This is a genomic window from Pseudonocardia tropica (assembly GCF_040105315.1).
In the GTDB taxonomy this organism is placed as follows: Bacteria; Actinomycetota; Actinomycetes; order Mycobacteriales; family Pseudonocardiaceae; genus Pseudonocardia; species Pseudonocardia alni.
Window position 1 is genome coordinate 1 of record NZ_JBEDNP010000002.1, and the last position, 57,671, is coordinate 57,671.

General features: G+C 75.5%; 52 protein-coding genes and 2 pseudogenes (1 of these 54 running past the window's edge). 43 read left to right on the plus strand and 11 right to left on the minus strand.

The window, feature by feature from the left end; all coding sequences use genetic code 11:
• The first annotated feature begins 222 nt into the window (after positions 1-222).
• Entirely contained in the window at positions 223-1,593 is a 1,371-nt protein-coding gene (locus tag WHI96_RS03260) for a replication-associated recombination protein A (protein WP_345646870.1), read from the plus strand.
• 10 nt (positions 1,594-1,603) lie between these two features.
• Here the strand turns inward: WHI96_RS03260 and WHI96_RS03265 are convergent, their stop codons facing one another.
• Entirely contained in the window at positions 1,604-2,656 is a 1,053-nt protein-coding gene (locus WHI96_RS03265) for a S1 family peptidase (protein ID WP_345646873.1), read from the minus strand.
• 468 nt (positions 2,657-3,124) lie between these two features.
• Here WHI96_RS03265 and shbA point away from each other — a divergent pair.
• The 6 genes and pseudogenes from shbA to WHI96_RS03295 form a co-directional block, all read left to right on the plus strand.
• Positions 3,125-3,646, plus strand: a pseudogene (gene shbA / locus WHI96_RS03270) (RNA polymerase sigma factor ShbA); the annotation flags it as partial.
• A gap of 393 nt (positions 3,647-4,039) precedes the next feature.
• Positions 4,040-6,712: an alanine--tRNA ligase gene (alaS, locus tag WHI96_RS03275; RefSeq protein WP_345646880.1), complete on the plus strand. Its 2,673-nt coding sequence runs from the start codon at positions 4,040-4,042 to the stop codon at positions 6,710-6,712.
• Positions 6,709-7,158, plus strand: coding sequence for a Holliday junction resolvase RuvX (gene ruvX, locus WHI96_RS03280; RefSeq protein WP_345646883.1), 450 nt, complete (start codon positions 6,709-6,711; stop codon positions 7,156-7,158). The genes alaS and ruvX overlap by 4 nt, the downstream gene beginning before the upstream one ends.
• A 120-nt stretch (positions 7,159-7,278) precedes the next feature.
• Positions 7,279-8,394, plus strand: a complete 1,116-nt coding sequence (locus WHI96_RS03285; RefSeq protein WP_345646886.1) for an endolytic transglycosylase MltG — start codon at positions 7,279-7,281, stop codon at positions 8,392-8,394.
• A 104-nt stretch (positions 8,395-8,498) separates the two neighbouring features.
• Positions 8,499-9,005, plus strand: a complete 507-nt coding sequence (locus WHI96_RS03290; RefSeq protein WP_345646888.1) for an alcohol dehydrogenase catalytic domain-containing protein — start codon at positions 8,499-8,501, stop codon at positions 9,003-9,005.
• The gene (locus WHI96_RS03295) at positions 9,002-9,550 is read left to right on the plus strand and encodes a zinc-binding dehydrogenase (protein WP_345646891.1); all 549 of its coding nucleotides are present in this window, start codon (positions 9,002-9,004) and stop codon (positions 9,548-9,550) included. Before WHI96_RS03290 ends, WHI96_RS03295 begins: the two co-directional genes overlap by 4 nt.
• 7 nt (positions 9,551-9,557) lie before the next feature.
• Here WHI96_RS03295 and WHI96_RS03300 read toward each other — a convergent pair whose 3' ends face one another.
• Positions 9,558-10,430, minus strand: a complete 873-nt coding sequence (locus tag WHI96_RS03300; protein ID WP_345646894.1) for a spermidine synthase — start codon at positions 10,428-10,430, stop codon at positions 9,558-9,560.
• Between the two features lie 87 nt (positions 10,431-10,517).
• Here WHI96_RS03300 and WHI96_RS03305 point away from each other — a divergent pair, with 87 nt between their 5' ends.
• From WHI96_RS03305 to aroB, 4 genes are read left to right on the plus strand one after another with little or no spacing between them, the layout of a single operon-like run.
• Complete coding sequence (locus WHI96_RS03305) at positions 10,518-11,183, plus strand: prepilin peptidase (RefSeq protein WP_345646897.1); 666 nt, start codon at positions 10,518-10,520, stop codon at positions 11,181-11,183.
• A gap of 13 nt (positions 11,184-11,196) precedes the next feature.
• Positions 11,197-12,399 carry a chorismate synthase gene (gene aroC, locus WHI96_RS03310; RefSeq protein ID WP_073575277.1) on the plus strand — a complete coding sequence of 401 codons (1,203 nt, stop codon included), beginning with the start codon at positions 11,197-11,199 and terminating at the stop codon, positions 12,397-12,399.
• Positions 12,396-13,082 (plus strand): shikimate kinase, encoded by a 687-nt coding sequence (locus WHI96_RS03315; protein ID WP_307799306.1) that lies wholly within the window; start codon positions 12,396-12,398, stop codon positions 13,080-13,082. The genes aroC and WHI96_RS03315 overlap by 4 nt, the downstream gene beginning before the upstream one ends.
• Complete coding sequence (aroB, locus tag WHI96_RS03320; protein WP_345646902.1) at positions 13,079-14,212, plus strand: 3-dehydroquinate synthase; 1,134 nt, start codon at positions 13,079-13,081, stop codon at positions 14,210-14,212. The genes WHI96_RS03315 and aroB overlap by 4 nt, the downstream gene beginning before the upstream one ends.
• Positions 14,213-14,230: 18 nt before the next feature.
• Here the strand turns inward: aroB and WHI96_RS03325 are convergent, their stop codons facing one another.
• Entirely contained in the window at positions 14,231-14,815 is a 585-nt protein-coding gene (locus WHI96_RS03325) for an HdeD family acid-resistance protein (RefSeq protein ID WP_345646905.1), read from the minus strand.
• A gap of 140 nt (positions 14,816-14,955) precedes the next feature.
• On the opposite strand from WHI96_RS03325, the gene WHI96_RS03330 reads away from it, so the two are divergent.
• Positions 14,956-15,885, plus strand: a complete 930-nt coding sequence (locus WHI96_RS03330) for a YihY/virulence factor BrkB family protein (RefSeq protein WP_349302340.1) — start codon at positions 14,956-14,958, stop codon at positions 15,883-15,885.
• 129 nt (positions 15,886-16,014) lie between these two features.
• Positions 16,015-16,386, plus strand: a complete 372-nt coding sequence (locus WHI96_RS03335; protein WP_345646911.1) for a hypothetical protein — start codon at positions 16,015-16,017, stop codon at positions 16,384-16,386.
• On the opposite strand, the gene WHI96_RS03340 is transcribed toward WHI96_RS03335, so the two are convergent.
• Entirely contained in the window at positions 16,381-17,097 is a 717-nt protein-coding gene (locus WHI96_RS03340; protein ID WP_345646914.1) for an MBL fold metallo-hydrolase, read from the minus strand. The two genes, WHI96_RS03335 and WHI96_RS03340, sit on opposite strands and share 6 nt — an antisense overlap.
• Before the next feature lie 30 nt (positions 17,098-17,127).
• Here WHI96_RS03340 and WHI96_RS03345 point away from each other — a divergent pair, with 30 nt between their 5' ends.
• Positions 17,128-18,207 (plus strand): M24 family metallopeptidase, encoded by a 1,080-nt coding sequence (locus tag WHI96_RS03345; protein ID WP_345646917.1) that lies wholly within the window; start codon positions 17,128-17,130, stop codon positions 18,205-18,207.
• Here the strand turns inward: WHI96_RS03345 and WHI96_RS03350 are convergent.
• Genes WHI96_RS03350 through WHI96_RS03365 form a run of 4 tightly spaced genes read right to left on the minus strand, consistent with a single transcriptional unit; the run spans position 18,194 to position 23,106 of the window.
• Positions 18,194-19,396, minus strand: a complete 1,203-nt coding sequence (locus tag WHI96_RS03350) for an ABC transporter permease (RefSeq protein ID WP_345646920.1) — start codon at positions 19,394-19,396, stop codon at positions 18,194-18,196. The genes WHI96_RS03345 and WHI96_RS03350 overlap by 14 nt on opposite strands.
• The gene (locus WHI96_RS03355; RefSeq protein ID WP_345646923.1) at positions 19,393-20,328 is read right to left on the minus strand and encodes an ABC transporter ATP-binding protein; all 936 of its coding nucleotides are present in this window, start codon (positions 20,326-20,328) and stop codon (positions 19,393-19,395) included. The genes WHI96_RS03350 and WHI96_RS03355 overlap by 4 nt, the downstream gene beginning before the upstream one ends.
• A gap of 29 nt (positions 20,329-20,357) precedes the next feature.
• Positions 20,358-22,454, minus strand: a complete 2,097-nt coding sequence (locus tag WHI96_RS03360; protein ID WP_345646926.1) for a histidine kinase — start codon at positions 22,452-22,454, stop codon at positions 20,358-20,360.
• The gene (locus tag WHI96_RS03365; RefSeq protein WP_073574688.1) at positions 22,441-23,106 is read right to left on the minus strand and encodes a response regulator; all 666 of its coding nucleotides are present in this window, start codon (positions 23,104-23,106) and stop codon (positions 22,441-22,443) included. The genes WHI96_RS03360 and WHI96_RS03365 overlap by 14 nt, the downstream gene beginning before the upstream one ends.
• A gap of 105 nt (positions 23,107-23,211) precedes the next feature.
• On the opposite strand from WHI96_RS03365, the gene efp reads away from it, so the two are divergent.
• On the plus strand, positions 23,212-23,772 hold the full coding sequence (efp, locus tag WHI96_RS03370; protein WP_073574689.1) for an elongation factor P: 561 nt from the start codon (positions 23,212-23,214) through the stop codon (positions 23,770-23,772).
• Between the two features lies 1 nt (position 23,773).
• Positions 23,774-24,193, plus strand: a complete 420-nt coding sequence (nusB, locus tag WHI96_RS03375) for a transcription antitermination factor NusB (protein ID WP_100877619.1) — start codon at positions 23,774-23,776, stop codon at positions 24,191-24,193.
• A 107-nt stretch (positions 24,194-24,300) separates the two neighbouring features.
• Here nusB and bldD read toward each other — a convergent pair whose 3' ends face one another.
• Positions 24,301-24,792 (minus strand): transcriptional regulator BldD, encoded by a 492-nt coding sequence (gene bldD, locus WHI96_RS03380; RefSeq protein WP_020625790.1) that lies wholly within the window; start codon positions 24,790-24,792, stop codon positions 24,301-24,303.
• A 582-nt stretch (positions 24,793-25,374) separates the two neighbouring features.
• Between bldD and pyrR the strand changes: the two genes are divergently transcribed.
• The 10 genes and pseudogenes from pyrR to coaBC all read left to right on the plus strand — a co-directional run bounded on the left by pyrR (position 25,375) and on the right by coaBC (position 37,102).
• A complete protein-coding gene (pyrR, locus tag WHI96_RS03385) occupies positions 25,375-25,968 on the plus strand; it encodes a bifunctional pyr operon transcriptional regulator/uracil phosphoribosyltransferase PyrR (RefSeq protein ID WP_345646931.1) in 594 nt (197 codons plus the stop codon).
• Complete coding sequence (locus WHI96_RS03390) at positions 25,965-26,942, plus strand: aspartate carbamoyltransferase catalytic subunit (RefSeq protein WP_345646934.1); 978 nt, start codon at positions 25,965-25,967, stop codon at positions 26,940-26,942. The genes pyrR and WHI96_RS03390 overlap by 4 nt, the downstream gene beginning before the upstream one ends.
• Positions 26,939-28,231: a dihydroorotase gene (locus WHI96_RS03395; RefSeq protein WP_345646937.1), complete on the plus strand. Its 1,293-nt coding sequence runs from the start codon at positions 26,939-26,941 to the stop codon at positions 28,229-28,231. Before WHI96_RS03390 ends, WHI96_RS03395 begins: the two co-directional genes overlap by 4 nt.
• Positions 28,228-29,328, plus strand: a pseudogene (carA, locus tag WHI96_RS03400) (glutamine-hydrolyzing carbamoyl-phosphate synthase small subunit); the annotation flags it as partial. The gene WHI96_RS03395 and the pseudogene carA, both read left to right, overlap by 4 nt.
• 707 nt (positions 29,329-30,035) lie before the next feature.
• Positions 30,036-33,347: a carbamoyl-phosphate synthase large subunit gene (gene carB, locus WHI96_RS03405; protein WP_345646940.1), complete on the plus strand. Its 3,312-nt coding sequence runs from the start codon at positions 30,036-30,038 to the stop codon at positions 33,345-33,347.
• On the plus strand, positions 33,344-34,177 hold the full coding sequence (pyrF, locus tag WHI96_RS03410) for an orotidine-5'-phosphate decarboxylase (protein ID WP_345646943.1): 834 nt from the start codon (positions 33,344-33,346) through the stop codon (positions 34,175-34,177). Before carB ends, pyrF begins: the two co-directional genes overlap by 4 nt.
• Before the next feature lie 451 nt (positions 34,178-34,628).
• Positions 34,629-34,943 carry an integration host factor, actinobacterial type gene (gene mihF, locus WHI96_RS03415; protein WP_020627642.1) on the plus strand — a complete coding sequence of 105 codons (315 nt, stop codon included), beginning with the start codon at positions 34,629-34,631 and terminating at the stop codon, positions 34,941-34,943.
• 12 nt (positions 34,944-34,955) lie between these two features.
• Positions 34,956-35,567, plus strand: a complete 612-nt coding sequence (gmk, locus tag WHI96_RS03420) for a guanylate kinase (protein ID WP_425571620.1) — start codon at positions 34,956-34,958, stop codon at positions 35,565-35,567.
• Positions 35,568-35,605: 38 nt separating this feature from the next.
• Positions 35,606-35,875 (plus strand): DNA-directed RNA polymerase subunit omega, encoded by a 270-nt coding sequence (rpoZ, locus tag WHI96_RS03425; RefSeq protein ID WP_020627644.1) that lies wholly within the window; start codon positions 35,606-35,608, stop codon positions 35,873-35,875.
• Positions 35,876-35,884: 9 nt separating this feature from the next.
• Positions 35,885-37,102, plus strand: coding sequence for a bifunctional phosphopantothenoylcysteine decarboxylase/phosphopantothenate--cysteine ligase CoaBC (gene coaBC / locus WHI96_RS03430; RefSeq protein WP_345646949.1), 1,218 nt, complete (start codon positions 35,885-35,887; stop codon positions 37,100-37,102).
• Between the two features lie 72 nt (positions 37,103-37,174).
• Here coaBC and WHI96_RS03435 read toward each other — a convergent pair whose 3' ends face one another.
• Positions 37,175-37,702, minus strand: a complete 528-nt coding sequence (locus WHI96_RS03435) for an SH3 domain-containing protein (protein ID WP_345646952.1) — start codon at positions 37,700-37,702, stop codon at positions 37,175-37,177.
• A 332-nt stretch (positions 37,703-38,034) separates the two neighbouring features.
• On the opposite strand from WHI96_RS03435, the gene metK reads away from it, so the two are divergent.
• The 11 genes from metK to WHI96_RS03490 all read left to right on the plus strand — a co-directional run bounded on the left by metK (position 38,035) and on the right by WHI96_RS03490 (position 50,277).
• Positions 38,035-39,252 (plus strand): methionine adenosyltransferase, encoded by a 1,218-nt coding sequence (gene metK / locus WHI96_RS03440; RefSeq protein ID WP_345646955.1) that lies wholly within the window; start codon positions 38,035-38,037, stop codon positions 39,250-39,252.
• Positions 39,253-39,349: 97 nt separating this feature from the next.
• Positions 39,350-41,452: a primosomal protein N' gene (locus WHI96_RS03445; protein WP_345646957.1), complete on the plus strand. Its 2,103-nt coding sequence runs from the start codon at positions 39,350-39,352 to the stop codon at positions 41,450-41,452.
• A gap of 103 nt (positions 41,453-41,555) precedes the next feature.
• The gene (gene def, locus WHI96_RS03450; RefSeq protein ID WP_345646960.1) at positions 41,556-42,104 is read left to right on the plus strand and encodes a peptide deformylase; all 549 of its coding nucleotides are present in this window, start codon (positions 41,556-41,558) and stop codon (positions 42,102-42,104) included.
• A complete protein-coding gene (fmt, locus tag WHI96_RS03455; protein WP_345646963.1) occupies positions 42,101-43,033 on the plus strand; it encodes a methionyl-tRNA formyltransferase in 933 nt (310 codons plus the stop codon). Before def ends, fmt begins: the two co-directional genes overlap by 4 nt.
• A gap of 929 nt (positions 43,034-43,962) precedes the next feature.
• Positions 43,963-45,309 (plus strand): RsmB/NOP family class I SAM-dependent RNA methyltransferase, encoded by a 1,347-nt coding sequence (locus WHI96_RS03460; protein ID WP_425571628.1) that lies wholly within the window; start codon positions 43,963-43,965, stop codon positions 45,307-45,309.
• Positions 45,310-45,386: 77 nt separating this feature from the next.
• A complete protein-coding gene (gene rpe / locus WHI96_RS03465) occupies positions 45,387-46,073 on the plus strand; it encodes a ribulose-phosphate 3-epimerase (protein WP_345647274.1) in 687 nt (228 codons plus the stop codon).
• 79 nt (positions 46,074-46,152) lie between these two features.
• Complete coding sequence (ribD, locus tag WHI96_RS03470; protein ID WP_345647277.1) at positions 46,153-47,184, plus strand: bifunctional diaminohydroxyphosphoribosylaminopyrimidine deaminase/5-amino-6-(5-phosphoribosylamino)uracil reductase RibD; 1,032 nt, start codon at positions 46,153-46,155, stop codon at positions 47,182-47,184.
• Between the two features lie 12 nt (positions 47,185-47,196).
• Positions 47,197-47,829, plus strand: coding sequence for a riboflavin synthase (locus tag WHI96_RS03475; RefSeq protein ID WP_345646966.1), 633 nt, complete (start codon positions 47,197-47,199; stop codon positions 47,827-47,829).
• Positions 47,830-47,903: 74 nt separating this feature from the next.
• On the plus strand, positions 47,904-49,172 hold the full coding sequence (locus WHI96_RS03480) for a bifunctional 3,4-dihydroxy-2-butanone-4-phosphate synthase/GTP cyclohydrolase II (protein WP_345647280.1): 1,269 nt from the start codon (positions 47,904-47,906) through the stop codon (positions 49,170-49,172).
• Positions 49,173-49,241: 69 nt separating this feature from the next.
• Complete coding sequence (gene ribH / locus WHI96_RS03485; RefSeq protein WP_345646969.1) at positions 49,242-49,733, plus strand: 6,7-dimethyl-8-ribityllumazine synthase; 492 nt, start codon at positions 49,242-49,244, stop codon at positions 49,731-49,733.
• A gap of 31 nt (positions 49,734-49,764) precedes the next feature.
• On the plus strand, positions 49,765-50,277 hold the full coding sequence (locus tag WHI96_RS03490; protein ID WP_425571621.1) for a PH domain-containing protein: 513 nt from the start codon (positions 49,765-49,767) through the stop codon (positions 50,275-50,277).
• 7 nt (positions 50,278-50,284) lie between these two features.
• Here WHI96_RS03490 and WHI96_RS03495 read toward each other — a convergent pair whose 3' ends face one another.
• Positions 50,285-51,085, minus strand: coding sequence for a DUF2786 domain-containing protein (locus tag WHI96_RS03495; protein ID WP_345646972.1), 801 nt, complete (start codon positions 51,083-51,085; stop codon positions 50,285-50,287).
• A gap of 190 nt (positions 51,086-51,275) precedes the next feature.
• Between WHI96_RS03495 and uvrC the strand changes: the two genes are divergently transcribed.
• The 6 genes from uvrC to gap form a co-directional block, all read left to right on the plus strand.
• On the plus strand, positions 51,276-53,255 hold the full coding sequence (gene uvrC / locus WHI96_RS03500) for an excinuclease ABC subunit UvrC (protein WP_345646975.1): 1,980 nt from the start codon (positions 51,276-51,278) through the stop codon (positions 53,253-53,255).
• Entirely contained in the window at positions 53,252-54,151 is a 900-nt protein-coding gene (gene rapZ, locus WHI96_RS03505) for an RNase adapter RapZ (protein WP_073574705.1), read from the plus strand. The genes uvrC and rapZ overlap by 4 nt, the downstream gene beginning before the upstream one ends.
• Positions 54,152-54,180: 29 nt before the next feature.
• Positions 54,181-55,212 (plus strand): gluconeogenesis factor YvcK family protein, encoded by a 1,032-nt coding sequence (locus WHI96_RS03510; RefSeq protein WP_345647286.1) that lies wholly within the window; start codon positions 54,181-54,183, stop codon positions 55,210-55,212.
• Positions 55,203-56,198: a DNA-binding protein WhiA gene (gene whiA, locus WHI96_RS03515; protein ID WP_345646979.1), complete on the plus strand. Its 996-nt coding sequence runs from the start codon at positions 55,203-55,205 to the stop codon at positions 56,196-56,198. The genes WHI96_RS03510 and whiA overlap by 10 nt, the downstream gene beginning before the upstream one ends.
• 105 nt (positions 56,199-56,303) lie before the next feature.
• Entirely contained in the window at positions 56,304-57,041 is a 738-nt protein-coding gene (locus WHI96_RS03520) for a hypothetical protein (RefSeq protein WP_349302341.1), read from the plus strand.
• Between the two features lie 313 nt (positions 57,042-57,354).
• Positions 57,355-57,671: the 5' portion of a type I glyceraldehyde-3-phosphate dehydrogenase gene (gene gap / locus WHI96_RS03525; protein WP_345646985.1), read on the plus strand. It continues 697 nt past the right edge of the window; 317 of the gene's 1,014 nt are visible here — the first part of the coding sequence; it begins with the start codon at positions 57,355-57,357; the stop codon falls past the right edge of the window.

Genomic DNA, 57,671 nt, shown 5'->3' on the forward strand with positions numbered 1-57,671 from the left:
TCGTCACCACCGAAGCCGCACCGACCGGCAGCGAGGCACTCATGACAACCGAGGCAATAACCGCCTAGAATCCCGAACCAAGATCACGCGGAGTCGATCTCATACACCACTCCGCCGGACGTGACCCCTAGCAGAAGACCTCGAGAGCTGACCTCACGAGGTTTCACAACACGCTCTGAGGTGTCCGTCCCCCGGGCCCGGTGTCCTGGCAGGCTGGAACGGATGAGCACCGACGGCCTGTTCGACATCGACCCCGGGGGCGACGGGCGCGACACCGGTGACGGCGACGCCGTCCGTCCCGACGCGCCGCTCGCCGCGCGGATGCGCCCGCGCACCCTCGACGAGGTCGTCGGCCAGGCCGACCTGCTCACGCCCGGCGCGCCGCTGCGCCGCCTGCTCGACGGCGGCGCCGCGGCGTCGGTGCTGCTCTACGGCCCGCCCGGCACCGGCAAGACCACCCTCGCCCGGCTGATGGCCGGCGCCGGGGGAGCGGAGCGGCACTTCGTCGCCCTGTCGGCGCTCTCGGCCGGGGTGAAGGAGCTGCGGGCGGTCATCGAGGAGGCCCGCCGGCGTCGCGACCGCAGCGGCACCACCACGGTGCTGTTCATCGACGAGGTCCACCGCTTCTCCCGCACCCAGCAGGACGCCCTGCTCGGCGCGGTCGAGGACCGGCTCGTCCTGCTCGTCGCCGCGACCACCGAGAACCCGTCGTTCTCCGTCGTGTCCCCGCTGCTGTCCCGCTCACTGGTGCTGCAGCTGCAGTCCCTCGGGGAGGACGACGTGCGCACCCTGCTCCGGCGCGCCGTGACCTCCGAGCGGGGCCTGAACGCGACCGTCGAGCTCGCCGAGGACGGCGAACAGGCACTGGTCCGGCTCTCCGCGGGCGACGGGCGCCGCGCGCTCACCGCGTTGGAGGCGGCCGCCGACGGCGTCCTCGGCGCGGGCGGCGACCCGGTGATCGACCTCGCCGCCGTCGAGCGGGCCGTCACCGAGGTCGCCGTGCGCTACGACCGCGCGGGCGACCAGCACTACGACGTCATCAGCGCGTTCATCAAGTCCATCCGCGGCTCCGACCCCGACGCCGCCCTGCACTACCTGGCCCGGATGCTCGTCGCGGGGGAGGACGCCCGGTTCATCGCGCGCCGGCTGATGATCCACGCCTCGGAGGACGTCGGGCTGGCCGACCCGACCGCGCTGCCCGCCGCGACCGCTGCCGCCCAGGTCGTGCAGCTCGTCGGGATGCCGGAGGCGCGGATCGCGCTCGCCCAGGTCACCGTGCACCTGGCGACCGCACCGAAGTCGAACGCCGTGATCACCGCGATCGACGCGGCGATGGCCGACGTCCGCTCCGGCAGGGTCGGTGGGGTCCCGCCGCACCTGCGCGACGGCCACTACGCCGGCGCGCAGAAGCTCGGCAACGCCGTCGGCTACCGCTACCCGCACGACGACCCCGACGGCGTCCTGCGCCAGCAGTACCCGCCCGACGACGTCGTCGGCGTCGACTACTACGCCCCGTCCGGGCGCGGGCACGAACGTGTCCTCGCCGAGCGCCTGCCGAAGCTGCGCCGCGTCGTGCGCGGCACCCGGGACTGAGCCCGCGCGCTCAGCCGGTGGTCAGGGTCAGCCCGAGCGCCCCGGTCGCGGTGCGGATCGGGGTGAAGTAGCTGGTGCAGTTGCCCTCGCCGCCCGCGCCGGTGTGCACCCCCTGGGCCTGCCCGGACGAGGTGATGTAGGGGGCGCCGGAGTCGCCCTCCTGGGCGCATGCCGCCACCGAGGTCAGCCCGGACTGGCTCTGGCCCTCGAAGTTCACCGTCATGTCGGTGCGCTGGACCGTGCCGCAGGACCGCCCGCTGGTGGACCCGTACAGGCAGACCGTGGAGCCGACGGGTGCCGGACGGCTGCCGGCCACCCGGATCCCCGACACCGTCGCCGACACGCTGCCCGAGTCGACCGCGATCGCGCCGACGTCCACCCCGCGGCCCGCGGTCTCGACCTCGGAGCCGATCGTCGAGCCGTCGGTGGCGTACCAGGACGACGAGCCCCGGGTGCAGTGCCCGGCGGTGATCAGCCAGTCGCTGCTGCCGTCGGAGGCGGCGAACCCGGCCGTGCAGCGACGGGTCCCGTCGGTGATGGTGTCGCCCCCGCCGACCGCGGCCTGCCGGTGCGCCGGTGCCGCCACCCGCTCCACCCGCACCGCGGACGGGTCGAGACCACCGGTCAGGCCCACGGCCAGCGCGTCGGCGCCCGGCCCGTCGACGACGCTCAGCACGACCTGCTCGGTGCGGGGGTCGACGCCGTAGGAGTCCAGACCGGCGGGCATCCCGGTCGCGGTGCGCCCGGCCAGCGCCGACAGCACCGCGGCCGGGTCGCGGCGCGGCTCGTCGCGCACCACCGGCGTCGCGCCGAGCGCGGTGACCAGCGGGGCGGTCGCGGCGTCCCAGGTGCCCACCATCAGCCGTCCGTCGGCCAGCCACGTCCCGGCCAGCGCGGGCCCGAGCGCCTCGGTCACCGCGGGTACCAGCGCCGCGGCCGCGTCCTCGCCGACCGCGACCGGGGGGAGCACCGGGGCCGCGGTCGCCGGCACGGCCACCCCCACACCGATCGCGACGGTGCCGAGAGCGGCGAGCAGGAGGCGGTGCGGGCGACGCAGAGGCACGAGCGGTCCTTCGGGCGAGCGGAGCGTGACACCCGGCCCAACGACGCTGCTCCGCCCGGGTCACGGCCCGCAGGCGGAGGACACACCTCCGACAGGGTTGGACGTCCGTCCGTGCCCGAGGTTGCCCCTATGAGGACCAGAGCCCCTACTGTCCGTCCACCTATACCGCAAATTGTGCATGTTGATTGACCCCGAACGGGTGCACCGGAAGGGTTGATCGCAGGCCGGGGCGCGGCCGAGCGGACCTGCCGGCAGCGCCGACCACCACCGGCGGAGAACAGCGCGACAGTCGCACCGCCCGACCTCTCCTGGGTCGGACGGGCGGTGCCGGCGCCTGACGCGACCCCCGGGTCGCGACTGAGGAGAGCTGGGCAGATGCACGACGGACCCGTGGCCATCGCGACCGCACCCGAGGACACCGCCGAGGAGGCCGACTCCCGGCAGGCGGCGGACCTGCTCCCGCCGGAGATGCTGGCCGCGGCCGTCGCCGGCGACGAGCGCGCGGTCGCGCTGCTCCTGGCGAAGGTGCACCCGCAGGTGGAGCGCTTCTGCCGGGCCCGGCTGGGCCGGCGCGAGACGATCCTCGGCTCGGCCGACGACGTCGCGCAGGACGTCTGCATGGCGGTGCTCGCCGTGCTCCCGGACTACCGGCCCTCGGGGATGTCGTTCCGGGCGTTCGTGTTCGGCATCGCCCGGCACAAGATCGCCGACGCGTTCCGGGCGATGGCCCGCAACCGCTGCGACGCCGTCGAGGAGCTGCCCGAGCGGCTCAGCCGCGAGGAGGACCCGGAGCAGGTCGTACTCGACGCCGAGCGCAACGACCGCCTGTCCGAGCTCATGGGCCTGCTCGGCCCGCGCCAGGTCGAGATCCTCACGCTGCGCATCGCGGTCGGGCTGACCGCGGAGGAGACCGCCGACGCGCTCGGCTCCACCCCCGGCGCGGTCCGGGTCGCCCAGCACCGCGCGCTGCAGCGGCTGCGCCGCGAGCTCGAGGACCGTGCGTCCCGCCGGGCGGGCGTCCGGGTCGTCGCCGTCCCCGCCCCGCGGACCCCCGTCCGCGCCCCCCGGGTCCTCGTCCCCGCGCCGCGGACCCACCTCGACGCCCCGCTGCCGGTCGCGGTCTGACCGGGGCGTGACGGCGGAACCGCCGGCCTCCGGTCGACCCCCCGGACCGGGAGCACGGCGGGACCCGCAGACGGCCGGTGCCGGTGCGCTCGGGCGCGCACCGGCACCGGCCGTTCCCTCCTGCGGGTGCCGGTAACCTGGCACGACCGGCCTCCCGCGGCGTCCCCACGCCGCGCGGCCTACGGTGTGGCGCGGGCGCAGGGCGCCCGCCCCGTCGCCGACCCGTCGCCAGCCGTACCCGTCACGAGAGACCCACCGGTGCAGACCCACGAGATCGTCCGTCGTTTCACCGCCCACTTCGAGAGCAACGGGCACACGCCCGTCCCCAGCGCCTCGCTGATCCTCGAGGACCCGCAGCTGCTGTTCGTCAACGCGGGCATGGTGCAGTTCAAGCCGTACTTCCTCGGCGACGTCCCCGCGCCCTACCCGCGCGCGACGTCGATCCAGAAGTGCGTCCGCACCCCGGACATCGACGAGGTCGGCAAGACCACCCGGCACACCACGTTCTTCCAGATGGCCGGGAACTTCTCCTTCGGCGACTACTTCAAGCGCGGCGCCATCGAGTTCGCCTGGTCGCTGATCACCCGCAGCCAGGACGAGGGCGGCTACGGCTTCGACCCCGAGATCATCTGGGTCACCGTCTACCACGACGACGACGAGGCCATCGCGCTCTGGAAGGAGATCGCCGGCCTGCCCGAGGAGCGCATCCAGCGCCGCGGTGGCGACGACAACTACTGGGACATGGGCGTCCCCGGCCCCGGTGGCCCCTGCTCGGAGATCTACGTCGACCGCGGCCCGGAGTTCGGCGCCGAGGGCGGCCCCGAGGCCGACGAGGACCGCTACCTCGAGATCTGGAACCTCGTCTTCATGCAGGACGAGCGCGGCGCGCTGTCGCCGAAGAAGGGGCACCCGCCGATCGGCACCCTGCCGCACAAGAACATCGACACCGGGATGGGTGTCGAGCGGGTCGCGTTCCTGCTCCAGGGCGTCAACAACGTCTACGAGACCGACCTCGTCCGCCCGGTCATCGCCAAGGCAGAGGAGCTGTCCGGGAAGCGCTACGGCGCGGGTGGCCCGGAGGGCGAGATCGACGACGTGCGCTTCCGCGTCATCGCCGACCACGCCCGCTCGTCGCTGATGATCGTCGGCGACGGCGTCACCCCCGGCAACGAGGGCCGCGGCTACGTGCTGCGCCGGCTGCTGCGCCGCATCGTGCGCTCCGCCCGGCTGCTCGGCGTCACCGGGCCGTGCCTGGGCGAGTTCGCCGCCGTCGTCCGCGACACCATGGCGCCGACCTACCCCGAGCTCGCGACCGACTTCGAGCGGATCTCCGCGGTCATCCGGGCCGAGGAGGACACCTTCCGCGCCACGCTGACCGCCGGCGAGCGGATCTTCGAGGGCGCGGTGTCCCGCGCCCGTTCCGCCGGCAGCGACACCCTGCCCGGCGACCAGGCGTTCGCGCTGCACGACACCTACGGCTTCCCGATCGACCTGACGCTGGAGATGGCCGCCGAGGCCGGGCTCACCGTCGACCGGGAGCGCTTCACCGCGCTGATGGACGAGCAGCGGTCCCGGGCCAAGGCCGACGCCGCCGGGCGCAAGGTCGGCTTCGTGGACGCCTCGGTCTACCGGGCGGTGCTCGACACCCACGGCGCCACCGACTTCCTCGGCTACCAGACGCTGCAGTCGGAGTCCCGGGTCGTCGGGCTGCTGCGCGACGGCGCCACCGTGCCCGCCGCCCACGAGGGCGAGCAGGTCGAGGTGCTGCTCGACCGCACCCCGTTCTACGCCGAGGCCGGCGGCCAGCAGGCCGACACCGGCGTGCTGCGCGGAGCGTCCTTCGAGGTCCGGGTGGACGACGTCCAGTCCCCGGTGGCCGGGCTGCGGGTGCACCGCGGCGTCGTCACCGCCGGCACCGTGACCCTCGACGCCGAGGTCGTCGCCGAGGTCGACCGCACCCGCCGGTCGGCGATCTCGCGGGCGCACACCGCCACCCACCTCGTGCACGCCGGGGTCCGCGGCGCGCTGGGCAGCGCCGCCGCGCAGGCCGGGTCGCTCAACGCCCCGGGCCGGCTGCGGTTCGACTTCACCTCGCCGACCGGGGCCGTTCCGCCCGCGGCGCTCGTCGAGATCGAGGAGGAGGTGAACGCGGTCCTGCAGTCCGACCGGGAGGTCCAGACCTACGAGACCTCCATCGACGAGGCCCGCTCGCTCGGCGCGATGATGCTGTTCGGCGAGAAGTACGGCGACCGGGTGCGCGTCGTCGACATGGGGGACTACTCGCGCGAGCTGTGCGGCGGCACCCACGTCGGGCGCACCGGCGAGCTCGGCCTGGTCCGGGTGCTGTCCGAGGCCTCCATCGGCTCCGGGGTGCGCCGCGTCGAGGCGCTGGTGGGGCTGGACGCGTTCAAGCACGCCACCACCGAGCACCTGCTGGTCAACCAGCTCGCCGACCAGCTCAAGGCCCGCCCGGAGGAGCTGCCGGAGCGGATCAACGGGATCGTCGAGCGGCTGCGGACGGCCGAGCGCGACCTGGAGAAGCACCGCGCCGACGCCGTCCTGGCCTCGGCCGGGGCGCTCGCCCAGCAGGCCGAGGACCTCGACGGGACCGCCCTGGTCGCCGTCACCGCGCCGGACGGCGTCGGGGGCAACGACCTGCGGACCCTCGCCGCCGACGTGCGCGGCAAGCTGGGCGACCGGCCCGGCGTGGTCGTGCTGTTCGGCGTCGACGGGGAGAAGGTGTCCTTCGTCGTCGCCACCACGAAGGCGGCCCGGGACAAGGGGATCGCCGCCGGGAAGCTGATCGGGGAGTTCGCCGCGGCCGTCGGCGGGCGCGGCGGCGGCAAGCCCGACCTCGCCCAGGGCGGTGGCACGGACCCGGCCGGGATCGACGCCGCGGTGCAGAAGCTGCGCGCCGCGCTGCGTCCGTGACCCCCACCCGCGGGCGGCGCCTGGGCATCGACGTCGGCGCCGTCCGCGTCGGGGTCGCGATGTGCGACCCGGACGGGATCCTCGCGACCCCGGTCGAGACCGTGCCCCGCGACGCCGAGGGTGGCGCCGACGTGCGCCGGATCGCCGCGCTGGTGGCCGAGCACGACGTCGTCGGCGTCGTGCTCGGGCTGCCCCGGAACCTGCGCGGCGAGGACGGCCCGGCCGCCGTCGCCGCCCGGGAGTTCGCCGCCGCGCTGGAGGCGGGGCTCGCCACGGCCGGCTGCGCGGTCCCGGTCGAGCTGACCGACGAGCGGATGACGACCGTCGTCGCGACCCGGCAGCTGGCCGGGCGCGGCGTGCGCGGCCGCAGGCAGCGTGCGGTCATCGACCAGCAGGCCGCGGTGGCCATCCTGCAGGGCTGGCTGGATACCACCCGCGGAACCTGATCACCGTGACCGGGGGTGACCACGGGCCGGGCCCGCGGCGGATACCCTCGAGCCCGTGACCGGCGCCGGCGAGAACGACGTGACGTCCCGGGGCCCGATGTGAGTGTGACCGCGGGGCCCGTGCGGCACCGTCCGACCCCGGAGCACTTCCGGCGGCGGCGGCTCGCCCTGCTGGGGTCGGCGCTACTGGCCGGCGCGGTGCTCGTCGCCGTCGGCCTGTACCTGCGCGGCGCCGACGACTACGCCGGCTCCGGCAGCGGGTCGGTCGTGGTGCGCATCGAGTCCGGCGACACCACCAGCGCGATCGGGGAGACCCTGGTCGGGCTGGACGTGGTGAAGTCCCGGGCCGCGTTCGTCGAGGCCGCCGCCGAGGAGCCCGACATCCAGCGGGTCCAGCCCGGCTACTACGAGCTCCGCTCGCAGATGTCCGGTGACTCCGCGGTGGAGGGGCTGCTCGACCCGGACCGGCGCGTCGGGTTCTTCGACGTCAAGGGCGGTGTTCAGCTCGACGACACCCGCGCCCCGGACGGCACGGTCTCCCCGGGCGTGCTGTCCCAGATCTCCCGCGCCACCTGCCTCGGTACCGCGGACGGGGACGCCCGCTGCACCGACGTCGACGCGCTGCGCGCCGCGATGGCCGACGCCGACCCGGCCGCGATCGCCGTCCCCGGGTGGGCCCGCGCGGGCTACCGGGCGGCCGCCCCCGAGCGCCGGATGGAGGGCCTGGTCGCCCCCGGCCCGTACGACCTGGACCCGCGCGGCACACCGGAGCAGGTGCTGCGCCAGGTGCTCACCGCGTCGGCGACCAGGCTGGAGGCCGCCGGGCTGGGCGGGGAGAACGCCTACCGCACCCTCGTCCTCGCCTCCGTCGTGGAGAAGGAGGCGCTCGTCCCCGACATGCCGAAGGTGGCCCGGGTGATCGAGAACCGGCTCGCGGTGAACCAGCGCCTGGAGATGGACTCCACCGTCAACTACCCGCTCGACGTGCAGGCGCTGCGCACCACGGCCGAGGCGCGCGGCACCCCCGGGCCGTACAACACCTACCTCACCACCGGGCTGCCGCCGACGCCCGTCGCCTCGGTGTCCACCGCGGCGCTGTCGGCCGCGGAGTCCCCGGCCGCGGGCCCGTGGCTGTTCTTCGTCCGCTGCACCACCGAGGGCGCCTCCTGCTTCGCCACGACCTACCCCGAGCACCTCGGTAACGTCGACCGCGCCCGCGCCGCCGGAGCGTTCTGACCCATCACCGGGCGTGCATGCAACCTGGGCCCAACCCGTGACGCCGCTCACTGCGCGCCGGTAGACCGGGACGCGACAACGACGTCAGGCGAGAGGATCCAGCGATGCGTGCGGTCGTCTACCGGGGACCCGGGAACCTCGACATCACCGACGTGCCCGAGGGAGAGGTGGGTCCCGGCGAGGTCCGGCTCAGGGTCGGGTTCAACGGCATCTGCGGGTCGGACCTGCACGAGTACTACGCGGGCCCGATCTTCATCCCGAACGGGGAGAAGCACCCGCTGACCGGCCGCGAGCTGCCGCTGACCCTCGGCCACGAGTTCTCCGGGACCGTCGTCGAGATCGGGTCGGGGGTCGAGGGCGTCACCGAGGGCGACCGGGTCGCGGTGATGCCGCTCTACACCTGCGGGACGTGCTCACGCTGCTCCGAGGGCCGCTACAACGTGTGCGCGCAGATCGGCTTCCACGGGCTGATGGCCGACGGCGGCATGGCCGAGACGACCGTCGTCCCCGCGCACATGCTGCACCCGCTGCCGGAGAACGTGTCGCTGGAGATGGGCGCCCTCGTCGAGCCGATGGCCGTGGCCTACCACGCGGCGAAGCTCGGCGGGTGAACCCGGGCGACACCGCGCTGGTGTTCGGCGCCGGACCGATCGGGATCGGCCTGTGGTTCGCGCTGCGCGGCACGGGCGTGGAGGACGTCCGCGTCGTCGAGCCGTCGGCGACCCGGCGCGGCGCGATCGAGCGGCTCGGCGCGCACACCCTCGACCCCACCGCCCAGGACGTGCCGGCGATCGTGGCGGAGGCGACCGACGGCCGCGGCGCCGACGCCTGCTACGACGCCGCGGGGGTGGCCCCGGCCGTCGCGACCGCGCTGGACTCGCTGGGCGCGGGCCGCCCGATGGTCAGCGTCGCGATCTACGAGACGCCGCTGGTGACCCCGCTGCTCGACCTGGTCCTCGGTGAGTCCCGCATCCAGGGCTCGCTCTGCTACACCCACGAGGACTACCGGGCGGTGATCGAGCTGATGGCGGGCGGCCACTACGACACCACCGGCTGGATGGAGAAGATCGCCATGCGCGACGTCGTCGAGGAGGGCTTCGAGGCGCTGCACGCGGGCCGGAAGATGAAGGTCCTGGTCGACCCGTCCCTGGTCTGACCGCGGGTCACTGCCCCCAGAAGCCCTCCGGCGGCCGGGGCGAGGGTGCGGCGCACGCGTCGGTGACGACACCCGCGCCGCGCCCGAGGGCGCGGGTGTCGGCGTCGTCGAGGACCCGGGCCGGGAACGGGTCCCCGGCCGCCCGGCGGGTCACCCCGGGCACCGGCAGCCCCCGGTCCGACGCGGCCAGCACGAGGTTGCCGAACCGGCGCCCGTGCAGCACGTCCGGGGCGGCGAGGAGGGCGAGCTCGGCGAACGCCGCCCCGGCCGTCGCGATCTGACCGGGCAGGAACGGCCAGGGGGCGCCGTCGCCGAGGTTCGCCACGTGCATCCCGGTCGGCGCGAGCACCCGCCGGACGGCGGTGAGGAACTCCGCCGTTGTGACCTGGGCCGGGGTGCGGGCCCCGGCGAACACGTCGACCACCACGACGTCGAACGACGCCGGCGCGAACCGCCCCAGGGTGGCGCGCGCCTCCCCGGTCACCACGGCCAGCCCGTCGGCGACCCCCGGTCCGGGCAGCCGGTGCGCGACCAGGGCGGCCAGCTCACCGTCGAGCTCGACGACGGTCTGGGCCGACCCGGGGCGGGTCGCGGCGACGTAGCGGGCCAGCGTCCACGCCCCGCCGCCCAGGTGCAGCACCCGCAGCGGCACCGCGGGCGGCGCGGCGAGGTCGACGAGATGGGCGATCCGGCGGACGTACTCGAACTCGAGGTGCTCGGGGTCGTCGAGGTCGACGTGGGACTGGGCGGTCCCGTCGAGCAGCAACGTCCACGACGACGGCCGCGCCGCGTCCTGCACCAGCTCGGCGACACCGTGGTCGACCTCGGCGCGGACCACCGCTCCGGCCCGTCGGTCACCCTGCGGCGCACTGGAACCCATTCCGGTCATCCTGCCCGCGCCCGGCGGGCTGTCCACAGGCGGGCAACCCGTCGGTCCGGACGGCCCGGCCCGCCCCAGGATCGAGGCATGGACCTCGCCGCCACCGCCACCGCCACCGTCCTCGTCGCCGCCGTCCTCGGCGGGGGTGCCGGCGTCGCGACCCGGCGCTGGCTGGCCCGGCTGCCGCGCGGCGCACCGGTGCCGGCCGGGTGGTGCGAGGCGGGGCTGGCGCTGTCCGGGGCGGCGACGGCGGGGCTGGTCGTGTCGGGGCTGCTCGACCCGCGGTGGACGGCGCTGCTCGCGGTGCTGTCCTGGCTGGCCGTGGCGGGATCCGCGACCGACGTGCTGGTGCGGCGGCTGCCGAACGCGCTCACCCTGCCCGCGCTCGCGCTGGTGCCCGCGGCGCTCGTCCCGGCCGGGGGTGCCGCGGTGGGGCGCGGCCTGGCCGGGGCGGTGCTGCTCGGCGGCGCCTACCTGGTGGTGCACCTGGTCTCGCCACGGGCGATGGGCGGCGGCGACGTGAAGCTCGCCGGCCCGGTGGGCGCCGCGGCCGCCGGTGCGGGATGGACGGTGCTGCCGGTGGTCGCGGTGCTGGCCGCGGTCGTCTCGGCGGCGGTGGCGCTCGTCGCGGTCGGGGCCGGGCGGGCCGGGTGGGGGAGCAGGCTGCCGCACGGCCCGGTCCTGCTCGGTGCGGCACTGGCGGTCGTGGTGCCCGCGGTCGTGGTGCTGTCGGGGGCCCGGATCCCCGGGTGAGAGGATGGTCGCCGTGCTGCGATGGATCACCGCCGGGGAGTCCCACGGTCCGGCCCTGGTGGGCGTGCTGGAGGGCATGGTCGCCGGGGTCTCGGTCACCACCAAGGAGCTGCAGGCCGAGCTGGCCCGCCGCAAGCTCGGCTACGGCCGCAGCCCGCGGATGGCGTTCGAGGCCGACGAGCTGGAGGTCATCGGTGGCCTGCGGCACGGCCTCACGCAGGGCGGGCCGGTCGCGGTCCGCATCGCCAACACCGAGTGGCCCAAGTGGGAGACGGTGATGGCCGCCGACCCGGTGGACCCGGAGCTGATCGCGCACCGCGCCCGCAACGCGCCGCTGACCCGGCCCCGTCCCGGCCACGCCGACCTCGCCGGCATGACCAAGTACGGCTTCGACGAGGCCCGCCCGGTCCTGGAACGCGCCAGCGCACGCGAGACCGCCGCCCGCGTCGTGCTCGGCACCGTCGCCAAGGCGTTCCTGCAGCAGGCCCTCGGCGTGACGATCGTGTCCCACGTCGTGGGCATCGGCGCCGTCGACGCCCCGGACGACGAGCCGCTGCCCGGCCCCGCCGACCTCGACCGCATCGACGCCAACCCGGTGCGCGCCTTCACCGACGCCACCGGCGCCGCGATGGCCGCCGAGATCGACGCCGCGCACGAGGCGGGCGACACCCTCGGCGGGGTCATCGAGGTCATCGCCTACGGGATGCCGGTCGGCGTCGGCACCTACGTGCAGGCCGACCGCCGGCTCGACGCACGGCTCGCCGCCGCACTGATGGGCATCCAGGCGATGAAGGGCGTCGAGATCGGCGACGGCTTCCGCACCGCACACCGCCGCGGATCCGTCGCTCACGACGAGATGGTCCCCGCCGGTTCCCCCGGGCAGGGGCCGGCGGGCACCGTGCCGGTCACCCGGCTCACCAACCGGGCCGGCGGCATCGAGGGCGGCATGACCAACGGTGAGCCGGTCCGGGTCCGGGTCGCGATGAAGCCCATCTCCACCGTCCCCCGGGCGCTGCGCACCATCGACACCACCACCGGCGAGGAGGCCACCGCCATCCACCAGCGCTCCGACGCCTGCGCCGTGCCGCGTGCCGGGGTCGTCGTCGAGACGATGGTGGCGCTGGTGCTGGCCCAGGCCGCACTGGAGAAGTTCGGCGGCGACTCGCTCGACGAGACCCGCCGCAACCTGGCCTCCTACCTGGCGGGGCAGCGGTGACCGCGCCGGCCCCCACCCCGGCCCCCGACGCCGAGGGCCGCCCCTGGGTGGTGCTCGTCGGCCCGCCCGGGTCCGGCAAGAGCACGGTCGGCTCGCTGCTCGCGCAGCGGCTCGGGCTGAACTTCGCCGACACCGACGCCGCGATCGTCGCCCGCATCGGCAAGCCGATCGCGGAGATGTTCGTGCAGGAGGGCGAGGCCGCGTTCCGCGCGCTGGAGCGCGAGGTCGTCGCCGAGGAGCTGCGCGCCGGGCACGGCGTCCTCGCCCTCGGCGGCGGCTCCGTGCTGGCCGCCGAGACCCGCGCACTGCTCGCGGGGCACCGCGTCGTCGCCCTCGAGGTGGACCTCGCCGACGGGATGCGCCGCACCGGGATGTCCACCGCGCGCCCGCTGCTGGCCGGGGTGAACCCGCGGGCGACGTTCCGGGCGCTGCTCGCCGAGCGGGCCCCGCTCTACGCCGAGGTCGCCACCGTGGCGGTCACGACGGTGCGCCGCAGCCCCAACCAGGTCGTCGCCGCCGTGCTGGCCGAGCTCGGGCACGGCCCGTCCGCGCTGCCCGAGGCCTCACCGGACGCCGCCGACCCGTTCGACCGGCCCACCCCGCGCCAGGACTCGACACTGCCGGCGCCCGGCTTCGGCTCGCCGCAGGACGGGGCCGGCACCGAGCGGGCGGAGGCCCGATGACGTCCACCCCGTCCGGCACGCTGCCCGACACCTCCGGCACCACCGAATCCGACGGCTCGGTCCGCATCGACGTCCGCACCGAGCAGCCCTATCCGGTGCTCGTCGGCGCCGGGGTGGCCGCGCGGCTGGCCGAGGTCGTCGCCGGCACCGGGGCGGGCCGGGTTCTCGTGCTGCACCCGCCGACGCTCGCCGACCGCGCCGGTGCCGCCCGCGCCGAGCTGGAGGCCGCCGGGCTGGCCGCGTTCACCCACGAGGTGCCCGACGCCGAGGACGGCAAGTCCCTGGCCTCGCTGGCCGACTGCTGGGACGCCTGTGCCGGTGCCGCGCTGACCCGGGCCGACGTGGTCGTCGGGTTCGGCGGGGGAGCGGTCACCGACCTGGCGGGGTTCGTCGCCGCGACCTGGATGCGCGGGGTGCGGGTCGTGCACGTCCCGACCACGCTGCTCGCGATGGTCGACGCCGCCGTCGGCGGGAAGACCGGCATCAACACCGCCGCCGGGAAGAACCTGGTGGGCGCCTTCCACGAGCCGTCCGCGGTGCTCGTCGACCTCGACACGCTGCGCACGCTGCCGCGTCCCGAGCTCGTCGCCGGGTCCGCGGAGGTGTGGAAGGCCGGGTTCATCGCCGACCCGGTCATCCTCGACCGCGTCCGCGCCGACCCGGCGGCCGCGCTGGACCCGGCCGGGCCGGTGCTCGGCGAGCTGGTGCGCCGCGCGATCCGGGTGAAGGCCGACGTCGTCGGGGCGGACCTGCGCGAGTCGCACCTGCGGGAGATCCTCAACTACGGCCACACCCTCGGCCACGCCGTGGAGCGCCGCGAGCGCTACCGGTGGCGGCACGGCAACGCCGTCGCGGTCGGCCTGGTGTTCGCCGCCGAGCTGGCCCGCGCCGCGGGGCGGCTCGACGACGCCACCGCCGACCTGCACCGCGAGGTGCTGGAGCTGGTCGGGCTGCCGACGCGCTACGAGCCCGGCGTGCTCGACGAGCTGACCGAGACCATGCGCGGGGACAAGAAGTCCCGGGCCGGGACGCTGCGCTTCGTCGTGCTCGACGGCCTCGCCGAGCCGGGGCGGCTGGAGGGCCCGGACCCGGCGCTGCTGGAGACCGCGTACGCCGCGATCTCCGGCTGAGACCGCGGTAGCCACACCTCAGCCGAGGGCGGGGTGGGTACGCGACCCGACGGCCTGCACGAGCAGCAGCACCCCTGCGGCCAGGGCGAACGTCCCGACCAGCCACAGCATCGCGAGGATCCCGGACGCGGGCCACAGCAGCAGCAGTACTCCGAACAGCACGTCGAGAACGGCCCGTCCGGCGATCCACCCCCACGGCCCGCCGTGCCTGCGGACCTCGTTGGCCGAGACCGCGGTGACGACTCCGGCGACGATCGCCCAGAACGCGACCACGTAGAGGAAGAACAGCGCCGCGGTACCGGGCAGCGCGAAGGCCGCCAGACCGGCGACGACCGACACCACGCCCTGCGCGACGGCCCAGCCCCAGCCGGGGCGCTCGCCCCGGTGCCGGATCCCGAGCACGACCGCGACGACGCCGTCGACCAGCGCGTACGCGGCGAAGACGTAGATCAGCACCAGCAGGGCCAGGCCAGGGGTCACCAGCACGGCCAGCCCGAACAGCAGGACCAGGACACCGCGGAGCACGACGAGTCCGCGGACCCCGTGTGACGTGGCGTCCTCGGCGGTGGGCGCCCGTCCTGTTCCGTCACTCGCGTCGACCATGGTCGCGCTCCGTCCGGGTGGAGGGGTTGTGGCGGGGAACGATCCCACCCGCGCCGGAGCCGCGACCGGGGCGAAGGTCCCCCCGCGGCACCGGCGTTCCGGCGCGGATCGCGGTGGGGACCGTGGGAGAGGATGACCGGGTGCGCGACGTGATGCGGGACGGCCTGCGACGGCTCCGGGAGCTCCCCGCCCGGTCGCCTCTGGCGGGGCACGCCCGCCGGGCCGCCGACCGCTACCGCCACCAGCGCGGCAACCACCTGTCCGCCGCGGTCGCGTTCTACACCGTGATCGCGGCGGTGCCGCTGCTGCTCGTCCTGTTCTTCGCCCTCGGGCTGCTCGTGTTCTGGCGCACCACCACCCGCGACGACCTGGTCCTCGCCGTCGAGGCGGCGTTCCCGGCCGGGCTGACCGGCGCCGTCGCCCCCGCGGTGGAGGCCGCCGCCGACCGCAGCGGGTCGCTCGTCGGGATCGGTGCGCTCGGGGTGCTGTGGGCCGGGTCGACGTGGACGTCGTACCTGCGGGAGGCGCTGTCGGCGCAGTTCCGGCTGCCCGCCGAGCGGATCGTCTCGCCGCGCCGGGTCCTGTGGGACCTGGGCGCGCTGGGCGTGCTCGGCGCGGCCGTCCTCGCCTCGGTGGTGGTGACGTTCGCCGTGACCGGGCTGGCCGGGTTCACCCTGGAGCTGGTCGGCGTCCGCGACGCGCTCGGCGGCCGGGTCGCGCTACGGGTGCTCGGCGCCGTCGTGGTGCTGGTCCTGGACTGGGCCGTGTTCTGCTTCGTGCTGGCCCGGCTGCCGCGCCGGCCGGTCCCGCCGGGCCGGGTCGTGCGCCCCGCCGCCGTCGGCGCGGTCGCGCTGGAGCTGCTCAAGCTCGGGGTCGCGCTCGTCGTCGGCGTCGTGTCCGACACCGCGGGCGGGGCCGTGTTCGGCACCGTGCTCGCGACGCTGTTCTTCCTGTTCCTGCTGTCGCGGCTGCTGGTGTTCTCCGCGGCGTGGATCGCGACCGACGGGACCGACCCCGCACCCCGGTCGGAGACCGACGTCGTCGAGGACCCGGCGCAGCGGGTCCGGTAGCGCCCGCAGGTCCAGCTCGGCGGCGAACAGCGCGCCGTAGCGGGCCTTGCGCCCGGAGCGCGCCGAGAGGAACCGGCGCAGGTTCTCGTCGTCGCCGCGGCCGCGGCGGCCGGGCTGACGGGCCAGGGCGTGCAGCGCGGCGAGCTCGCCGCAGGCGTCGAGGACGGCGTGCACCCGCGCGGTGCCGAGCGCGCGCAGCAGCTCGTCCTCCAGGTCGGCGTCGCACACCCGGACCGGCACCGCCGCCCCGGCGGCCCGGCGGCAGTACGCCGCGGCCCCGGCGTCGCACAGCACGGCGACCCGGTCCGGGGCGGCCGGGGCGAGGGCCGCCAGGGCGGTTCCCAGGTCGGTGTAGCCGTGCAGGACGACGATCGCCACGTCGCCGGGCGGGGTGCCGCGACGTCGCGCGAGGGTCTCGAGCACCGCGGCGTCGCCGGCCCCCTCGACGAGCACCACCGCGGCCGGGGTCACGACCCGGCCGTCACGGTCCGGCCGTCATGACCCGAACGCGGCCACGAACTGCTCGGCCGAGGTCGCCCGGTAGACGGTGTTGGTGGCCCGCACGTCGTCGAGCGGGGCGTTCGACGCCGGCGAGTACCGGTGCCCCGGGTAGACCGTCGGGTTGCCCTTCAGCGCTGCCAGCTGCTGCAGCGAGTGGTACATCTGCGCGGTGTCGCCGCCCGGGAAGTCGGTGCGCCCGCAGCCCTGCAGGAACAGCGTGTCCCCGGCGACGAGCCGGTCGCCGTCCGGGCCGGGCACCAGGAAGCACTGGCTTCCCGGGGTGTGGCCGGGGGTGTGCAGCAGCCGGATCGCGACGTTCCCCACCTCGACGACGTCGTCGTGGTCGTGCGGGGTCAGGTCGGTCGCCGACAGCCCGGTCACCCGCGTCACGTAGTCGGCCTCGGCGCGCTGCACGTGGATCGGCACCGGGTGCGACCCGACCAGCTGCGCGACGCCGACGAGGTCGAAGCCCATCATCGTGCCGCCGACGTGGTCGGGGTGGTGGTGCGTGGCCAGCACCCCGGTCAGGCGCATGCCGTCGGCGTCGAGGGTCGCGAGCAGCTCGTCGGGGGAGTAGGCCGGGTCCACGACGACGGCCTCGCGGGTCTCGTCGTCGCCGATCAGGTACGAGAAGTTGACCATCTGGGTGGCCACCGGGTCACCCACGGCGTAGTCCTGGCCCGACAGCAGCTGGCGGAAGTAGAGACCCATGGCCGTGACCCTAGACATAGGGTTCGGACCATGTCCCACCCCGCCCGGCGCGACACCCTGCGCGCCCTGCTCCCCGCCGCCGGACTGGACGCGCTGCTGGTCACCGACCTGCTCGACGTCCGGCACCTCACCGGGTTCACCGGCTCCAACGCCGCCGCGGTGGTCGCCGCCGACCCGGGCGAGGACCTGCTCTGCACCGACGGGCGCTACCGTGTCCAGGCCGCGGAGCAGTGCCCCGACCTGGAGGTCCTCGTCGACCGGCCGAGCGCGCCTGCCGCCGCGGCCCGGGTCCCCGCCGGGCTGACCCTCGGCTACGACTCGGCGACCCTGACCGTCGACGGGCTGGCCGCGGTCCGCGACGCCGTCCCCGGCCGCAGGCTGCGTCGCGCCCCCGGCCTGGCCGGGCGGCTGCGCGCGGTCAAGGACGCCGGCGAGGTCGAGCGGATCGCCGCGGCCTGCGCGCTGGCCGACACCGCGCTGCGCGCCCTGCTCGACGACGGCGGCCTGCACCCCGGGCGCACCGAGGCCGAGGTCGCGCTCGACCTCGACGACCGGATGCGCCGCCTGGGCGCCGACGGCCCCGCCTTCGACACCATCCTCGCCGCGGGCCCGCACTCCGCGGTGCCGCACCACCGCCCCACCGGCGCCGAGCTGCGTCGCGGCGACCTCGTCAAGATCGACTTCGGTGCGGCGCTGGACGGCTACCACTCCGACACCACGCGCACGTTCTGCCTGGGCCCGGCCGCGGACTGGCAGCGTGAGCTGCACGCCCTGGTCGACGCCGCCGCCGCGGCCGGGCGGGCCGCCCTCGTCGACGGGGCGTCGGTGACCGCCGTCGACGCGGCCGCCCGGGACGTGATCACCGCCGCCGGGCACGGCGACCGGTTCCCGCACGGACTCGGTCACGGGGTCGGGCTCGCGGTGCACGAGCCGCCGTGGCTGGGGCTCACCGCCACCGGGCGGATCGACGCCGGCAACGTCGTGACCGTCGAGCCGGGCGTCTACCTCGACGGACGGGGCGGGGTCCGGATCGAGGACACCCTGCACGTCGTCGCGGGCGGCCCGGCCGTGCCGCTGACCGGGCTGCCCCGCGGGCTCATCGAGATCTGAGCGCCTCCCGCCACGGCACGGTCGCCCCGATCCGCAGCACCGACCGCTCGTAGACCCGGGCGCCCGCCTTCGCCAGCAGGACCAGCGCCACCAGCATGACCAGGGCCGATCCGGCGACGTGCCAGGCGGTCGCCGCCCCGTCGGCGATCATCAGCGGCATCAGCATCGCCGGGAACGGCGGGATCCACGACAGCACGCCGAGCACCGCGGAGTCCGGCGAGCCCAGGAACCAGAACGAGACGCCGTACATCGCGAACAGCAGCATCATCAGCGGCCCGGTGGTGGTGTTGACGTCCTCCTGGCGCGACACCAGTGACCCGGCCGCGGCGTAGAGCACCGCGAAGAACGCGTAGCCGAGGACGAACCAGCCCAGCGCGGCGCCGAACACCCCGAGCGCGGTGCCGGTGATCGTCAGCAGCCCGGTGGCGATCCCGGCGCCGATGCCGACGACGCCGTAGAGCAGCAGCTGCACCAGCCCGACCGCGCCGATCCCCAGCACCTTGCCCCACAGCAGGTGCAGCGGGCGGATCGTCGACAGCAGCAGCTCCACCACGCGGCTGGACTTCTCCTCGACCACGCCCATGGCGACGGTGAGGCCGAAGCCCACGATCTGCATGAACATCACGATCAGCACGACGAACGACAGCGCGGTGCGCTGCCCGGCCTCGGGGTCGGCGGGGTCGAGCGCGTCGACGGTGAGCCCGGCGGGCGGGGTCGCGGCGGCCAGCTCGGCCGGCGTGAGGCCCACCGTCGCCAGCGCGGCCGCGGTGGCCCGGTCGGCGAGCGCGGCGTCGAGCACCGCGCGGGTCGCCGCCGGCACCTCGGAGTCGACGACGGCGACCGCGCCCGCCGGGCCGCCCGCGGTCAGGGCGACGTCGAGGTCCCCGGCGGCGACGGCGTCGCGCCCGGCGGCCGCGGACGGCACCTCCCGGACCTCGACGGGCAGGCCGAGCCGCTCCCCGGCGGTCGTGACCGCCGCGGCGAGGGCGGCGTCCCCGGCCACCCCGACGGTGGGCCGGTCGTCGCCGCCGGAGCCGAACACCGCGTAGGCGACCATGCCGCCGACGATGACCAGCACCATGATCGCGTTGCTGATCCAGAAGCTGCGCTTGTGCACCTGCACCCGGAACTCGCGACGCGCGACGAGCGCGACCGCGCGGTGCGCGGGCAGGGTGGCGGACCCGGTCATGCGACGACCTCCCGGTACAGATCGGTCAGCGACGGCGTGGTGAGGGTGAAGCCGCGCACCGGCCCGGTGGCGAGCGCCGCGGCGAGGACCCGCTGGTCGTCGGCGCCGTCGCCGAGCGCCAGGACGGTGCGGCCGCGGTCGTGGGCGAGCACGGTGACCCCGGGCAGTCCCTGCGCCCAGCCCGGCGCGGCGGCGGGGGCGTGGACCTCCAGCCGGGTGCCGCCACCGCGGCGCACCTCGCCGACGGTGCCGACGGTCCGCATCCGGCCGGCCACGAGGATCCCGACCCGGTCGCACAGTCGCTGCACCAGGTCGAGCTGGTGGCTGGAGAACAGCACCGGCACCCCGGCGCGGGCCTTCTCCCGCAGCACCTCGCTCATCACGTCGACGGCGACCGGGTCCAGCCCGGAGAACGGCTCGTCGAGCACCAGCACCGCCGGGTCGTGCACGAGCGCGGCGGCCAGCTGCACGCGCTGCTGGTTGCCCAGGCTGAGCGCGTCGACGGTGTCACCGAGCCGGTGGTCGACGCCGAGCTGCTCGGCCCAGCGCAGGACCGCCCGGCGCGCCGCGGCCCGGTCGACGCCGTGCAGCTCGGCCAGGTAGGTGAGCTGCTCGCCGACCTTCATCTTCGGGTACAGCCCGCGCTCCTCGGGCATGTAGCCGATCGTGCGGCGCACGTCGAGGTCGACCGGGCGCCCGCCGAGGCGGACCTGCCCGGAGTCCGCCGCCAGCACCCCGAGGGCGATCCGCATCGTCGTCGTCTTGCCGGCGCCGTTGGAGCCGACGAAGCCGAAGATCTCGCCCGGGCGGACGTCGAAGCTCACCCCGTCCAGGGCGACGGTGCCGCCGTAGCGCTTGGTCAGCGCGTCGATCTCGAGCGTCGCGCCGGTGCCGGTCACCGGCCCGGCCCGGAGCTGCTGCTGTGCTGTCATCGGTCCCTCCCCGCTCGTGGGGACCGACGCTACGAGCCGGGTGCCCCCTCGCGGATCGGCGCGCAGGACGAGATCGGCGACGCGGCGGGGTCGTCCTCGCGGACGAGCGGGCCGCGGGGCAGCACCGCGCGGACCGTCCACCCCGGACCGTCGCCGGGGCCGGTGTACAGGTCGCCGCCGAGCAGCGCGACCCGCTCCCGCATGCCGAGCAGGCCCAGGCCGGAGCCGGTGCCGTCGGGCCGGTGACCGGGCACCGGGCCGTCGTCGTCGACCTCCACGACGACGGGTTCGTCGGCGCCGCCGTGGGTGACCCGCACCCGGGTGGGGGTGGGCCCGGCGTGGCGCAGGGTGTTGGTCAGGGCCTCGGTGACGATGCGCCGCGCGAACAGCTCGGCCTCGCCGGGCGCCGCCGCCGGAGAGCCCTCGACCGTCACCGCGACCGGCAGCCCCGCCGACCGCGACGGCGCGACCAGTGCCTCCAGCGCGGCCGGGGACAGGTCCGCGCCGTCCGGGTCCGGACCCAGGTCGGCCAGCGCGGGCAGCGCCTCGGCGACCCGGCGGACCGAGTCGGCGATGTGCCCGAGCGCCTCGGCGCGCGCCGCCGGGTCGGCGGCGAGCCGCGCGGCCCCGGCCTGCACCGCCACCGCGGAGACGTGGTGGGCGACGACGTCGTGCAGGTCGCGGGCCACCCGCAGGCGTTCGCGGGTGAGCGCGTCGCGCACGCCCGCCTCGGCGAGCGCGCGCCGCCGGGCCGCGGTGTCGAGCCGGTGGTGGCGGACCGCGACCCCGGCCGCCCACAGCGGCACCACGGCCAGGAAGTTCAGCACCACCACCGACTCCGGGTAGCCGAGCCGGTCCCAGACCCCCGTCAGGACACCACCGGCGACGACGACGAGCGTCGACACCACCACGGCCACCGCGGACGTCACGACCGGCGCCGTCGTCGCGGCGCCCCAGACCAGCAGCACCCAGGCCGACTCGGCGAACACGTTCGAGCCGTCGAGCAGGCCTGCGGCCATCGACCCGGCCCCGGCCAGCAGCAGCGCCGGCACCGGCGCGGTCCGCCACCAGGCGACGAGTGCGAACTGCGCCACCACGACGACCGCCGCGGCCGGGTTCCGCCACGGCAGCGCCAGCATGCGCAGGAACCCGTCGACGACCGGCTGCCCGGTGTCCACGCCGGCCACCGGGGCGACCAGCGCCCCCATCAGCAGTGCCGGGACCACGAACGCGACGAGCGCCCACAGCCCGGCCCGGTCGGGTACCGGCAGCCGCCGCCGCTGCGGTGCGGCGGGCACCGGCACCGCGGCGGCGACGGGACCCGGCTCGGCGGCGGCGGGCGCGCGGAGCACACCCAGGACCCGGCGCATCGCGGCCAGCACCGACCGGGCCCGCTCCCGCACGGCCCGCAGGTCGGCCTCGGTCGCGTCGGGGCCCAGCGCCCCGGCCTGGGCGACCAGGCCGCGCAGACCGCTGAGCACCCCGCCGCCGATCTCCTCGGCGATCCGGGACCGCTCGGCGTCCAGCGCGGTGCCGTGCCGCAGCCGGTCGGTCTCGGCGCGTTCCCGGTCGGCGCGCAGCGCGGCGGACCGGCTCCAGCGCCCTGCGACGGCGGCGATCACCAGCAGCGGCGCCACCACCACCGAGCCGCCGACGAGCATCCCCGCCTCGGTCGCCGGATCCGGCGACACCGGGACGCGCAGCAGCCCGGCCAGGCCGAGCGCACCGAGCCAGGGCAGCGTCACCCACGCCGCCGCGCCGACCGGTCCGCGCTGCGGAGCCCGCGCGACGGAGAACGCCAGCAGCGGCCACAGCAGCGCCGCGAACCCGCCGAGCAACGCCATCGCCGGGGCCGCGAGCACGGCGAGGACCAGGTAGGCGCGCCGCGGCCGGTGGCGGCGCAGCAGCACGGTGGCGGCCATCGCCAGGCTGAGCACCGCCGCCAGCGCCACGGACAGCGGCGGGGCGAGCCGGTGGGCGTAGCCGGGGATCTCCATGACCAGGGCGGTGACCAGCTCCTGGGCGACCAGGATCAGCGCCAGCACCGCCAGCGCGACGTCCCCGGCGCGGGTGCCGGGCAGCGGCGCGGGAGCGGGGGCGTCCGGGCCGGGCTCAGCCGTCGGCACCGGCCGCTCCCACCAGCCCGTGCTCGTAGGCGAACACCACCAGCTGCACCCGGTCGCGCAGCCCCAGCTTGGTGAGCAGGTTCGAGACGTGGGTCTTGACCGTCGTGCCGCCCAGCACCAGCCGGTCGGCGATCTCGGCGTTGGACAGCCCGGCGGCGACCAGCCCGAGCACCTCCCGCTCCCGCTCGGTCAGCCCGGCCGCGGGCCCGGCCGGGGCGGGCGGGTCGGCCGGGACGAACGAGCCGACGAGCCTGCGGGTGACCGACGGCGCGAACAGCTCGTGCCCGGCGTGCACGGTGCGGACCGCGACCTGCAGGTCCTCCGGCTCGACGTCCTTCAGCACGAAGCCGGACGCGCCGGCCCGCAGCGCGTCGTAGACGTGGCGGTCCAGGTCGAACGTCGTCACCACCAGCACACGGATGCCGGGGTCGCGCAGCGCGCGGATCCGCCGGGTCCCCTCGATGCCGTCGGTGCCGGGCATCCGGACGTCCATCAGCACGACGTCCGGGCGCAGGGTCTCGGCCAGCTCGGCGGCCTCCGCGCCGTCCCCGGCCTCCCCGACGACGTCGATGTCCGGCGCCGCCGCCAGCACCGTCCGCAGCCCCGCCCGCACCACCGCCTGGTCGTCGGCCACCACCACCCGCACCGTCATGGCGCCCATCCTGGCAGGTCGCCCGCCCCTCGGGCGGGCCGGTGAACCGGGTGGCGGTACCCTGACCGACGCACGAATCCGAGATCCGAGCAGGAGAGCGCGCACGTGGCGACCACGAACGACCTGAAGAACGGCCTGGTCCTGAACATCGAGGGCCAGCTGTGGACCGTGACGGCGTTCCAGCACGTCAAGCCCGGCAAGGGCGGTGCGTTCGTTCGCACCACGTTGAAGAACGTGATGTCCGGGAAGGTCGTGGACCGGACCTTCAACGCGGGCACCAAGGTCGACACCGCGACGGTGGACCGCCGCGACATGACCTACCTGTACCGCGAGGGCACCGACTTCGTCTTCATGGACGGCGACACCTTCGACCAGATCCCGATCCCGGAGAAGGCCGTCGGCGACGCCGCGCGCTACCTGCTGGAGAACGCCTCCGCCCAGGTGTCGCTGCACGAGGGGGAGCCGCTGTTCATCGAGCTCCCGACCTCGGTCGAACTCGTCATCTCCCACACCGACCCGGGCCTGCAGGGTGACCGCTCCACCGGCGGCACCAAGCCCGCGACCCTGGAGACCGGCGCCGAGATCCAGGTGCCGCTGTTCCTGGAGAGCGGCACCAAGGTCAAGGTCGACACCCGGGACGGTCGTTACCTCGGCCGCGTGAGCTGAGGTGCGCGCACGCACCAAGGCCCGTAAACGGGCACTGGACATCCTCTTCGAGGCCGAGGCACGTGGTGAGGACGCACTGTCCGTGCTCACCGCGCGCCGCGAGACCGACGACGCGCCGCCCGTGCAGGACTACGCGGCGCGGCTCGTCGAGGGCGTCGCCACCCACCGGGACCGGATCGACCAGCTGATCGCCGAGCACGCCGAGGGCTGGGACGTCGACCGGATGCCCGCGGTCGACCGCGGCCTGCTGCGGCTCGGGATCTACGAGCTGCTGTGGGTCGACGACGTCGACGACCCGGTCGCGATCACCGAAGCCGTCGAGCTGGCCCGGACGCTGTCGACCGACGACTCCCCGCGCTACGTCAACGGGGTGCTCGGACAGATCTCCGACATCGCCGAGCACCTGCGCGCGACCCTCTGACCAGGGCCTGAACGCACGAAGGGCGGTGGCCGGGGGACTGTGCAGACCCCGGCCACCGCCCGACCGGTCGCGTCACCCTTCCCCTGGGACGCGGCCGGTGGATCAGATCATCCCACGTGCTGCCCGGGACGCGCCTCGGGTGGTAGCACTCCCCAGTCGATGAGCTGGTCGGTCAGCTCGCCGGGGGACATGTCGTAGATGATCGCGAGCGAACGCAGGTCCTCGGCGCGGATCGAGAGCACCTTGCCGTTGTAGTCGCCGCGCTGGCTCTGGATGGCCGCGGCGTAGCGGGCCAGTGGCCCGACCTTGTCCGCGGGGAGCTGCTGCAGCCGCTCCAGGTTGATCACGATCTTCGTCGCGGGCTCGCTGCCGGAGGGGATGCGGCCCTCGGGGAGCAGCTCGGCCACCGGGACGCCGTAGAAGTCGGCCAGCTCGGCCAGCTTCTGCACGGTGACCGCACGGTCCCCGCGCTCGTAGGAGCCCACGACGACCGCCTTCCAGCGTCCGCCCGACTTCTGCTCGACGCCGTGCAGGGAGAGCCCCTGTTGCTGCCTGATCGCCCGGAGCTTGCCCCCGAGCGCCTTGGCGTAGTCGCCCATCGATCTCCTCGTTCCTGACGGTCCGTACCGGTGTGGCCGGACCGGCCGGTCACCGGCGGTGCACCGGTGGCGTTGCCGCGCTGCCGCGTCGTCGCCCCTGTGGGTGGTCCCGTTCGGGGCGGCAGCTCCGGCGGGGGCCGGCGTCCCGACCGTCCCGCGCGTCGCGGCGCTGCTGCACGCGCGCTGATTGATACGGAGAGTAATCCTCCGGGTCCGGTCCGGCACCGTCAAGTTCGACCCCCTGCTCGGGGGGTTGACGAGCGGTTTCCCACACGAACGGGGCAGTCCACGTCCCTCGTCAGCGGTAGCGCAGGGTGTGGGTCCGCGATCCCACCACCCGCCCCTGTGGGTGCGCATGGGCAGAATCGGGTATCGCAAGGTGGCGCTCCGGTCCGTTGTCGACCATCGCGCATCGTGACGGGAACGTGACCTCGAACGGGTGAGGCGGCTGTGGCGCGGCTCGCGGTGTGACGCGCTGCGGCCGTCCCGCGCGGGCACCCGCCGAGTTGCTAGGTTGGCGCACAGCTCGTGCACGACCGTCCTTTAAGACCCGTCCGGTGAGGCGGGGAAGGAGACCACCTCGTGGCGCACCACCGCCGCGGGGACGCCGACGCGGAGCAGCCCGCACGGGAACTGCTGTCCGCCGCCGACGTCACCCGCACCGTCGCGCGCATCGCGCACCAGATCATCGAGAAGACCGCCTTCAGCGCCGAGACCCCCGACGGGCTCGTGCTCCTGGGGGTCCCCACCCGCGGCGTGCACCTGGCCCACCGGCTCGCCGCCGCGATCACCGACTTCGCCGGGGCCGCACCGGCCGTCGGCTCGGTCGACGCCACCCTCTACCGCGACGACCTGCGCCGCGGCCCGGCCCGCGCGCTGGAGTCCACCGCGGTGCCCGAGGGCGGCGTCGACGACCGGCTCGTCGTGCTCGTCGACGACGTCCTCATGTCCGGGCGCACCACCCGTGCCGCGCTCGACGCCCTGCGCGACGAGGGCCGCCCGCGTGCGGTGCAGCTCGCCGTGCTGATCGACCGTGGCCACCGGGAGCTCCCGATCCGCGCCGACTACGTCGGCAAGAACGTCCCGACGTCGCGCTCGGAGCAGATCCTGGTCTCGCTGACCGAGATCGACGGCAGCGACGGCGTCTGGATCACCCAGGGAGAGGGGGACAGGTGAGGCACCTGCTCTCGGTCGCCGACCTCGACGCCGCCGAGGCCACCGCGCTGCTCGACACCTCCGACCGGCTGCGCGAGGCGCTGCTCGGCCGTGAGGTGCGCAAGCTGCCGACGCTGCGCGGCCGCACGGTCATCACGATGTTCTACGAGAACTCCACCCGCACCCGGGTGTCGTTCGAGATCGCCGGCAAGTGGATGAGCGCGGACACCGTGAACGTGTCCGCGTCCGGCTCGTCGGTGTCGAAGGGCGAGTCGCTGCGCGACACCGCACTGACCCTGTCCTCGATGGGCGCGGACTGCGTGGTCGTGCGCCACCCCGCCTCGGGGTCGGCGCACCGGCTCGCGCACTGGGTGGACACAGCGGGGAGCACAGGCGGACCGCGCATCGGCACCGACCGCGCGGTCACCGGCACCCCCACCGCGATCGTCAACGCCGGCGACGGCACCCACGAGCACCCCACCCAGGCCCTGCTCGACGCCGCCACCCTGCGCGACCGGCTCGGCGGCATCGCCGGGCGCCGGATCGGGATCGTCGGCGACGTGCTGCACTCCCGGGTCGCCCGGTCCAACGTGCTGCTGCTCGCGACCCTGGGCGCCGAGGTCGTGCTCGTCGCGCCGCCGACGCTGCTGCCCACCGGCGTCGAGTCCTGGCCGTGCCGGGTGTCCCACGAGCTGGACGCCGAGCTGCCCGCCCTCGACGCGATCATGATGCTGCGCGTGCAGTCCGAGCGGATGCACGGCGGCTTCTTCCCCTCCGCGCGCGAGTACGCGGTGCGCTTCGGGCTGTCCGAGGACCGCGCGAGGCTCCTGCCCGACCACGCGGTCGTCCTGCACCCCGGCCCGATGATCCGCGGCATGGAGATCGCCCCCGCGGTCGCCGACGCCCCCAACGCCGCCGTCCTGGCCCAGGTCCGCAACGGCGTGCACGTGCGGATGGCCGTCCTCTACCACCTTCTCGCCGGAGCTCCCGAATGACCGACCTGCTGATCCGTGACACCCGGCCCTACGGCGGGGACCCGGTCGACGTGCTCGTCGCCGACGGCGTCGTCGCCACCATCGGCACCGGCCTGACCGCGCCCGGGGGTGCCGAGACCCTCGACGCCGACGGCGCCGTGCTGCTGCCCGGCTTCGTCGACCTGCACGTGCACCTGCGCGAGCCCGGCGGCGAGGAGTCCGAGACCATCGAGACCGGCAGCCGTGCCGCCGCGCTCGGCGGGTTCACCGCCGTGTTCGCGATGCCGAACACCACCCCGGTCGCCGACTCCGACGTCGTCGTCGAGCACGTGCGCCGGCGCGGCGAGGAGATCGGGCTGGTCGACGTGCACCCGGTCGGTGCGGTCACCGTCGGCCTCGGCGGCGAGAAGCTCGCCGAGCTCGGCACGATGGCCGCCTCCCGCGCCGCGGTGCGGATGTTCTCCGACGACGGCCGCTGCGTGAACGACCCGCTGATCATGCGCCGCGCGCTGGAGTACGCCTCCGCGCTCGACGTCGTCATCGCCCAGCACGCCGAGGACCACCGCCTCACCGGCGGCGCCCAGGCCCACGAGGGCGCCGTCGCCGCGCGCCTCGGGCTCGCCGGGTGGCCGGCCACCGCGGAGGAGACGATCGTCGCCCGCGACTGCGCGCTGGCCCGCGAGGCCGGCGCGCGCCTGCACGTCTGCCACATCTCCACCGCCCGCACGATCGACGTGCTGCGCGCAGCCAAGGCCCAGGGCGTGCGGGTGTCGGCCGAGGTCACCCCGCACCACCTGCTGCTCACCGACTCCCGGCTGACCGGCTACGACCCGGTGAACAAGGTCAATCCGCCGCTGCGCACCGCCGACGACACCCGCGCGATGCGCGAGGCGCTGGCCGAGGGCGTGATCGACGTCGTCGCGACCGACCACGCCCCGCACGCCGCGCAGTACAAGGACACCGAGTGGCAGGCCGCGAAGCCGGGCATGCTGGGCCTGCAGACCGCCCTGTCGGTGCTGGTCGAGACGATGGTGGAGCCGGGTCTGCTGGACTGGCACGGCGTCGCGCGGGTGCTGTCGGAGCGCCCCGCGGAGATCGGGAACCTGCCCGACCAGGGCCGTCCGATCGCGGAGGGGGAGCCGGCGACGTTCGCGCTGGTCGACCCGGACGGGGTCTGGACGGTCCGCGGTGCGGAGCTGGCGAGCAAGGCGGCGAACACGCCGTACGAGGGAATGCGACTGCCCGGAACGGTGGTCGCGACGGTGCTGCGGGGACGCATCACCGCGCAGGACGGGAAGGTTGTGCAGTGACCGCGCTACTGGTGCTCGAAGACGGGCGGATCTTCCGCGGACAGGCGTACGGCGCCACCGGGGAGACGCTCGGTGAGGCCGTGTTCACCACCGGCATGACCGGCTACCAGGAGACCCTGACCGACCCGTCCTACCACCGCCAGATCGTGGTGGCGACCGCACCGCAGATCGGCAACACGGGCTGGAACGACGAGGACGACGAGTCGCGGGCGATCCAGGTCGCCGGCTACGTCGTGCGCGACCCCGCCCGGCGGGCGTCGAACTGGCGGGCCACCGGCTCGCTGGCCGACGCCCTGCGGGACCAGGGGGTCGTCGGGATCGCCGGGATCGACACCCGCGCCGCGGTGCGCCACCTGCGCGAGCAGGGCGCCATGCGCGCCGGGATCTTCTCCGGCTCCGCCCTCGCCGCCGACGACGAGCTCGTCGAGCGGGTCAGACAGTCCCCGCAGATGGAGGGCGCCGACCTCTACGGCGCCGTCACCACCGCCGAGACCTACGTGGTGCCCGCGGTGGGGGAGCGGCGCTTCGTCGTCGCCGCCCTGGACGTCGGCATCAAGTTCAACACCCCGCGGATGATGGCCGCCCGGGGCATCGAGGTGCACGTCCTGCCCGCGTCGAGCACCATCGAGACCGTCGAGTCGCTGCGCCCGGACGGCTTCTTCCTGGCCAACGGCCCGGGTGACCCGGCCACCGCCGACGGCCCGGTCGCGCTCGCCCGGCAGGTCCTGGAGCGGCGCATCCCGCTGTTCGGGATCTGCTTCGGCAACCAGATCCTCGGCCGCGCCCTCGGCCGGTCCACCTACAAGCTGCGCTACGGCCACCGGGGCATCAACATCCCGGTCGTCGAGCACGCCACCGGGCGGATCGCGATCACCTCGCAGAACCACGGCTTCGCGGTGTCCGGCGAGGCGGGCGAGGAGTTCGACACCCCCTACGGCCGCGCGCAGATCACCCACACCTGCCCCAACGACGGCTGCGTCGAGGGCATGGCCGGGCTCGAGTTCCCGGCGTTCTCCGTGCAGTACCACCCGGAGGCCGCCGCGGGCCCGCACGACGCCGCGGACCTGTTCGACCGCTTCGTGGCGCTCATGACCGAGTACCCGGTCGGCTACGCCGGCGTCGCCGGGCAGCGGCCCGAGGGCACCGCGCCCGCGCCGTACCCGCGGCCCGAGGCCGAGACCCACTCCGGGAGCGAGCCCCCCTCCGAGGCCCGGCCCGGGGCCGGGACCGAGGCGGCGCCCGCGCCGGCGATGACCGCCCAGCCCGACCCGGCCACGCCGCCGACGGCGACCGCGGCCCCGTCGGTCGACCTGCGGCCCGCCCCGGCCGCCCCGGCCGCCCCGGCCGGCCCGGCCACGGCCCCGGCCGCGGGCGGGTTCGAGCCGGGCAGCCCGGAGGGCCCGCACACCGGGGCCGACGCCGGACCGGACACCGGCGACGAGCACACCACCCGGCTGCCCGTCACCCCGCCGGCCGGGACCCCGGCCACCGGCCGCGACGAGATCGAGCCGCCCACCGGCCGGATGCCCGCCGTGGGCCGCCCCGGCACCCCGGACCCGCTGACGGCGCCGTTCTCCGACATCGAGGACGCGCTGCGGCGCGACGGCGGCACGCCCGCCCACCCGGGTGCCACCGCCGACCCGGACGCCGAGGGCACCCCGGCCGAGCCGGCACCGGGCGCCGACCCGGTGTCCGGCCGCGCCCGGCCCGTCGACGACCGCCCGTGGCCGCCACCGCCCACCGGATCCCCATCCACCCCGCAGCACCCGGACCGGCACGACCAGGCCCGGCAGGAGGACCACTGATGCCCCGCCGCGACGACATCGACCACGTCCTGGTGATCGGCTCCGGGCCGATCGTCATCGGTCAGGCCTGCGAGTTCGACTACTCCGGCACCCAGGCGTGCCGGGTGCTGCAGGCCGAGGGCATCCGGGTCTCGCTGGTCAACTCCAACCCGGCGACGATCATGACCGACCCGGAGTTCGCCGACGCCACCTACGTCGAGCCGATCACCCCGGAGTTCGTCGAGAAGGTCATCGTCGCCGAGCGCGACAACGGCACCCCGGTCACCGCGATGCTCGCGACCCTGGGCGGGCAGACCGCGCTCAACACCGCGATCGCGCTGCACGAGAACGGTGCCCTGGAGCGCCACGGCGTCGAGCTGATCGGCGCCGACGTCGACGCCATCGAGCGCGGCGAGGACCGGCTCAAGTTCAAGGACATCGTGATCGGGGTCGGCGGCGACGTCCCCCGCTCCCGGGTCTGCCACTCCATGGAGGAGGTCCGCTCCGCCGCCGACGAGCTGGGCCTGCCCGTGGTCATCCGGCCGTCGTTCACCATGGGCGGGCTCGGCTCGGGCATGGCGCACTCGGCGCAGGACCTGGAGCGCCTCGCCGGCGCCGGGCTCGCCGCCTCCCCGGTCACCGAGGTCCTCATCGAGGAGTCGGTGCTCGGCTGGAAGGAGTACGAGCTGGAGCTCATGCGCGACCACCACGACAACGTGGTCGTCATCTGCTCCATCGAGAACATCGACCCGATGGGCGTGCACACCGGTGACTCGATCACCGTCGCCCCGGCGATGACGCTGACCGACCGCGAGTACCAGCACATGCGCGACGTCGGCATCGCCGTGCTGCGCGCGGTCGGCGTCGACACCGGCGGCTGCAACATCCAGTTCGCGATCCACCCCGAGACCGGGCGGCTGGTCGTGATCGAGATGAACCCGCGCGTCTCGCGGTCCTCCGCGCTCGCGTCGAAGGCCACCGGCTTCCCGATCGCCAAGATCGCCGCCAAGCTCGCCGTCGGCTACACCCTCGACGAGATCCGCAACGACATCACCGGCGAGACCATCGCCGCGTTCGAGCCGTCGCTGGACTACGTCGCGGTCAAGATCCCGCGGTTCGCGTTCGAGAAGTTCCCCGGTGCCGACCCCGAGCTGACGACGACCATGAAGTCCGTCGGCGAGGCGATGGCACTGGGCCGCTCGTTCCCGGAGGCGCTGGGCAAGGCGCTGCGCTCGATGGAGCGGGCCCGGGCCGGCTTCTGGACCGCGCCCGACCCCGAGGGCGAGCCGGAGTACACCGTGCCGGTCGACGGCCGCATCTACGAGGTCGAGCGCGCGCTGCGCGGCGGCCAGTCGGTCGACGACGTCGCCAAGACCTCCGGCATCGACCCCTGGTTCGTCGACCAGATCGCGCTGCTGGGGGAGATCCGCGCCGACCTCGAGGCGGCACCCGTCCTCGACGCCGACCTGCTGCGCCGCGCCAAGCGCTACGGCCTGTCGGACCGTCAGCTCGCCGCGGTGCGCCCCGAGTTCGCCGGCGAGGACGGTGTGCGCACCCTGCGCCACCGCCTCGGCATCCGGCCGGTCTACAAGACCGTCGACACCTGCGCCGCCGAGTTCGCGGCGAGGACGCCGTACCACTACTCGGCCTACGAGACCGACCCCTCGGCCGAGTCGGAGATCGCCCCGCAGACCGAGAAGCCGAAGGTCCTGATCCTCGGTTCCGGCCCGAACCGCATCGGGCAGGGCATCGAGTTCGACTACTCCTGCGTGCACGCGGTCATGGCGCTGCGCGCCGCCGGGTTCGAGACCGTCATGGTCAACTGCAACCCGGAGACGGTGTCCACCGACTACGACACCGCCGACCGTCTCTACTTCGAGCCGCTGACCTTCGAGGACGTCCTGGAGGTCGTGCACGCCGAGCAGACCTCCGGCACCGTCGCGGGCGTCATCGTGCAGCTCGGCGGGCAGACCCCGCTGGGTCTCGCGCAGCGCCTCACCGACGCCGGGGTGCCCGTCGTCGGGACCTCCGCGGCCGCGATCGACCTGGCCGAGGACCGCGGCGCGTTCGGCGAGGTCCTGCGCAAGGCAGGCCTGCCCGCACCGGAGTTCGGCATGGCCACCTCCTTCGAGCAGGCCCGGGGGATCGCCGCCCGGATCGGCTACCCGGTGCTCGTGCGGCCGTCCTACGTGCTCGGCGGACGCGGCATGGAGATCGTCTACGACGAGGCGACCCTGGCCGGCTACATCGCCCGTGCCACCACCATCTCCCCGGACCGCCCGGTGCTGGTCGACAGGTTCCTCGACGACGCCATCGAGATCGACGTCGACGCCCTGTGCGACGGCGAGGAGATCTACCTCGGCGGCGTGATGGAGCACATCGAGGAGGCCGGGGTCCACTCCGGTGACTCCTCGTGCACCCTGCCGCCGATCACGCTGGGCTCCTCGGTGCTGTCGAAGGTCCGCGAGGCCACCGCCGCCATCGCGCACGGCGTCGGCGTGCGCGGGCTGCTCAACGTCCAGTACGCCCTGCACGGCGACGTGCTCTACGTGCTGGAGGCCAACCCGCGGGCGTCGCGGACGGTGCCGTTCGTGTCCAAGGCGACGTCGGTGCCGCTGGCCAAGGCCGCCGCCCGGATCATGCTCGGCGCCACCATCGCCGAGCTGCGCACGGAGGGGCTGCTGCCGGCCGACGGCGACGGCGGCGCGCTGCCCGCCGACTCCCCGGTCGCGGTCAAGGAGGCGGTGCTGCCGTTCAACCGGTTCCGCAACACCGCGGGCCAGGGCGTCGACCCGCTGCTCGGCCCGGAGATGAAGTCCACCGGCGAGGTCATGGGCTTCGACTCCGCCTTCGGCCCGGCGTTCGCGAAGTCGCAGGCCGCCGCCTACGGCTCGCTGCCGACCTCGGGCACGGTGTTCGTGTCCATCGCCGACCGCGACAAGCGGGCGATGGTGTTCCCGATCCGCCGCCTGGCCGACATGGGGTTCCAGGTCCTCGCCACCGAGGGCACGGCGGAGATGCTGCGCCGCAACGGGATCGACGTCACCGTGGTGCGCAAGCACAGTGAGGGCTCCGGACCGGAGACCCCGACGATCGTCGACACAATCCTCGCCGGGGACGTCGACCTGATCGTCAACACCCCGGTCGGGAACCCCGGTCCGCGCGTGGACGGCTACGAGATCCGCGCCGCCGCGGTGTCCCGCGGTGTGCCGTGCATCACCACGGTGCAGGGGACCGCGGCCGCGGTGCAGGGCATCGAGGCGCTCGCCTCGGGCGGGCTCGGCGTGCGGTCGCTGCAGCAGGCGCACGCGGCGTTGAAGGCGGAGGCGTGAGCTTCGCCGCCCGGCTCGACGGGGCCGTCGCCACCCACGGGCCGCTGTGCGTCGGGATCGACCCGCACCCGGCGCTGCTGGCGGCCTGGGACCTCACCGACGACGCCGACGGCCTCGCCGCGTTCGCCGACCGCTGCCACGCGGCGTTCGCCGCGGCGGTGTCGGTGGTGAAGCCGCAGGCGGCGTTCTTCGAGCGGCACGGCTCGGCGGGCGTCGCGGTGCTGGAGCGGCTGCTCGCCGGGTTCGCCGGCTCGGGCACGCTGACCCTGCTCGACGCCAAGCGCGGCGACATCGGCTCCACCATGGACGGCTACGCCGACGCCTACCTGCGCGTCGGCGCGCCGCTCGGGGCGGACGCGCTCACGCTGTCGCCCTACCTGGGGTTCGGGTCGCTGGAGCCGGCGCTGACCGCTGCCGACGAGGCCGGGCGCGGGGTGTTCGTGCTGGCCCGCACGTCCAACCCGGACGGTGCCGCGGTGCAGTGCGCCACGACGGCGGACGGGGTGAGCGTCGCCCAGCGGATGGTCGACGACGCCGCCGCCCGCAACGCCGGTGCGCAGCCCCGCGGCGCGGTGGGGGTCGTCGTCGGCGGCACCCACGAGCACGGCCTGGACCTGACCGCGCTGAACGGCCCGGTGCTGGTGCCCGGGCTCGGTGCCCAGGGCGCGAGCCCGGCCGACGTGGTGTCGCGGTTCGCGGGCACCGCGGGCCCGGTCCTGCCGGTGTCGGCGCGCGGTGTGCTGCGGGCCGGCCCCGACGCCGTCGCCCTGCGGGACGCGGCGCACCTCCTCGGTGAGGAGCTGGCCTCCACGGCCGCCGGGTCGCACTGAGCGGGCGCCGGGCCCGGTGATCGTCTCCTCACTCGTCGCGATCACGGAGTCCGAGACCGGGCGCGCGCCGGGCGGTCCGCTCCATCCGCCGGGCGCCCCCGGGCGCACCGGGACGCCGATCGGGCGCGTCCGGCGGCGGACCGGCTACCCCGTCCGGCGGGCAGCACTGCGCCGACCCGCCGTACGGGGGAGCCGGATGGCACCCCCGCAGTGGTTCGAACAGCGTGCCGTTGATCACCTCCTGACGACCGAAACCGGAGGTGGGACCCCCATTGACGCTTCCGTGGAGGTCGTGGGTACGTTCGAATACGACGCCGGGGACGTCCCCCGGACGGGTCGGTGCGACCCACCACCCGATCGCTGACGCGACACCCCGGCGCGAGCCGGGATCACGGCGGCGAGAACGACGAGAACGACGAGAACGACACAGGAAAGTACGGAGGAACCAACCGTGGCCCTTCCCCAGCTGACCGAGGAACAGCGCGCCGCCGCGCTGGAGAAGGCCGCGGCCGCGCGCCGGGCCCGGGCCGAGCTGAAGGACCGCCTCAAGCGCGGCGGCACCACCCTCGAGGAGGTGCTGAAGAAGGCCGAGACCGACGAGGTCCTCGGCAAGATGAAGGTCTCGGCGCTGCTCGAGGCCCTGCCGAACGTCGGCAAGGTCCGCGCGCAGCAGATCATGGAGGAGCTGGAGATCGCGACCAGCCGCCGCCTGCGCGGCCTGGGCGACCGCCAGCGCAAGGCCCTGCTCGAGCGCTACCCGAGCTGATCCGGGCGTCCCGTGACCGACACCTCCTCCGTCATGTCCTCCGGCCGGACCGGCCCCGCCCGTGGGCGGCTGCTCGTGCTGGCCGGGCCCTCCGGGGTGGGCAAGAGCAGCGTGGTCGCGGGACTGCGCGAGGCGCTGCCGGAGCTGCTGTTCAGCGTGTCCGCCACGACCCGGCCCGCGCGGCCGGGCGAGGTGGACGGGCGTGACTACCGTTTCGTGTCCCGCGAGGAGTTCGACGCGCTCATCGAGCGCGGCGAACTCCTCGAGTGGGCCGAGGTGCACGGCGGGCTGCAGCGCTCCGGCACGCCGCGGGTGCCCGTCGAGCGGGCCCTCGACGGGGGCCGTCCGGTCCTGGTCGAGGTCGACCTGCAGGGCGCCCGGTCCGTCAAGCGGGTCCTGCCCGAGGCCGTCACCGTCTTCGTCGCACCGCCGTCGATGGAGGAGCTGGCCCGCCGGCTCACCGACCGCGGCACCGACACCCCCGAGCAGCGCGAGCGCCGGCTGCGGACCGCCATCGAGGAGATGGACGCCCAGGGGGAGTTCGACGAGGTGGTCGTCAACGACGACCTGCAGGCCGTGATCGGCCGGTTGGTAGCATTGGCGGTCGACCGCGGCGCCGTCTGAGCGCCCCCGGTCCCCCTCGTCCTTCAGGAGTCCACCACGTGAGCACGCCCACCGGCACCTCCACCGCCCCCGAGGGCATCACCTACCCGCCGATCGACGACCTGCTCGGTCAGGTCAGCTCGAAGTACGCGCTGGTCATCTACGCGGCCAAGCGCGCCCGGCAGATCAACGACTACTACTCCCAGCTCGGTGAGGGCCTGCTCGAGTACGTCGGCCCGCTCGTCGAGCCGGGCCCGCGCGAGAAGCCGCTGTCGATCGCGATGCGCGAGATCCAGGCGGGGATGCTCGAGCACACCGAGGGCGAGTAAGACCTCTCGATGGCTCCTCCCGAGGTGCTCCTCGGCGTCTCCGGCGGCATCGCCGCCTACAAGAGCGCCGAGGTGCTGCGTCGTCTGACCGAGTCCGGCCATGCGGTGCGGGTGATCCCCACCGAGTCCGCGCTGCGGTTCGTCGGGGCCGCGACGTTCGAGGCGCTGTCCGGCCGGTCCGTCGCCACCGGGGTGTTCCACGACGTCCACGAGGTGCCCCACGTGGCCCTGGGCAAGGGTGCGGACCTCGTCGTCGTCGCCCCGGCGACCGCGGACCTCATGGCCCGCCTCGCGCACGGCCGCTCCGACGACCTGCTGACCGCCGCGCTGCTGACCGCCCGGTGCCCGGTGGTGCTGGCGCCCGCGATGCACACCGAGATGTGGGAGCACCCCGCCACGGTCGACAACGTCGCCCTGCTGCGTGCCCGCGGCACCGTGGTGATCGAGCCCGCCGCGGGCCGGCTGACCGGCGCGGACACCGGCAAGGGCCGGCTGCCCGACCCGGCCGAGATCGTCGACCTGGCCCGGCTGCTGCTGGAGCGCCCGGACGCGCTGCCGCGCGACCTGGAGGGCCGCCACGTGGTGGTCAGCGCCGGCGGGACCAGGGAGAACCTCGACCCGGTCCGGTTCCTCGGCAACCGGTCCTCGGGCCGGCAGGGCTGGGCGCTGGCCCGGGTCGCCGCCCAGCGCGGCGCACGGGTGACGCTCGTCGCCGGGCACACCGCGGACCTCGGCGCCCCGGCCGGGGTGGACGTGGTCGCCGCGGGGACCGCCGTCGCCATGGAGGCCGCCGTCCGCGGTGCCGCCGCCGACGCGGACGCCGTGGTGATGGCCGCCGCCGTCGCGGACTTCCGGCCGGTCGACACCGCCGCCGACAAGATCAAGCGTGGCGACGCGGAGCCGGCGCCGCTGCGGCTGACCCAGAACCCCGACATCCTCGCCGGGCTCGTGGCCGACCCGCCCCGGCCGGGCCAGGTGGTGGTCGGGTTCGCCGCCGAGACCGGCGACGCCGACGGCGACGTGCTCCACCACGGCCGCGCCAAGCTCGCCCGCAAGGGCTGCGACCTGCTGGTGGTGAACGCGGTCGGCGACGGCAAGGCCTTCGAGACCGCGGACAACGCCGGCTGGCTGCTCGGCCGCGACGGCGGCGAGGAGGAGCTGCCGTTCGGCTCCAAGGCGCTGCTCGCCTCCCGCATCTGGGACGCGGTCACCCCGCGCCTGCGCTGAGCACCCCGCACACGACGTCGGGCCCGCACCGGAGAACTCCCGGTGCGGGCCCGACGTCGTGTGCGGCCGGGCTCAGTCCTCGTCGAAGAAGGAGCTGCGGGTCGGCGCCGCCTCGTCGGAGGAGGAGTCGGACCCCTCGCCCGACCCCTCGTCCGACGTGGACGGCGTCGCCGACGAGGTCGACCGCGGCGAGGACGTGGACGGCGTCTCCGAGGAGGCCGAGCGCGGGCTCGCGGTCGACGGCGTCGACGAGGACGGCGACGAGGTCGACCGCTCGGTGCTGCTCGGGGTCAGCGAGTCCTCCGACGATCCGGAGTCCTCGGCACCGGAGGTCGACACGTACCGGGTCATCGCCCAGCCGCCGTACTCGGGGAGCTCGACGAACCCGTCCCGGGTCTCCCCGGTCGAGGTGGACTCACCCCGCTCGCACACGCCGACGATCGGCGCGTCGGCCTCGGGCTCGGAGCGGACGTTGACGCTCTGGGTGCAGGTGCCGGTACCGGCGGCCGACGCGGTACCGGCGATGATCCCGGTGGTGGTGACGCCGGCCACGGCCAGTGCGCCGAGGACGGCTGCGACGCGTCGCGAGTTCGGCTTCATGGTGGAACAACCTCCGTGCCGCCGGGGCCGGGGAGGCCACCGTGCGGATCCGTTCGTGGGCGACCCCGCGGGGCGTGCGAGGTGTTGTCCCGCCCAACGAGCCGACGCCCGTTCGATTCGTGAGCGGAGGGTCAATCACCCCATCCGGCGACGCTGGGTAGCGTCATTGCGGCGCGTCGTCACGCTCCGTGTGTGAGTTCCGTCCTGGGTACTCCCATACGGGCGGCCGGTCTGGACTACTCTGCATGCCGAGGGGCGCTCGCGATCATGGTCGTGCGTCCGAGCGAGCGTGACAGCGTCGTCGCGCCGGAGCGGAGAACGTTTCCAACGGGATGGAGAAACTGCGCGTGTCAACCACGAGCCGTCGCCTGTTCACCAGCGAGTCGGTCACCGAGGGCCACCCCGACAAGATCTGTGACGCGGTCAGCGACACCATCCTCGACGCGATGCTCGCGCAGGACCCGAGCAGCCGGGTGGCCGTCGAGACCCTGGTGACCACCGGTCAGGTGCACGTCGCCGGTGAGGTCACCACGGGCGCCTACGTCGAGATCCCGCAGCTGGTCCGGGACACGATCCTCGAGATCGGCTACGACTCCTCCGCCAAGGGCTTCGACGGCGCCTCCTGCGGCGTCAACGTCGCGATCGGTGCGCAGTCGCCCGACATCGCCCAGGGCGTCGACACCGCCTACGAGAAGCGCGTCGAGTCCGCCGAGGACGAGATCGCCAAGCAGGGCGCCGGCGACCAGGGCCTGATGTTCGGCTACGCCTGCGAGGACACCCCCGAGCTGATGCCGCTGCCGATCGCGCTGGCGCACCGCCTGTCGCGCCGGCTGACCGAGGTCCGCAAGAACGGCACGCTGCCCTACCTGCGCCCGGACGGGAAGACCCAGGTCACCATCGAGTACGACGGCGACAAGCCGGTCCGCCTCGACACCGTGGTCCTGTCCTCCCAGCACGCCGCGGACGTCGACCTCGACGGCATGCTGGCCCCCGACATCCTCAAGCACGTCGTCACCCCCGAGGTGGAGGCGCTGGGCTGGGACCCGTCGCAGCCGCGGCTGCTGGTCAACCCGACCGGCCGCTTCGTGCTCGGCGGCCCGATGGGTGACGCGGGCCTCACCGGCCGCAAGATCATCGTCGACACCTACGGCGGCATGGCCCGCCACGGTGGCGGCGCCTTCTCCGGCAAGGACCCGTCGAAGGTCGACCGCTCCGCCGCGTACGCCATGCGGTGGGTCGCCAAGAACGCCGTCGCCGCCGGGCTCGCCGGGCGGATCGAGGTCCAGGTGGCCTACGCGATCGGCAAGGCCGCCCCGGTCGGGCTGTTCGTGGAGACCTTCGGCACCGAGAACGTCGACCCGGCGCGGATCCAGGCCGCCATCGAGGAGGTCTTCGACCTCCGCCCGGCCGCGATCATCCGCGACCTGAAGCTGCTGCGCCCGATCTACGGCCCGACCGCCGCGTACGGCCACTTCGGCCGCACCGACGTCGAGCTGCCGTGGGAGGACACCTCCCGCGCCGACGCGCTCAAGTCGGCCGCCGGCGCCTGAGCACGGCGTCCGCCCGCCCCGTGGCCGGGACCGCACCCCGCGGTCCCGGCCACGGCCGTCTCCGGGCGGCGTCGGTGGCTCGTGGTAGACCCTCGGCGTGAGCTCTCCGCGTACGGCCCCGGCGGCCCGCACCCGCCGCCCGGGTCGCAACCGGGGGGAGTGGCAGCCCGCTGCGGCCCGCCCGGTCGCGCGGGTGCTGGTCGACGTCGCGCTGCCGCACCTGGACCGGACCTTCGACTACCGGGTCCCGACCCACCTCGACGACGCCGCCGTCCCCGGCGTGCGGGTGCGGGTGCGGTTCGCCGGTCGGATGGTCGACGGCTTCCTGCTGGAACGCTCCGAGGACACCGCCCACGCCGGGAGGCTCGCCTGGGTCGACAAGGTCGTCTCGCCCGAACCCGTGCTCACCGCCGAGGTGGCCGGGCTGGCCCGGGCCGTCGCCGACCGCTACGCCGGGGTGATGGCCGACGTCCTGCGGCTCGCGGTACCCGCCCGGCACGCCCGCGTCGAGGCCGAGACCCCCCGCGAGCGCGGCACGACCGCCCCGGCCCCGGTCGACCGCGCCGGCTGGGAGGCCTACCCGCGCGGCGGGGCGTTCCTCGACGCGCTGGCGGGCGGGCGCGCCGCGCACGCCGTCTGGCAGGCGCTGCCGGGGGAGGAGTGGGCGGCCCGGCTGGCCGAGGCCGCCGTCGCCACCCGGTCGGCGGGTCGGTCGGCGCTGCTCGTCGTGCCCGACCAGCGCGACGTCGCCCGGCTGCACGCGGCCTGCGCGGCGCTGCTCGGCGAGGACGGCGTGGTGGCCCTCACCGCGGAGCTCGGGCCCGCCGAGCGCTACCGGCGCTGGCTGGCGGTGCGGCGGGGGAGCGTGCGGGTCGTCGTCGGCACCCGGTCCGCGGCGTTCGCCCCGCTCGGCGAGCTCGGTCTGCTGGCCGTCTGGGACGACGGCGACGACTCCCACTCCGAGCCCCGAGCCCCCTACCCGCAGGTCCGCGACGTGCTGGTGCTGCGCGCGCACCGCGAGGGCGCCGCGCTGCTGCTCGCCGGGTTCGCCCGCACCGCCGAGGCGCAGGTGCTCGTCGAGACCCGCTGGGCGAGTCCCATCGCGGCCGACCGTGCCGGGGTGCGCGCCCGGATGCCGCGGGTCACCGCGATCGGGGAGACCGACACCCAGCTCGTGCGCGACCCCGCCGCCCGCGCGGCCCGCGTCCCGGGCGTCGCTTTCGAGGCCGCCCGCGCCGCGCTGACCGCGGGCCGCCCGGTGCTGGTGCAGGTGCCGCGGTCGGGGTACCTGCCGTTCCTGGCGTGCGCGTCCTGCCGCGACGCCGCCCGCTGCCGGCACTGCGCGGGGCCGCTGGGCCTGCCCCGTTCCGGCGCCGGTGCCGAGGGCGCGCTGCCCGCCTGCCGCTGGTGCGGCCGCGCCGAGCCGGCGTTCCGCTGCGGGCACTGCGGGTCGCGACGCCTGCGGGCCGGGGTGGTCGGCGCAGGGCGCACGGCCGAGGAGCTCGGCCGCGCCTTCCCCGGCGTCACCGTGCGCACCTCCGGCGGGGGCGCCGAGGTCCTCGACACCGTCCCGGCCGGGCCCGCCCTGGTCGTCGCCACCCCGGGCGCGGAGCCGGTCGTCGACGGCGGCGGGGCCGGCTACGGCGCCGCGCTGCTGCTCGACGGCTGGGCCATGCTCGCCCGGCCCGACCTGCGCGTCGCCGAGGAGACGCTGCGCCGCTGGTTCGCCGCGGCCGCCGGGGTCGTGCCGCACACCGACGGCGGCCGGGTCGTCGTCGTCGCCGAGGCGTCGGTGCCGACCGTGCAGGCGCTGGTGCGGTGGGACCCGGCCGGGCACGCCGAGGCCGAGCTCGCCGAACGCGCCGAGGTGGGGTTCCCGCCCGCGATCCGGATGGCCTCGGTGGAGGGGCCGCCCGCCGCCGTCGCCGAGATCTGCGACGTGGTGCTCGGCGCCGGGCGCGTCGACCCGTCCCCGCCCGAGGGGGTGGAGCTGCTCGGACCGGTCGAGATCGACCCGCCGGACCGGCCCGGGGCCGGCCACGGCACCGCCGACGACGTCCGCGAGCGGGCGCTGCTGCGGGTCCCGCGCCGCGCCGGGCGCGACCTGGCCCGGGCCCTGCACGACGCGCAGGCCCTGCGCACCGCCCGCAAGGCCCCCGAGACCGTGCGGGTCCGGCTCGACCCCGACGAGATCGACTGAGCGGGGCGCCGGGTCACCGCCGTGACACCGGAGGGGACCGGCGGTGCCGCAGTGGCACAATGGAGCGCTGATCACCGCATTCGTCCGCCGTGAGGGGAAGCCCGTGTCCATCCAGCCCGTCCGGCTGTTCGGCGACCCGGTCCTGCGCACCCGCGCCACCGAGGTCACCGACTTCGACGCGGAGCTGCGCAAGCTCGTCACCGACCTGACCGACACCATGCACGACGAGGGCGGCGCCGGCCTGGCCGCGCCGCAGATCGGCGTCGGCAAGCGGGTGTTCGTCTACGACTGCGACGGATTCTCCGGGCACCTGGTCAACCCGACCTGGGAGGCCGTGGGCGACGACGAGCAGTTCGGCATGGAGGGCTGCCTGTCCATCCCCGGGCTCGGCTGGGACTGCCGGCGCACACTGCACGTCGTCGCGCGGGGCTGGGACATGCACGGCGAGCCGCAGACGATCGAGGGCTCCGAGCTGCTGGCGCGGGCCATCCAGCACGAGACCGACCACCTCGACGGCGTGCTGTTCGTCGACCGGCTCGACGCCGAGACCCGCAAGCTGGCGATGCGCGAGATCCGGGAGGCCGCCTGGTTCGGCGAGCCCGAGCCGGTGGTCAAGGCGAGCCCGCACCCCATGTTCGGCAAGGCTCGATGAGGCTGCTGTTCGCCGGCACCCCCGACCCGGCGGTGCCGTCGCTGCGGGCGCTGCTGGAGCACCCCGGCCACGAGGTCGTCGCGGTGCTGACCCGCCCGGACGCCCCCGCCGGGCGCGGCCGCAGGCTCACCCGCTCCCCGGTCGGCGAGCTCGCCGACGCGGCGGGGATCCCGGTGCTGACCCCCGCGAAGCCGTCGGACCCGGAGTTCCTCGACACGCTGCGCGCGCTCGCGCCGGACTGCGCGCCGGTCGTCGCCTACGGGGCGCTGCTGCCCCGCCCGGTGCTGGACGTGCCCGTCCACGGCTGGGTCAACCTGCACTTCTCGCTGCTGCCCGCCTGGCGCGGCGCGGCCCCGGTGCAGGCCGCGATCCGGCACGGCGACGACGTCACCGGCGCCACCACGTTCCGGCTCGAGGAGGGCATGGACACCGGGCCCACCTACGGCCTGGTCACCGAGACCGTCGGCGCGACCGACACCGCGGGCGACCTGCTGGGCAGGCTCGCCGAATCCGGTGCCCGGCTGCTCGCCGCGACCCTGGACGGCATCGCCGACGGCACGCTGACCGCCGTCCCGCAGCCCGCCGGGGGGGTCTCGCTCGCGCCGAAGGTCACGACCGCCGACGCCCGCGCCGACTTCACCGCCCCGGCCGCCGCGCTGGACCGGCTGATCCGCTCGGTCACCCCCGAGCCCGGCGCGTGGTGCGGGTTCCGCGACGACCGCCTCGGCCTCGGCCCGGTCCGCCCGCTGCGCACCGGTGAGGTGGAGCTCGCGCCGGGGGAGCTGCGGGTCGAGCGCCGCCGGGTGCTGGCCGGGACCGCCACCGTCCCGGTCGAGCTGGGCGGGGTGAAGCCGAAGGGCAAGCGATTCATGCCCGCGCCGGACTGGGCCCGCGGCGCCCGGATCGACGGCGTCGAGTACCTGGGCTGACCGCCGCCACCCGCCCCGGTCCGGCGCACCGACCTCCGACACCACACCGACTTCCCGACATCCCGGACGACGGCCGGCCCCCGGCCACGGCGGACCACCGCCGAGGAGACCACGTGAGCGAGCAGGACCCCCGACCCGACCGCGACCGGCCCGACCGCCCCGAGCGGCGCGCCGGCGACGACCGGCACCGCGGTGGCGACCGGCCGGGCGGTGACCGGTCGGGCGCCGACCGGGCCCGTCGTGACCGGTCGCGCGACGACCGCGGCCCGCGCACCGGGTCCGGCTGGGGCGGCGGCTCGGGGTCCGGCGACCGGCGCGGCGGGTCCGGTGGTCCGGGTGGCTCCGGAGAGCGCCGTGGCGGTGGGTGGCGCGACTCCGACCGGCCCAGCCACTCCCGCTCCGGTGGCGACGTGGCCCGCCCGCGCGACGGTGGCGACCGTCCCCGCGGCGACCGCCCGGTCCGGGGCCGCGACGACCGACCGCGGGGCGACGACCGCGCCCGCGGCGGGGACCGCTCCCGGGACGACCGTCCCCGCGGCGCCGACCGCGGCCGCGACGACCGGCCCCGTGGGGACCGGCCGTACCGGGACCGTGACGACCGTCCCCGCGCCGACCGCCGCGACGACCGGCCCCGCGGTGACCGCTCCGGCGGCGACCGTCCGCGCGCCGACCGACCCCAGGGCGACCGACCCCAGGGCGACCGCTCCCGTGACGACCGTCCGCGCGGTGACCGCCCGCAGGGCGACCGTCCCCGCCCCGACCACGGCGACGACCGCCGCGGCGGCCGCGACGACCGTGGGGACCGGGGCGGCGACCGCGGCCCCCGCCGCGAGCGCACGTCCGGCCCCCGCAACTCCGGCCCGCCCCGCGGCCGCGGCGGCCCCGCCAGGCCCCCGGCCGTCGACCCCGCCCGGCAGGCGGCCTACGAGTTGCTGACCGCCGTCCGCGAGCGCGACGCCTACGCCAACCTCGCGCTGCCCGGCATCCTGCGCCGCCACCGGCTGCGCGACCGCGACGCCGGCCTGGCCACCGAGCTCGGCTACGGCACCCTGCGCGCCCAGGGCCTGCTCGACACGATCATCGACGCCTGCACCGACCGCCCGTTGGCCAAGATCGAGCACGCGCTGCTCGACGCGCTGCGCCTGGGCGCCTACCAGCTGCTGCGCACCCGGGTGCCCGACCACGCGGCCGTCACCACCTGCGTCGAGCTGGTGCGGTCCGACCACGGCTCGCAGTCGGCCGGGTTCGTCAACGCGGTGCTGCGCCGCATCGGCGAGCACACCGAGGCCGAGTGGCTCGACCGCCTCGCCCCCGACCCCGCCGAGGACCCGGTCGGCGACGCCGCGCTGCGCCACGCCCACCCGCGCTGGATCGCGCAGGCCTTCGCCGACGCGCTCGGCGGCACCGGGGAGGAGCTGACCGCCGCCCTCGCCGCCGACGACACCCGGCCGCGCGTGCACCTGCTCGCCCGGCCCGGCGAGATCACCGCCGAGGAGCTGGCCCTGGCCACCGGCGGCGAGCAGGCGCCGTACTCGCCCTACGGGGTGCACCTGGAGCCGGGCAGCGGCGACGTCGGCGAGCTCGACGCCGTCGCCGAGGGGCTCGCGATCGTCCAGGACGAGGGCAGCCAGCTCGTCGCGGCCGCGCTCGCCCGCGCCGCGCTGCTGGGCGAGGACACCGGCCGCTGGCTCGACCTGTGCGCCGGCCCGGGCGGCAAGGCGTCGCTGCTGGGCGGGCTCGTCGCCGCCCGGGGCGGGACGCTCGACGCGGTCGAGTCCAGCGAGCACCGCGCCGACCTCGTCCGCCGGTCCGTCGCCGAGCTGCCGGTCACCGTGCACGTCGCCGACGGCCGGGAGGCCCCGCTGCCCGACGGCGGCTACGACCGGGTGCTCGTCGACGCGCCCTGCACCGGGCTGGGCGCGCTGCGCCGCCGCCCCGAGGCCCGCTGGCGGCGCCGCCCCGAGGACATCGCGACGCTGACCCGGCTGCAGCGCGAGCTGCTCGTCGCCGCGCTGCGTCACGTCCGCCCCGGCGGCGTCGTCGCCTACGTCACCTGCTCGCCGCACGTGTCGGAGACCGTCGGCGTCGTCGGCCGGATCGTCGGCCGCGAGGGACGCCCCGGTCCGGCCGGTGCCGTCGAGCAGCTCGACGCGCGCGCCTCGCTGCCCGGCGAGGTCCCCGGCCTCGGGGACGGCCCGACCGTCCAGTTGTGGCCGCACGTGCACGGCACCGACGCGATGTTCCTGGCGCTGCTGCGCCGCCCGCTCGAGGACTGACCGCGGTGTGACGGCGGCCTCGCCCACGGGTGCGGGGCCGCCGGCGAGCGGCCAGTAACCTCCTCCGCGTGCACCCGATGATCGCGCCCAGCATCCTGTCGGCCGACTTCGCCCGACTCGGCGAGGAGGCCGCCGCCGTGGGCGGCGACGGGACCGGGAACGGTGCGGACTGGCTGCACGTCGACGTCATGGACGCGCACTTCGTGCCGAACCTGACGCTCGGCCTGCCGGTCGTGCAGAGCCTGCGCGCCGCCACCGACATCCCGCTCGACTGCCACCTGATGATCTCCGACCCGGACCGCTGGGCCCCGGGATACGCCGAGGCGGGTGCCCGCAACGTCACCGTGCACGCCGAGGCCGCCCACGACCCGGTGATGCTCGCGAAGAACCTGCGCGCCGCCGGGTCCCTCGCCGGGCTGTCGATCAAGCCCGGTACCCCGCTCGACCCGTGGGTCGAGGTGCTCCGCCACTACGACACGCTGCTCGTGATGAGCGTCGAGCCCGGCTTCGGCGGGCAGAGCTTCATCCCCGAGGTCCTCGACAAGGTCCGCACCGTCCGCAACCTGGTCGACACCGGGCACCTCACGGTGCTCGTCGAGATCGACGGCGGCATCAACGCCGACACGATCGAGGCGGCCGCCGAGGCCGGCGTCGACTGCTTCGTCGCCGGGTCCGCCGTCTACGGCGCCGACGACCCGGGCCGCGCCGTCGCCGCGCTGCGGGACAGCGCCCGCCGGGCGAACCCGCACCGCTGGACCGACTGAGCCCGCCGCGGACGACCGAGCGACGGAGCACACCGGAGTGGACCGCCCGACCGGCACCGACGAGCGCACGGCCGCGGCCATGCGCCGCGCCCTCGCCGCGTCCGCCGAGGTCCACGGCACGACCAGCCCCAACCCGGCCGTCGGCTGCGTCGTCCTCGACCGCGACGGCGTCGTCGTCGGCACCGGTGCCACCGCACCGCCCGGCGGTCCGCACGCCGAACGGGCCGCGCTCGCGGAGGCGGGGGACCGCGCCGCGGGCGGGACCGCCGTGGTGACCCTGGAGCCCTGCAACCACACGGGCCGCACCCCGCCGTGCGTGGACGGCCTCCTCGAGGCCGGGATCGCCCGGGTGCACGCCGCCGTCGCCGACCCCGACCCGGTCGCGGCGGGCGGGCTGGACCGGCTCCGTGCCGCCGGTGTCGATGTGACGCTCGGCACGCTCGCCGACGAGGTGGCCCTGGGCCCGCTGCGCGGCTGGCTGCACCGCACGCGCACCGGGCGCCCCCACGTGACCTGGAAGGTCGCCACCACGCTCGACGGCCGGGTCGCCGCCGCCGACGGCACCAGCCGCTGGATCACGGGCCCGGCCGCGCGCGGCGCGGTGCATGACCTGCGCCGCAGGATGGACGCGATCGTCGCAGGCACGGGTACCGTCCTGTCCGACGACCCGGCGCTGACCGCTCGCCGGCCCGACGGCACCCTGTTCGACCACCAGCCCCTGCGGGTGGTGGTGGGACACCGCGACGTCCCGCCCGGCGCCCGGTTGGCCCGGACCGACGAAGCCGGCACCGCCGACGTGCTCCACCTCCGCACTCGCGATCCGGGGGAGGTGCTCGCCGAGCTCGGCCACCGGACCGTGGTGGACGTGCTCCTCGAGGGCGGACCGACCCTCGCCGGTGCGTTCGTCGCCGCAGGACTCGTCGACCGGGTGCTCGTGCACCTGGCCCCGGCCCTGCTCGGCGCGGGACCGCACGCCCTCGGCGACGCGGGCGTGGTAACGATCGCCGACATCGTGCGGTTGCACGTGGACGAGATCCACCGCGCCGGCGACGACGTGGTCATCGACGCACGACCGGCACCGGGCCCGACCGGGCCGGACGTGCCGCAGTAGGAGGGACGGGCGATGTTCACCGGGATCGTGGAGGAGGTCGGCGAGGTCGTCGACGTCCGCACCGACGACGACGTCGTCGTGCTGACCGTGCGCGCGGCCCTGGCCGCCGAGGTCGGGCACGGGGAGTCGGTCGCGGTGAACGGCTGTTGCCTCACCGCCGTCGTGACCGGGCCGGGCGCGGCCACGCTGACCCTCGAGCTGGTGCCCGAGACGCTGAAGCGGACCTCGCTCGGCGCCGTCGGCGCCGGGTCCGGGGTCAACCTGGAGCGCGCGGTACCCGCCGGCGGCCGGCTCGACGGCCACATCGTGCAGGGCCACGTCGACGGTGTCGGTACCGTGGTGTCCCGTACCCCCGGCGAGCGCAGCGACGAGGTCCGCTTCTCGCTGCCCGCCGAGCTGGCCCGCTACGTCGTCGAGAAGGGCTCCGTCGCCGTCGACGGGGTCTCGCTGACCGTCGCCGCCGTGTACCCGGACGGGTTCGGGGTGGCGCTGATCCCGACGACCCTGGCCGAGACCACACTGGGGTCGCGCGCCCCGGGGGATCCGGTCAACCTGGAGGTCGACGTGATCGCCAAGTACGTGGAACGCATGACCGCGGGGTACCTGCAGGGCCCCGGGTCCGGACAGGAAGGGGTCGCGCGGTGAGCGAGCCGTGGGAGTCGCCGGTCACGCCGGCAGGCCAGGGGTCGGGCACGCTGCCGGACGCTCCGCACACCGCGATGACGCCGTCGGAGCGGGCCGATCGTTTCGCCCGGATCGAGAAGGCCATCGCCGACATCGCCGAGGGCAAGCCGGTCGTCGTGATGGACGACGAGGACCGTGAGAACGAGGGCGACCTCATCTTCGCGGCGTCGAAGGCGACCGCGGAGCTGCTGGCGTTCACCGTCCGCTACACCTCCGGCTACGTCTGCGTGGCCATCACCGGTGGGGCCTGCGAGCGGCTCGACCTGCCGCCGATGCACCACACCAACCGGGACTCCTTCCGCACCGCGTACACGGTCACCGTGGACGCGAAGGAGGGCGTCACCACCGGCATCTCCGCCCAGGACCGCGCGCACACGATCCGCACGCTGGCCGACCCCGAGACCGACCGGCACGACCTGGTCCGGCCGGGCCACGTCGTGCCGCTGCAGGCCCGCGAGGGCGGTGTGCTGCGCCGTCCCGGGCACACCGAGGCCGCGGTCGACCTCGCCCGGATGGCGGGCCTGCCCGCCGCGGGCGCGCTGTGCGAGATCGTCTCGGAGAAGAACACCGGCGAGATGGCCCGCGGCGAGGAGCTCGGCGTGTTCGCCGCCGACCACGACCTCACCCTGATCACCATCGCCGACCTCATCGCCTACCGGCGCCGCTACGAGAAGCACGTCGAGCGGGTCGCGACCGCGCGGATCCCCACCGGCCACGGTGACTTCCTCGCCTACGGCTACGACTGCACCCTCGACGGCACCGAGCACATCGCCATGGTGATGGGCGACATCGCCACCCCCGCCGACGACGGCGAGAACGTGCTCGTCCGGGTGCACTCCGAGTGCCTCACCGGCGACGTCCTCGGCTCGCTGCGCTGCGACTGCGGCCCCCAGCTCGACGCGGCCCTGGAGGCCGTCGCCAAGGAGGGCCGCGGCGTCGTGCTCTACATGCGCGGGCACGAGGGCCGGGGGATCGGCCTGTTGCACAAGCTGCAGGCCTACCAGCTCCAGGAGGCCGGCGCCGACACCGTCGACGCCAACCTCGCGATGGGGCTGCCCGCCGACGCCCGGGACTACGGCATCGGCGCCCAGATCCTCGCCGACCTCGGCGTGAGGTCCATGCGGCTGCTCACCAACAACCCGGACAAGCGCGCCGGGCTGGAGGGCTACGGGCTGCGCGTCGTCGGTCGCGAGCCGATGCCGGTGCGCGCCACCCCGCAGAACCTGCGCTACCTGCGGACCAAGCGCGACCGGATGGGCCACGACCTGCCCGATCTCGGCGAGGTCGCCGACCCGGCACTCTGACCCGGCCGCGCGCCGCGCGCCGGGAGACCCCGTGGCGCGGCGCGCGGGCCGAGAGGCGAGAATCGGTCCATGAGTGGTGAGGGCCGGCCCTCCGGGGCCACGCAGCTGGACGCGAGCGGACTGCGGGTCGGGGTGGTGGCGGCCCGCTGGCACGCCGAGATCGTGGACCGGCTGCTGGAACGGGCCGTCGCCACGGCCCGCGAAGCCGGCGCCGAGCCCACCGTCGTGCGGGTGCCCGGCACCGTCGAGCTCCCGGTCGTCGCCCAGGAGCTCGCCCGCGGCCACGACGCCGTCGTCGCGCTCGGTGTCGTCGTCCGCGGTGGCACCCCGCACTTCGAGTACGTCTGCGACGCCGTCACCGCGGGCCTCACCCGCGTCGCGCTCGACGAGTCGACCCCGGTCGGCAACGGCGTGCTCACCACCGACACGGTGGACCAGGCGATCGACCGCTCCGGCGCGCCGGGCGCAGCCGAGGACAAGGGTGCCGAGGCCTGCATCGCCGCACTCGAATCGGCGCTGGCGCTGCGCGACCTGCGCGCCGGCGCCCCGATCCGCCCGTGACCCCGACCCGGGTCAGCACAGGGAGACTCCAGTGACCGAGCAGCCGACCGACTCCACCACCCCCGTCCCGGCCACCCCGGTGGCGCAGACGCGGACCGGACCCGGACCGGACGCGGTGACCCTCCGACCGCGGGTCATCCGCTGGACCGCCTGGCTCAGCGCCGCCGGCGTGATGGTGTTCTTCCTCATCGCGGCCTACTTCATGCCCGCCGAGGACACCGGGGTGATCTTCCAGCCGGCCGACCAGGTCGCGATGATGGTCATCGGGGCGTTCGTCGCCGGCGGGCTGCTGCTCATGGCCCGCCCCCGGGTGCGCGCCGACACCCACGGCATCGAGGTCCGCAACGTCATCACCGCCCGGTGGTACGACTGGGCCGACGTGCACGGCGTCTCGTTCCCCGACGGCGCCGCCTCGGCCCGCCTGGAGCTGCCCGACGACGAGTACCAGTCGGTGCTCGCCGTGCAGGCCGTCGACCGCGGGCTGGCCGTGCGCCACGTCCGCACCCTGCGCACGCTGCACCGCGCCGCCGTCCTGGGCCCGTGACCCCGGCTCAGGCGCCGATGCACGGCGCCCCGGCCCGGCCGTCCAGGCGCGGGCCGCCCAGGTCGGCCCGGTCGGCCGCGGCGGCCCCGTGCCGGAAGCCGCTGCCCGACACCTGCGGGCGCCGGGCGCGGCGCAGCCGGCCGAACTCGGCGTCGTAGGCGCGGTCGACCTCGGCGCCGCGGTCGGCCAGCACCAGCTCGGTCGACGCCGCCGCCCGCCCGGTCTCGGCCTCGGTCTCGCCCAGGGCGGAGCGCTCGGCCTCGCACAGCCGCTCGTACACCCGGCCCGCGAAGCCGTAGATCCAGGACCTCCGGTAGGCCGCCACCGACTCGCCCGGGTCCGGCGGGCGGACCGCGGCGAGCGCGGCCGTGGCCTGCAGCAGCAGCGAGGTGTAGAGCAGCTCCACCCGCTCCCGGTCCGAGGCGAACCCGAACACGGTGACCGCGGCGACCGAGCCGCCCCGCTGGTCGTGCATCACCCACCGGCACCGCAGCGCCGACGCCGTCCACCCCATCAGCCGGGCCTTCGCCCCGCTGTAGGGGTTGTCGACGGTGATCCGGCTCCGGCCGATCGGGTCGGCCCGCGACGGCCCGGCGCCGGGCGCCGCCGCCAGCAGCGCCTCGTCGATCCCGTGCCGCGCCATCAGCGCGAACGCCTTGTCGGTGTAGATCTCGGCCTCGTCCGGGGTGCCGGCCCGCTCGGCCTTCGCCAGCAGCTTGCGGATCCGGTCCAGCCGGGCCCCGGGCACCTGCTCACCCGGCGCGGTGCCGATGTCGGTGCGGGGGCCGGTCTCCTGCGCGGTGCTCACGGCGGTCTCCTCGGGCTCGGTATGGTCGAACTCGTGTTCGAGGGCGAGGTGTACCGGACCCTACCGACAGTTCCGGCGGCGCCGCGCGAGGTCCCCGGCCGACACGCGTCCCTACACCTCGTCCGGGGCCCGCGCCGAGGCCGGGGCCGGACCGGGACCGTCGGTGCCCGCAACTACCCTGGGAGCCACCATGGCCGACCCCAGCACCTACCGTCCGGCGACCGGGACGATCCCGGAGTCGCCCGGGGTGTACCGCTTCTCCGACCCCCGTGGCCGGGTGATCTACGTGGGCAAGGCCAAGAGCCTGCGGCAGCGGCTGAACTCCTACTTCGCCGACCTGTCCGGCCTGCACCCGCGCACCCGGCAGATGGTGACCACCGCGGCGAAGGTGGAGTGGACGGTCGTCGGGACCGAGGTCGAGGCCCTCCAGCTCGAGTACAACTGGATCAAGGAGTACGACCCGCGGTTCAACGTCCGCTACCGCGACGACAAGAGCTATCCCGTGCTCGCCGTGACGATGCACGAGGAGTACCCGCGGCTGCACGTCTACCGCGGCCCGCGCCGCAAGGGCGTGCGCTACTTCGGCCCGTACGCCCACGCCTGGGCCATCCGCGAGACCCTCGACCTGCTGCTGCGGGTCTTCCCCGCGCGCACCTGCTCGACGGGGGTGTTCAAGCGACACGGCCAGATCGGGCGACCCTGCCTGCTCGGCTACATCGACAAGTGCTCCGCCCCCTGCGTGGGCACGGTCACCGCCGACGAGCACCGCGACATCGTCGAGGACTTCTCCGACTTCCTGTCCGGGCGCACCGACCGGATGGTCCGCCAGCTCGAACGCGACATGGCCGAGGCGTCGGAGAACCTCGAGTTCGAGCGCGCCGCCCGGATGCGCGACGACCTCGGCGCCCTGCGCCGCGCCCTGGAGAAGCAGGCGGTCGTGCTGGGCGACGGCACCGACGCCGACGTCGTCGCCTTCGCCGAGGACGAGCTGGAGGCCGCGGTCCAGGTCTTCCACGTCCGCGGCGGCCGGGTCCGCGGCCAGCGCGGCTGGGTGATCGACAAGGTCGAGCCCACCGACACCGAGCAGCTCGTCGAGCGGTTCGTCTCCCAGTTCTACGGCGAGCAGCACGCCCTCGCCGGCGCCGCCGACGACGCCGTCCAGCCGGTGCCCAGGGAGATCCTGGTCCCGGTGCTGCCCTCCGACACGCCCGCGCTGGAGCGCTGGCTGACCGGGCTGCGCGGCTCCAGGGTGGGGATCCGGGTGCCGCAGCGCGGCGACAAGCGGGACCTCGCCGCGACCGTCGCGCGGAACGCGACGGAGGCGTTCGCCCAGCACAAGCTGCGCCGCGCCGGGGACCTCACCGCCCGGTCGGCCGCGCTGCAGGAGATCCAGGAGAACCTGGAGCTCGACCAGGCGCCGCTGCGCATCGAGTGCATCGACATCAGCCACGTGCAGGGCACGAACGTGGTCGCGTCGCTGGTGGTCTTCGAGGACGGGCTGCCCCGCAGGTCCGAGTACCGCCGCTTCGAGATCCGTGAGGCCGCCGCCGAGGGCGACGTGGCCTCGATCGCCGAGGTCGTGCGCCGCCGCTTCCGGCGCTACCTGGCCGAGACGGCCGACGAGCCGGCCCCCACCGAGGGCTCCGGGGAGGTCGCGCCGGGCGACACCGTGCGCACCGGGATCGACCCCGAGACCGGGCGGCCCAAGAAGTTCGCCTACCCGCCGAACCTGCTCGTCGTCGACGGCGCGAAGCCGCAGGTCGACGCGGCGGCCGCGGAGCTGGCCGGGCTGGGGATCACCGACGTCGCGGTGTGCGGGCTCGCCAAGCGCCTCGAGGAGGTCTGGCTGCCCGACGACACCGACCCGGTGATCCTCTCCCGGACCAGCGAGGGGCTCTACCTGCTGCAGCGGATCCGGGACGAGGCGCACCGGTTCGCCATCACCTATCACCGCCAGCGTCGTTCGCAGGGCATGACGGCGTCCGCGCTCGACGGGGTCCCCGGGCTCGGCCCGGCCCGCAAGCAGGCGCTGCTCAAGCACTTCGGGTCGGTGCGCAAGCTGCGCGCCGCCGACGTCGACGAGATCGCCGGTGTGCCCGGCTTCGGTCGCCGGACCGCCGAGTCCGTGGTCGCGGCCCTGCACGCCGGAACCGAGGGGGAGAAGGCATGACCGACGACAACGGCGAGGTGACCGCGGGCCCGGGGATCGAGGTCGCGGTGGTCAGCGGCCTGTCCGGGGCCGGGCGCAGCACCGCGGCGAAGGTCCTGGAGGACCTGGGCTGGTTCGTGGTGGACAACCTGCCGCCCGAACTCATCGCCACGATGGTCGAGCTGGGGTCGCGGGCCCGGGGGGAGGTGGCCCGCATCGCGGTGGTGATGGACGTGCGCTCCCGCGCGTTCACCGACGACCTCGGTGCCGTCATCAAGGACCTCGACGGCCGCGGCTACCGGCCGAAGCTGCTGTTCCTGGAGGCCTCCGACGCGGTGCTGGTGCGCCGCTTCGAGCAGAACCGCCGCTCCCACCCGCTGCAGGGCGCCGGGCGCATCACCGACGGCCTGGGCGCCGAGCGTGAGGTGCTGCGGCCGCTGCGGGAGGACGCCGACCTCGTCGTCGACACCTCGAACCTCTCGGTGCACGACCTGCGCACCCGGATCGAGGGCTCGTTCGCCCAGGAGAGCGCGCACGCCGCGACCCGGGTGACGGTGCTGTCGTTCGGCTACAAGTACGGGCTCCCGCTGGACTCCGACCTCGTCGTCGACGTGCGGTTCCTGCCCAACCCGCACTGGATCCCCGAGCTGCGCCCGTTCACCGGCCGCGACCGGGAGGTCAGCGACTACGTGCTGTCCCAGGAGGGTGCGGAGGAGTTCGTCGACCGCTACCTGGAGCTGCTCGACCTCGTCGGCGCCGGGTACCGGCGCGAGGGCAAGCGCTACCTGACCGTCGCCGTCGGCTGCACCGGCGGCAAGCACCGCTCGGTGGCGATCTCGGAGGAGATCGGGCGCCGGCTCGCCGACCGCGAGGGCATCCAGGTCAACGTCGAGCACCGCGACATGGGGCGCGAGTGAGCCCACGCCCACCCGAGCGCACCGGGGGCCTGCGGGTGGTCGCGCTCGGCGGTGGGCACGGCCTGCACGCCACGCTGACCGCGCTGCGCCGCTGTCCGCCGGTCACCGACATCACCGCCGTGGTCACCGTCGCCGACGACGGCGGCTCCTCGGGGCGGTTGCGCCGCGAGCTCGGCCTGCTCCCGCCCGGCGACCTGCGGATGGCCCTCGCGGCGCTGGCCGGCGACGACGAGCGGGGCCGGTTCTGGTCCGGGCTGGTCCAGCACCGCTTCGGCGGGACCGGCGCGCTGGCCGGGCACGCGGTGGGCAACCTGCTGCTCGCCGGGCTGCTGGAGCGCGACGGCGACCCGGTGCGCGCACTGGCGACCGTCGGCGAGCTGATGGGCTGCGCCGGCCGGGTCCTGCCGATGGCCCGGGTGCCGCTGGACATCGAGGCGGAGGTCGCGCTGGACGGCGTCGACGGCGCCCACCTGATCCGCGGCCAGGTCGCCGTCGCCTCCACCCCGGGCCGGGTGCGCCGGGTCTGGCTGCGGCCCGCCGACCCGCCCGCCTGCGACGAGGCCGTCCGCGCGGTGCGCGACGCCGACGTCGTGCTGCTCGGACCCGGCTCGTGGTTCACCAGCGTGCTCCCGCACCTGCTCGTGCCCGGGCTGCGCGACGCGCTGCTGGAGACCCCGGCGGCCCGGGTCGTGCTGCTCAACCTGGCGCCCGAGCCGGGGGAGACCGCCGGTTTCTCCCCCGAGCAGCACCTTGAAGTACTGTCCGGGCACGCTCCCGGTCTGCGGGTGCACGCCGTCCTGGCCGACGCCGGGTCGGTGAGCCTGCCGGACCGGCTGGACGCGGCCGCCGCCGACCTGCTGGTCCCCGGCGGACGGGTGTGGCCGGCCGCCGTCGCCGACGCCCGGGCGGCGACCCCGCGGCACGACCCGGACGCACTGGCCGGGGCACTCGCCGACGTGTTCGGCGCTCTGACCCCGCGCCGGCTCCCGACGGAGAACGGCACGCACGACAGCCCGCAGCACGACAGCCCGCAGCGCGGAAGGAGCTCCCGATGGCCATGACCGCCACGGTGAAGGACGAGCTGAGCCGGCTCACCGTCACCAAGCAGTCGTCACGGCGCGCGGAGGTCGCCTCGTTGCTCCGCTTCGCAGGCGGCCTGCACATCGTGGGCGGCCGGGTGGTGATCGAGGCCGAGGTCGACACCGGCTCGGTCGCCCGCAGACTGCGCCGCGAGATCCACGAGCTCTACGGCCACACCGCCGACGCGCACGTGATCACCGCGGGCGGTCTGCGCCGCAGCGCCCGCTACGTGATCCGGGTGATCCGTGACGGCGAGGGACTCGCCCGCCAGACCGGGCTGCTCGACAACCGCGGCCGCCCGGTGCGCGGGCTGCCCCCGCCCGTGGTCTCCGGTGACCTGTCCGACGCCGAGGCCGCCTGGCGCGGCGCGTTCCTCGCGCACGGGTCGCTGACCGAGCCGGGCCGCAGCTCCGCCCTGGAGGTCACCTGTCCCGGCCCCGAGGCCGCGCTGGCACTGGTCGGCGCGGCACGCCGGCTGGGCGTCGCGGCGAAGGCCCGCGAGGTCCGCGGCGCCGACCGGGTCGTCGTCCGCGACGGCGACGCGATCGGCGCGCTGCTGACCCGGATGGGCGCCCACCAGAGCGTCCTGTCCTGGGAGGAGCGCCGGATGCGCCGCGAGGTCCGGGCGACGGCGAACCGGCTCGCGAACTTCGACGACGCCAACCTGCGCCGCTCGGCGCGGGCCGCGGTCGCCGCGGCGGCCCGGGTCAGCCGCGCCCTGGAGATCCTCGGCGACGAGGTGCCCGAGCACCTGCAGGCCGCCGGGCGGCTGCGGGCCGAGCACACCCAGGCGTCGCTGGAGGAGCTGGGCCAGCTGGCCGACCCGCCGATGACCAAGGACGCGGTGGCCGGCCGCATCCGGCGGCTGCTGCAGACCGCGGACAAGAAGGCCGCCGAGCTCGGCATCCCCGACACCGAGTCCGCCGTCACCGCCGAGATGCTGGAGGAGGACGGCGGCGGCCGCTGACCGCGGTCACACCCCGTCACGAGGGGTGTGCGGGGCGTCGGGCATGATGCCGCCGTGACGATCCCGGGCTCCACCCTCCTCGCCGTTCATCTCGATCGATCCAGCATGCTGCGGCCGCTCCTGCCCGCACTACGTTCCGGTCTCGCGGACCTGCTCGCCGAGCAGGACGCCCACGACGGTCACCTGCAGGTCGTCGTCGCCACCGGGGGCGACCTCACCCGCTCGCTGCCCGACGGCACGCACCCGCCCGCCGTCCCGGTCGGCGCCGCCGAGGCCCGCACCGCGCTCCCCGCGAAGCTCCGCCCGCTGGGCGGCCCGGACCTGCGCGGCGGCGCGGCCCGGCTGCTCGGCGCCGTCGGCGACGAGCTCGCCGCCCGCGACGAGGCCGACCGCCCCGAGCGGGTCGTCGTCCTGCTCGTCGGGGAGGGCGCCGTCGGCGACACCTCCGCGGTCCGCGAGCGCATCGTCCACCAGCAGACCACCTACGCCTGGGAGTTCGTGCTGGTCGACGTGACCACCGGCACGATCCCGGCCGCCGCGGGTGCCCGGGCGGCCGCGTCCGGGGAGAACCGGGGCGAGGGTGGGGACGCCGCCGTCGCCGTCGCCGAGCGGCCCGCGGGCGACGGGGCCGAGCGCTTCGGCGTGCCGGTCACCGCCACCCTCACCGCGGGCCCGGGCGCGACCGGTGTGACCGCCGCGCTGTCGGCGGCCTCGGCGTTCGTGACCCGGGCCCGCGACGGGCGTCCGCACGAGCCGGTCGAGGGCTTCTCCGACGACGAGCGCGCCGCCGCCGACGCCCCCGACACCCGTCCGGGCTGGCGCCGCCTGCTCCGCCTGGCCTGAGCACGCCCGCGACGGCCCCGTGGCCCGCCCGGGCACGGGGCCGTCACGGGTCCGGATACCGGCCGGTACCGGTCCGTCCCCACACCGCGGACCGTCCGGAGCGGCCCGACCGCGCCCGATCCTGCGAGCGCGGCGCAGGTCACGGGCACTACGGGGGTCGCGACGGCCGATGCGCCGATAGGGTGGCGGCCGAGCACGGCACGCGCCGGCGCCCACCCGGGTGCCGACCCGCGATCGACCTGCCACACCCCACCGCCGGGACCCGGCGGGCCGGGGGAGAAGACGACAGGCACGACGAGCCCTGGAGGCATCTGTGACGGTCCGCGTAGGAGTCAACGGCTTCGGCCGCATCGGCCGGAACTTCTGGCGGGCGGTGGACGCCCAGCGCGCCGCCGGCACCACGGACATCGAGATCGTCGCGGTGAACGACATCACCGACAACGCGACGCTCGCGCACCTGCTGAAGTACGACTCGATCCTCGGGCGTCTGCCCTACGAGGTCTCCACCTCCGGCGACGAGATCGTCGTCGACGGCAAGGGCTTCAAGGGCCTCGCCGTCCGCGACCCCGCCGAGCTGCCCTGGAAGGACCTGGGCGTCGACGTCGTCGTCGAGTCGACCGGCATCTTCAC

Bases quoted from the DNA above. Each gene is read 5' to 3' on its own strand.
- WHI96_RS03350 (WP_345646920.1), bottom strand. From the start codon at position 19,396: ATGACCGGGTCCGCCACCCTGCCCGCGCACCGCGCGGTCGCGCTCGTC.
- WHI96_RS03520 (WP_349302341.1), top strand. From the start codon at position 56,304: ATGCTGCGGCCGCTCCTGCCCGCACTACGTTCCGGTCTCGCGGACCTG.
- rapZ (WP_073574705.1), top strand. From the start codon at position 53,252: ATGACCGACGACAACGGCGAGGTGACCGCGGGCCCGGGGATCGAGGTC.
- WHI96_RS03365 (WP_073574688.1), bottom strand. From the start codon at position 23,106: ATGACGGTGCGGGTGGTGGTGGCCGACGACCAGGCGGTGGTGCGGGCG.
- WHI96_RS03345 (WP_345646917.1), top strand. From the start codon at position 17,128: ATGTCCCACCCCGCCCGGCGCGACACCCTGCGCGCCCTGCTCCCCGCC.
- bldD (WP_020625790.1), bottom strand. From the start codon at position 24,792: ATGGGCGACTACGCCAAGGCGCTCGGGGGCAAGCTCCGGGCGATCAGG.
- WHI96_RS03260 (WP_345646870.1), top strand. From the start codon at position 223: ATGAGCACCGACGGCCTGTTCGACATCGACCCCGGGGGCGACGGGCGC.
- ribH (WP_345646969.1), top strand. From the start codon at position 49,242: ATGAGTGGTGAGGGCCGGCCCTCCGGGGCCACGCAGCTGGACGCGAGC.
- aroB (WP_345646902.1), top strand. From the start codon at position 13,079: ATGACGTCCACCCCGTCCGGCACGCTGCCCGACACCTCCGGCACCACC.
- WHI96_RS03480 (WP_345647280.1), top strand. From the start codon at position 47,904: ATGACGCCGTCGGAGCGGGCCGATCGTTTCGCCCGGATCGAGAAGGCC.
- carB (WP_345646940.1), top strand. From the start codon at position 30,036: ATGCCCCGCCGCGACGACATCGACCACGTCCTGGTGATCGGCTCCGGG.
- fmt (WP_345646963.1), top strand. From the start codon at position 42,101: ATGAGGCTGCTGTTCGCCGGCACCCCCGACCCGGCGGTGCCGTCGCTG.
- coaBC (WP_345646949.1), top strand. From the start codon at position 35,885: ATGGCTCCTCCCGAGGTGCTCCTCGGCGTCTCCGGCGGCATCGCCGCC.
- WHI96_RS03325 (WP_345646905.1), bottom strand. From the start codon at position 14,815: ATGGTCGACGCGAGTGACGGAACAGGACGGGCGCCCACCGCCGAGGAC.
- whiA (WP_345646979.1), top strand. From the start codon at position 55,203: ATGGCCATGACCGCCACGGTGAAGGACGAGCTGAGCCGGCTCACCGTC.
- metK (WP_345646955.1), top strand. From the start codon at position 38,035: ATGGAGAAACTGCGCGTGTCAACCACGAGCCGTCGCCTGTTCACCAGC.
- WHI96_RS03395 (WP_345646937.1), top strand. From the start codon at position 26,939: ATGACCGACCTGCTGATCCGTGACACCCGGCCCTACGGCGGGGACCCG.
- ribD (WP_345647277.1), top strand. From the start codon at position 46,153: ATGCGCCGCGCCCTCGCCGCGTCCGCCGAGGTCCACGGCACGACCAGC.
- uvrC (WP_345646975.1), top strand. From the start codon at position 51,276: ATGGCCGACCCCAGCACCTACCGTCCGGCGACCGGGACGATCCCGGAG.
- WHI96_RS03435 (WP_345646952.1), bottom strand. From the start codon at position 37,702: ATGAAGCCGAACTCGCGACGCGTCGCAGCCGTCCTCGGCGCACTGGCC.
- rpe (WP_345647274.1), top strand. From the start codon at position 45,387: ATGATCGCGCCCAGCATCCTGTCGGCCGACTTCGCCCGACTCGGCGAG.
- WHI96_RS03300 (WP_345646894.1), bottom strand. From the start codon at position 10,430: ATGGGTTCCAGTGCGCCGCAGGGTGACCGACGGGCCGGAGCGGTGGTC.
- WHI96_RS03305 (WP_345646897.1), top strand. From the start codon at position 10,518: ATGGACCTCGCCGCCACCGCCACCGCCACCGTCCTCGTCGCCGCCGTC.
- WHI96_RS03290 (WP_345646888.1), top strand. From the start codon at position 8,499: ATGCGTGCGGTCGTCTACCGGGGACCCGGGAACCTCGACATCACCGAC.
- WHI96_RS03475 (WP_345646966.1), top strand. From the start codon at position 47,197: ATGTTCACCGGGATCGTGGAGGAGGTCGGCGAGGTCGTCGACGTCCGC.
- WHI96_RS03340 (WP_345646914.1), bottom strand. From the start codon at position 17,097: ATGGGTCTCTACTTCCGCCAGCTGCTGTCGGGCCAGGACTACGCCGTG.
- WHI96_RS03355 (WP_345646923.1), bottom strand. From the start codon at position 20,328: ATGACAGCACAGCAGCAGCTCCGGGCCGGGCCGGTGACCGGCACCGGC.